Raw genomic sequence first — 57,671 nt, 5'->3', positions numbered from 1 at the left:
CTTCCAATGAAAAGAGATGAGTAGATGGGGTTGTAATAGAAATGGTCCCTTAAGGCTAAGGGACCAATAACTTTAAGCAGCTAATAGCTGTTTCTTGATTAATATTTCTCGATCGGCAGCATAAACAGGGCGATAGCCGTTTGTAATTAGGTTTTTAATATAGATTTTATTATAGATAAAGGCGAAAACGCCGCTTGTTAGCAATGCGCCTAATCCAAATAGAAAAAGATTGATTGTGATGGATATACCAAGCATAATAATCGCCCATTTATAGTCTTTGCGAAATAAAGCAGGGAATATTCCAAAAAAGAGAGTAGTCCAACTGAAGCCAAGCTTGACCTCTTTTATAATGCCATCCTTGTTTATTAGAGATATTTTCATACAATCACTCCTGGTTCATATAGTTCCATCATAAAAGAATTTTTAAAATGAATACATGGTAGTTTATAGAAGCATGTGTATGGTATGCAGGTAATTTGAGTAATAGAGAAATATCTATTATATAGGATTAAGGGACGAACAGAATGAGGGGAATGGTAGGCATAGGAGCTCTTACTTTGGCAAACTTATAATAAGAAAAACGGACAGCGACTAGAACTCGCTGTCCGTTTCGTATAGCTGTATCGATTTTTACCAATCCCAAAGCAAGACGAACATGGAACCGAAGATGGTAACTAGGGCTACAAATAATGCATAAAGGATATTGGTATAGAGTGTTCTTCTTTCCTTGGATTCATTAATATGCATGAACAGGAATATCTGCAAACTTGCTTGTAAGCCAGCTGTGATAAGCAAAATAGCCATTTTAAATCCAAATGATATCTCCAGGAAAAGAACTAATAATGCTGCCACTGTTAGAGCGATGGATGATAAAAATCCTATGATATGCTCTTTAGGGAATAACTTAGCCATTTTACATCAGTCCTTTCAGGTAGACGAAGCTGAAGATGAAAATCCAAACAACGTCCAGGAAGTGCCAGTACAGTGAAAAAATAAATGCTTTATTGGCAGTAAGGTGATTAATTCCGCGTCTGCTCACTTGAATCAGAATAGCGATTCCCCATAGAATTCCTCCGGTTACGTGGGCTCCGTGTGTTCCAAGCAATGTAAGTAATGCAGAAGTGAAGCCGCTTGTTTGGATGGAAGCTCCTTCGTGTACATAATGGAAGAACTCATAAATTTCAATGCCTAGGAAGGCTAATCCAAGGATAAGCGTAATCGAGAACATAACCATCATTGCTTTTTTCATGCCCATCCGCATAGCGTGAATCGCGATCCCAATCGTAAAACTACTTGCCAAAAGAATAAAGGTTTCAGCTAAAACCCCACCAAGAGCGAAGATATCGCTCCCGGAAGGCCCATCACCTGTACGATTTTCCAGTACAAAGTAGACAGTAAACAGTGTAGCGAATAATACGATCTCTGCTCCAAGGAAAATCCAGAAGCCCAGTATCTTAAGCTGATTTTGTTCAGTACTATATTCCAATGGTTGAGAGGCATCTAATTTCATTCTGTTTCACCTCGCAATTTTCTTTCTTCTTCTTCAATTTCTTTCACAGATATATGGAACCCATGATCATCATTGAAGGAACGTACAAACATCAAATAGATAATTGGAACCGCAGCGATAATGGCTGGAATCCACATACTAAATACCATAAAGAATCCCCAGAAGAAGAAGGCCACTGCCATTAGAAACGGTTTAAAGTCACTGCTAGGCATGTGTATTTCTTCGATTTTTCGTGTGAACAGATTATGTGTACCTTTTTTGTGATCCCACCAGGAATCTACAGAATCCACTTCAGGAGTAATGGCAAAGTTATAGGCTGGAACAGGTGTTTTCGTTGCCCATTCCAATGTACGGCCACCCCATGGATCTGAGTCTCCTTTTAGTCTTGGAGCATAACGGAAGCTCCAGTAGAAGCTATAAACGAGAACGATGAATCCAATTGCTAAACCTACAGCACCTAATGATGCGATAAGGTTCAATGGTCCATACCCAGTTTCTTCAGAGTACGTATACATTCTTCGGTTCATCCCTTTAAGTCCCAATGCGAATAGAGGCAGGAATGTGACATTGAATGAAATAGAAATAATCCAGAATGCGATTTTTCCTAATTTCTCGTCTAATTTGAATCCAAAGATTTTAGGGAACCAGAAATACATACCCGCCAGTACCCCAAACACTGTACCCGGTATTAAAACATAGTGGAAATGGGCTACCAAGAACATTGTATTATGATATTGATAATCCGCACTTGCCATCGCTAGCATAACCCCTGTGACTCCACCAAAGGTGAAGATTGGTATGAATGCCAGGGCATACAGCATTGGCGTGGTAATTTCAATTTTTCCTTTATACATCGTAAGGAGCCAGTTAAATATCTTAACTCCTGTAGGTACAGCGATTAACATCGTAGTAATCGAGAAGAAGCTGTTTGCCATGGCACCTTGACCCATCGTATAGAAATGGTGAACCCATACAGTAAAGGATAGGGCAGAGATGGCAAGCATACTGAACACCATTGATTTGTATCCATACAGATTTTTTCTCGCGAATGTTGAAATAACCTCACTGAATATACCAAAGGCAGGAAGAATAACGATATATACTTCAGGATGGCCCCATACCCAGAACAGGTTAGCCCAAAGCATATCCATTCCGCCATCTTGCATAGTGAAAAATTGTGTACCAAACAAACGGTCAAACATCATTAAGGCAAGAGCTACTGTTAAAACAGGGAAAGCAAAAACGATAATGATGCTAGTGATTAAAATAGACCATGTGAACATTGGCATTTTCCATAGAGTCATACCAGGTGCTCTCATTTTTAAAATGGTAACGATAAAATTAACACCCGTTAGCAGCGTCCCAATACCGGCAATCTGAATCGCAATACTGTAGTAGTTATTCCCCACAGTAGGGCTGAATTCTATACCTGCAAGCGGGAAGTAGGCTGACCATCCGGCATCCGGTGATCCACCAATAACGAACGAGATATTAAATAGCATTGCTCCGGCAAAGAATAACCAGAAGCTGATAGCATTTAAATAAGGGAAAGCAACGTCACGCGCCCCAATTTGAAGAGGCACAACAATATTCATTAATCCAATGATAAATGGCATTGCCATAAATAAAATCATAACCACGCCATGCGTTGTAAAGATTTCGTTATAATGCTGTGCATCAAGCAGTCCGTTTTCAGGCTTAGCTAACTGTCCACGCATTAATAAACCATCAACACCGCCGCGGAATAACATAACTAAAGCACAGAGAATATACATGACCCCAATACGTTTATGATCAACAGTGGTAAGCCATTCATCTTTAAGCCAGCGCCATTTCTTAAAATAAGTCAGGCCGATAACGATAGCCAGCGATACAGCGACAATACTTACCATTGCGCCATAGATTAACGGGCCACCATGTACTATAAATTTATCCCAATCCAAGGTTGTAACTCCTTTCTTATGAAAGCTTTAATTTTAATGATTTGAATGATCTTCGTGCTCGGAATTACCTTTTTCTGTATCTTCATCAAACGTGTTGTCTGCTTCATCGCTCTCGTTTGATGAAGATGGTTCAGAACCATGATGATGTCCTTCCGGTGGAGGGCTGAAATCCAAGTGAGTAGAAGAATATGATTGTCTGCCGACGTGTGCTGTATCAAGCAGTTTTTCAAATTTTTCTTCTGTTAACTTATCTTCATTTGCTTTTACATCACTAACCCATTCTTCGAAATCATCTGGAGTCATAGACAGTGCTTCAAAATCCATATGGGCGTAGCCTTCACCACTGAAGTTTGCATTTCTTCCCATCATGGAAGCTGGTGTTTCAGCTACAAAATTTAATTTTGTTACCATGTCACTCATGGCGTATTTTTGACCACCGAGCTGTGGAATCCAGAAGCTTGTAATTGGTCCATAAGAATATAGACGGAATTCTACTACTCTATTAGTTGGAATGTTTACATAGTTAACCGTTTCAATACCTTGCTCTGGATAACTGAAATGCCATTTCCAGTTTGAAGAAGCTGCGTAGATAACCAATGGTTTTTGATCTTCATAGCCTTTTGGCTTTCCTTCTACTTCAAATGTAGTTTTAACTGTGACTACAGCTAAAACGGCTACAATAATAATTGGTATGACTGTCCATGTTATTTCAAGCGCCTTGCTGCCTTCCATATGTGGAGGCTCGTAATCTTTTGGAGCTTTGGATGCTCGGTATTTATATAAAATAACGATAAAAAGTACATATACTACAAGCACAACAGCTGCCATTAAAGCCATTGAGAAAAGAATGGCATTGGATTGTGTTTTTGCGACAGGACCATTTGTGTCGAATACAACCCAGTCACATCCCGCTAACATAAGAATAGACGCCATCATGGAACTCAAAAGTGCCCATTTTTTATTCATATTTTTCCCCTTCCTAATGTAATAAGTAAATTCAAGCTATGTAAGGGAAATTCAGTAAATCTGCACACCTTGATAGTTATAATTTCCCTTTCTTGCTGCTATTTAGGTATAATTCTTCCTTTTTCCATAGCCCCTGATTTTCAATATAATAACTGAATTTCAAAATTACAAATATATGAAACTAAAAGAAGACATGGAAATCTTCAATTTTGACAAAGTTGTGAACAAATTAACAATTAATTATATTCTTAGAATTTATTGTAAAATTGTCACTTTAAAGTAGCATTTTTATGTGAATACTAGGATGTGAAATCTGAAAACGCCTATTATATAGAAAAAGGGTTTCGATCAGTATCAAAAAGGCTTAAACTTATGAGTAATCTAGATAAGTGAAACGGAGTTATACAATGAACGAAAAAGATTATGATGAGTTATTACATATAAAAACAGTCGGTAATCAAACTGGATTTTATAATTCTATGCATTATCACCGATATGAGCCGACTCCGTATTGGATTTTAGAAAAGTTATTGGATGAGTATGACCTTAATAGGGATGATCATATGGTCGATTTTGGATGCGGAAAGGGGAGACTAAATTTCTTTCTTCATTACAAGACAGGGGCGTTTGTAAGTGGGGTAGAAATGAATGAACAATTTATTAATGAAGCTGAGGAAAATCTCAAGAACTATAATTACAAGGGGAAAGACCGAATTCAATTTCACTGTTGTCTGGCAGAGGAGTTTCAAATTCAACCAACTTATAATAGGTTTTATTTCTTTAATCCTTTTACGATACAAATATTCCGCCAGGTTCTAACGAACATTCTGTTGTCCGTTGAAGAAACATATCGCGAGGTACACCTAATATTATATTATCCATCTGAGGATTATATATATTTTCTTGAAAATCAATCTGTGTTTGAACTACACAAAGAGATTGTTCTAAATGAAACGAATCCGTTTGAGAGAATACTGATCTACCGGCTAGCTTATTAAATTGAAAAAGGCGTTCCCATTGGAATGCCTTTTTTCGTATAAAATATCAGAAGGTTTATGGAGTAGTGGTAGATTCAGTAATATAAACAACCAATTTGTAGCTCTTTAGGGCAAACAGCCGGATACCTATCATTAATTTGGGCCTGGCCTTTTTTCTGTTTTTTCTTCATATGGTTCCACATGAACATGGACACGATAGACTCCATGATCCTTCATTAAATCCTTTTCTACAAGAGTAGCAATATCATGGGCTTCTTTAATATTTAACGTGTTGTCTACCAAAATAATGATATCAATGACTTCATTATTTCCGTAATTTCGTCCCATAATTTTTTTAATTCCTTTAACCCCTTCTATTTGGTCAATGGAATTTTGATAGATTTTAATCTTAGACTCATCAAAGCCATCTGATAAGTAATGGGATGCTTCTCTAAAAATATCCCAGGCTGTTTTGCAAATCAATAACCCTACGAGTATGGCAGTAATTGTATCGAGGAAAGGCATATTTAGCTGGGAGCCGAATATGCCAATTGCTGCTCCAATACTGACATACGCATCAGAAATATTGTCTTTGGCAGCAGCTTTTACGGAATGGCTGTTGATTCTTTTGGCTAGCTTTATATTATAGCGATAGACGAAGTACATGACGAGGGCGGAAAAAATCGCCGTGTATGCTGCCGTTATATCAGGTATATTTTTTTCCCTGCTTAAAATGGATTGGAATCCATCCGTTAGAACTTGGATACCTACTGTCATCATGATAAAAGAAGATAGGAGAGAGGCAATCGATTCACTTTTCCAGTGCCCATATGCATGATCGCTATCGGGAGGCCGCTGAGAAACTTTTAAACCAATTAATACAGCTACTGAGGCAATGATGTCAGTTATATTGTTCAGCCCATCTGCACGTAATGCTTCAGACTCACTTATATATCCAACAATCAGCTTTAATATGGAAAGAAATAAGTATGCAACAATACTTAGGATTGCTCCGCGTTCACCTAATTTAAGGTCCCTGTATTTTTGTTTCTCCAAAAAGGTCACCTCAAGTTCTTTATTGAATTCATCATTACTTATTAGTATAGAATAAAATTCATAAAAAAGAGCGTTCCAATTAATTAATCATTTGGAATACTCTTGTTTTTTATTTCCTAATTAATTCACGCTGGTGCAGTTCATTTCCAAATCTTTAATGAATGCCATCCCTGCGTTTGATAATGAATGGTTGCCAGTTGATGAGAACTGACTATACGCACATGGATCAGATAGTAAATGGACTGAGGAAAGGATTGAAAATCGTTATTTGGAAATGTTTTATCCATCTGAACAAAAATGGCGTGATAAAGCAATTGATGATTATGAGTAAGGTCTAACGGGAATATTGACTAACCGTCAAGTAATACAATAGATTTGAATTATGAGTCTACACCGAAGATACAGCATCCTATTGATAAATCAAATATCGGGGGTATTAAGGCGTATGAATCCATTTATGAAAGCCGCTGTTGAAGAAGCGTATGAAGGAATTAAACAAGGGCATGGCGGACCTTTCGGAGCTGTCATTGTCAAGGATGGTAAAATCATTGGAAAGGGCCATAATATGGTGGTTAAGGAGCTTGATCCAACCATGCATGGAGAAATAGTTGCGATTAAGGAAGCATGCCTTCATGAAAATCATTATGACCTATCCGGAGCAGAGCTTTATACAACGGCTGAGCCTTGTCCTATGTGCTTAGGGGCCATCCTTTGGGCAGGTATCACGACTGTTTATTATGGATGTGATCGATTGGATACAGATAAAATAGGGTTTAGAGATGATGTCTTTTATAAAATGATTGATGGGAAGCGTTCATATGATTTACAGCGAGTTGATCATGAAGAATGTAAGGGATTATTCAAGGCCTATCAAGCAATCGAGAATAGAGTTATATATTAATAGCGATTCGGAAACTGAATAAATTTTTTAATCAAGACCTGATGTAATACCGTCCAGTCCAATCTAATCATAAAGGAGAATAAACATGTCCAATAGTTCTCATGTTATCCCAACTAATGATTTCAGAAAAATCTTAATGGGACGCCGTTCCATAAAAAGTTACGATCCTATGGTTAAAATCAGTCATAAAGAGATGACAGCAATATTCAGTGAAGCAACCAGCGCACCATCTTCAACGAATCTACAGCCTTGATTTTTTCTTGTTATAGAAAGCGATGAGGCAAAAGCAAAATTGATGGATATTGCCTCACCGACCAATCATAAAAAAATTGATACATCAGCGGTGACGATTGCAATTTTTGGCGACTTGCACAATACATTAAAAGCTGATGAGATTTATAGCGCAAATGTAGAGCTTGGGTATATGCCTGCTGAATATAAAGAACGCCAGCTTGAAGGTGTTTTAGGATGGATTGCTTCACTAACTGAACAGGATCGCAGAGATATCGTCATGACCGACTGCGGCCATGTAGCTATGCAATTGATGCTTGTGGCTCGTGCTCACGGATATGATACCAATCCTATTGCGGGATTCGATAAAACCCGTATTAATGATGTGTTTGGATTGGATCAAGAACGACATGCTCCGGTCATGATTATGACCATGGGTAAGGCGGCTGGTAATGGATTCCCGACTATGCGTCTTGCAGTAGACAAAGTTGTCGAATGGAAATAAAGAGGTCACAAATGAATGTGATATGGTAGGGGCAGGTAACAACCTGCTCCTTTTCAATTGACTATGATAAAGGGATTTTCTGCGACAGTCTCCTGTATATATAAGTAACTGTCACGACTCTTTAAAGTAGTTAGTTAACCTTTAAGGATTTGATTGTAAAGTTTATGGTGTCGCTTACGAGATGTCTACTATATAGAAATTACCCTGCTATATTCAACGAACAAGTCAGAAGAACAGAGATGGAGAAAACAATTTGTTTTCTCCATTTGTTCTATAAAAGTACTGTATAGGAAACTCCATCTATTTAAATTCCCCATACCATAGACTGCAATATGGGTATACTCAACATTATTTAAAAATAACTGCAATGCTTGTAACATACCTGTAGTAACAGTAATGAATCCTCTATTATTAAATACCTGTCAATAATTATTTTATAGGATAAAAGTGGGGATTTTACAAAAAGAGGGACTTGATATCCGGAATATGGAAAAAAGAGAGATTTAAGCAGGACTGTTGATATATCAATATATTAAGTTAGGTCCGCGCTATGTGAGAAGGATGTCTATTATCCTATCTCGAGCTGTCTGGTAGTTTATGGTTCAAATGTTACAAAAAACTCATGTTACGATGTCTTTGTCGATTAAACAAATATCATGACAGGAGGAGATTTACCAATGAAACATAAACTTATCGTTACAATTGCAGCAGCCGCAGCGCTTTCCATTACAGCTATAACAGGAGCGGAGGCAGCCAGTGTATCTTCTAAACCGAATACAACAACTTCATATAAAGTGATGATCAGCGGAGGCATTATTAAATTCCCATGGGGATCTGTTCAACTTCCAACTATTGATAAACCAAGTCAGGATACGGATTCTGGTTCAAACAATGCCGTGGAACAAAATAAACCAAGTACGGATGCTCCAACTGTGGAAGAAGATAATTCTGATTCCAATGATACAGAATCAAACGATTATGAAGTAAGTGCATATGAGCAGGAAGTACTAGAACTTACTAACGCGGAACGTGAAAAACAAGGCTTAAAACCTTTAACACTAGATACAGAGCTAAGTAAAGTAGCGCGTATCAAATCAGAGGATATGCAGAAGAATAACTATTTCAGTCATACAAGCCCAACTTACGGATCTCCATTTGATATGATGAAACAATTTGGCATTTCTTATAGAGCGGCAGCTGAAAATATTGCTATGGGTCAACGCACGCCAGAAGAAGTAGTAAATGCGTGGATGAATAGTGACGGTCATAGAAAAAATATCTTAAGCTCCAGCTATACACATATCGGAATTGGTTATGTGGAGAACGGCAACTACTGGACACAAATGTTTATAGGCAAATAAGAGAGTACTATAAATATAGATTTTATATAGACTGTCCCAAAAGGAAGTGAAAACTTATCTTTTGGGACATTTTTTTATTAGCATTAATGAATGTTCCAAGCTAGAAAGCCTTTTCCTGTGTTTTTTTCCTGGCAGCATAGTATGTTATACTGTGATTTAATATTCTGGTATAGCAATTTATAGGTAAGGAAGGGAAGCTATGAAGCAGCTGATCATATCAAAAACATTGATATTTATCTTTGTTATCCTTTTTGTGACAGGCTTTGAGGCTGTGTTTGGGCAGCATAATGTTTTGATTGGGGTCACGACTGTGGTTGCTCTGCTCATGTATTTAGAGAGGGATTTTACTGTATCCCCATGGAAGAGTTTCATGCTGATTTTGGCAGTCAATTTGTCCCAAGGAATATTTGGTCAACTGGCCTTGATCAATCCCTGGGTAGGAATTTTAGTAAACTTTATCGCTATGTTTATTGTAGGATACTTTTTCACATCTAACATAAAAGGACCTATCCATATTGCGGTTGGTTTGCAATATTTATTCATTTTGACCGATCCAGTTCCGTTGGAGGAATTCCCATTGAGACTAATGTCTCTGGTTGCAGGGGCTTTGATTATCATGATGGTACAATGGGTATTTAATAGAAGGAAATTATCTAAAAGGGGCAATCATTATTTCTTGCAGGTATGTAGCCATTTGCAAGAAAAGTTAAATCGTATTCGAGATAACCAGCCTGATCAAGAGTTGGATTCCATCATTCTGTCTGATATCAACGAGTTCAGGAAGGTGATTTATTTTCGGAGTGTCAAGGGTTATTATCTGACTCACGAAGGCAGAGTTCGTTTGAAGATTTCGGTCTGTCTTGAAAAACTGCATTTGATGTTAAACCGCAAAGCTGCAAGTGACTACCCAGAGGATGTCTTGGATGCTCTGAATTTTGAATTGAGACAGATGAGGGATTACGCCAATAAAGGGTCAAGCTTATCTGATGATTCATTGAATAATCTAAACATAGCGCTTAACAAACATGAATCCGCATACATAGTCGAAATGATTAGTACGTTGAAATTATTGCGTGAATTATTGAGGTACCTTCATACCAGTGAATCATCTGAACTGAACAAGGTTGAGAGTGTGGTAGAGATTCCTAGAGGCTACCGGAATACCTATCAATTTTTAAAGGACATTAATCGACATTCAGCTCGTTTCACATATGCACTGCGATTGGGTATCACTATTGCAGCTGTTGCTTTAATCGTTGATTATTTTAACATCAATGAAGGACGCTGGATTTTATTTACTATATTTTCTGTGACGCAACCTTATTATGAGACAGCTAAATATCGCTTCAAGGAACGCGTGATCGGCACTTTAATGGGAGCGGCTATCTTTGTACTATTATTTAGTATTTTTCATGAAACGACTATACGCTCCTTCCTGGTCTTGCTGGTTGGGTATTTGAATGGCTATGCGGTGAAGTATAGAAATGTCGTATTGACTGTCACGATATCTGCTCTTGGAACAGCTGCTCTCACGGGCGACCCGACGCTCCTGTCACTGAGAAGAGTTATGCTTGTACTGATAGGGATAGGTATTGGTATGCTTGCAAATCGTTTATTACTTCCACATACGCTGGAAAAGGGTACAAGAGATTTGATGAAAAGCTACAAACAAGTATCCAAGGAATTGCAGCATGAAGTGTCCGCTTATTTAAACCAAAGAAATAATGCACATACAATCAATCATTTATTTGCCGTTTCCGCTTTAATAGAGGAAAGAATACTTTTAAATAATCAAATGCTGCAGCTTGAAGAAATGGAAAACTTTCTATCATCTCAGCGCCGTTTGAATCATGCCATTTATGATATGTTCTTGCGGATGCAAAGGGAGGATGTAGATGTCCATCTGATGAGAGAAATATTAGTAAAGCTCGATTCGATTCTGGCTTTAGAAGGGGATTGTGTAAATGAGCAGGCTGGTCAATTATATGACAGACTTCAGCTTTCTAATTCCCTGGAAGAATACGTGTTGTTAAAGGACGCACTGCGAATATTAAAAGGATTTAGAAAGCAGGCTTACTTCAAATAGAACTTCTATATTAAATATTGCGATATCCTAAAAATAAAAATGAAAGGGCATACAAGCTCAACTTTTCTTATTTAAATTGCTGAGGAACAAGAAGAAGCGCGAGATGTATGCTCTTAAATGGTAGAGAAAAAGTTCTACTTAAACTAATGAAAAATAATAGAAAGATAAGCTTCACATAATTCATTTTATGAGGTGGGAGAGATGGATAAACAATGGTGGAAAGAAAGTGTCGTGTACCAGGTTTATTGGAGAAGCTTTTATGATAGTGATGGGGATGGATATGGAGACTTAAGAGGGGTAATAAGGAAGCTGGATTATATAAAAGAGTTGGGTGCAGATGTAATCTGGCTCAATCCTTTTTACCTTTCTCCTGATAAAGATAATGGATATGATATTTCCGACTATTATTCCATTATGCCGAAAGCGGGCAGTATGGAGGATTTTGAGGAATTAATGAGGGAAGCACAAAAACGAGATCTAAAAATTATTATGGATTTAGTCATAAATCATACTTCAAATGAGCATGATTGGTTTAAAGAATCCAGATCCAGCAAAGATAATCCAAAAAGAGATTGGTATATTTGGAGAGATGGAGACCAAGTGAACCCTCCCAATAATTGGCGTTCTTACTTTTCCCCGTCAGCATGGGAATATGATCAACGGACTGGTCAGTATTATTTTCATTCATTCGCAGCTGAACAGCCCGATTTGAATTGGGAGAATGAAGAAGTCCGTAAAGAAATATATCGAATTCTAAATTTTTGGTTAAAGAAAGGGATTAATGGATTTAGGCTAGATGCAATTGCCCTGCTTGCGAAGCCGGAGGATTTTCCGGATGCAGACGATCCGGATGATATTCGTTATTTGGCCAACCATCCCAAAGTTCATGATTATTTGCAGGAGATGAATGAACAGGTATTCCGTCATTATGATGTGTTAACCGTAGGGGAGGTAGCCTTCGTGACGCCGGAGCAAGGGTTATTATATGTGGATAAAAACCGCCATGAACTGAATACCTTGTTTCATTTTGAAGTTTGTGATGAAATGCCAACCTGGGACTTAAAGAAATTTAAAGAGATTCAGGCGCGCTGGTATGAAGGATTGAAAGAGAAAGGATGGAACTCACAATTTATTAATAATCATGATCATACAAGAGTGGTAACCAGATATGGTAATGATAAAGAGTATCGTGTTCAATCAGCCAAACTATTTGCTGCGTTGCTGCATTCTTTGCCGGGTATGCCTTATATTTATCAAGGAGAGGAAATAGGAATGACAGGGATTCGCCTTTCTTCTATTGACGAATATAACGATATTGCGATGAAAAATCAGTATGCTGAGTTGGTGTCAAAGGGATGGGACCCGAATACGGTTCTTAGAGATTTGCAGCCATTAAGCAGAGACAATAGCCGTACACCGATGCAATGGACCAATGAAGAACATGCGGGATTTACAACAGGTACACCGTGGATTCGAGTTAATCCAAACTATAAATCAATCAATGTGAACAATGAATTGCATAATCCTGAATCAATCTTTTATTTTTATCAAAAGCTGATCAAGCTGCGGAGTCAGCACAAGGTCTTTGTATATGGGGATTATCAGGAATTATTTAAAGGACATTCTCATCTTTATGGATACAAAAGAAGCTACGCTGATGAGACGATTTACTTTGTTTCTAATGTTCAGCCGAACACTATACATATTGAGCTGAACAGTGAAATGGATTTGCAGGGGACATCTATTCTGATTTCTAACTATAATGAAACGACAAGCACAAAATTAGATGCCTATGAAGTACGTATTTATTTAAAAAAAGCTTAGCTGGGATAATTGATTCCAACGGCAACAATATAGAACAAACAAAAGATAATTAAAATAAGACTCCGAATGATTCAGAAGGTCGTTCTGAAAGTGAAAATGTAGTTCCGAACCATTCGGAGGGGAGCTCCGAGAATCAAAAAGAAGATAAAGACGATAGAACCCAAAACATACCTGGCACTTTTTAGACTATTCATATTAGTTAGATCATCAGGTATGTTTCATTAGTTATGCTGATTGGATTTTAAGGGGGAAATAAAAGGAATGGTTTCAAAACCTGTATCTTTTTGATAAATAGAATTAACTAGAGGTGTATGTACATAATACTTATTATTATTGTGGCTACTTGGTATCTATTTAAGTAATGCCGTTATTTAACGGGGGATAAAGATGAAGATAATCGTAAAAAGAATTATCATCACCATAATTTTGACCAGCGGATATTTTAATATGGGAGCAGGGGTGGGAACAGCCGAAGCCAATAAGGAAGAATTAACTGTGGCATTGTCTCCGAATGTGATTAAAGGATTCGACCCTTTTCTGTATACAAGGGCAAACGGTTCTCCTTTAATTCAAAGTACTTTATTATCCTTTGATAAGGATATGGGAATTACATATGATTTAGCTGATGAATATCAGGTCAGTGAAGATAAAATGACCTGGGAATTTAAAATTAGGGATGATGCTTATTTTTCGAATGGGGAACAAGTGAAAGCGAGTGATGTAGCTTTTACCTTTAATACAGCTAAGTACAATGGATGGTATGATCTATCTTTGTTAAAAGAAGCCAAGGTGATAGATCAATACACTATCCATTTTCGATTAGAGAAACCCTTGTCAACCTTTAGTTATACAGCTGCTCAGCTTGGAATAGTCCCTGAGAATCAGTATGATGAGTTATTCACTTTGAATCCAATTGGATCAGGTCCCTATATTCTGGAGGAGTGGAATGTAGGAGAGCAGGCGGTTTTTGTCAGGAATGAGCGATATTATGGGAAAAAACCTATTTTTAAAAGGGTCATCATTCTTTTTATGGATGAGGAAGAAGCCTATGCAGCGGCGCAAAAAGGTCTGGTAGATGTCGCTCAAACATCTCCGGCATTTGCAAATGTGGGCGTAATAGATGGAATGGATATCAAAGCTTTTAAAGGTAGTGATCAGTATGGAATCTCCTTTACTACTGCCCCACTAGAATCAGATGCCTCTGGCAAAGAAACTGGCAATGGGGTAACAAGTGAATGGTCCATCCGCCAAGCAATTAATTTAACAGTTAAACGTGATCACCTCATAAATGAAGTTCTTTATGGATATGGAGAAGCAGCCTATCATGATGCTAATCGGCTTCCGTGGGGCTACAAAGAAACAGAGTTTGAAGACAATAATATCGACAAAGCTAAAGAAATTTTGAAAATTGCGGGATGGATTGATAACGATGAGGATGGTGTGTTGGAAAAACAGGGAATAGAAGCGAAGTTTAAGCTTTTGTTTCTGGAGTCTGACCCTATAGCGCAGTCCATGGCGACATTACTTATGCAACAATTAGCTGAAATTGGAATCTCAGTAGAAGTGGTTGGTCAGAATGAGGAGAAAATCAATTCAAATAAGTTTAATAATCCATTCATTATGCGTGTGGGTAATCATAGTCCAATCGATTTGTATCATAGGATTCATGAAGGTAATACTAGGATGAATTTACATATATCTGCTGAAGTGAATCAGTTGGTTGAGGGAGCGCTTGCTAGCGGTGATTTTCAAATATGGCAATCAATTCTGAGGCAGACCGCGAAGGATTTACCGTGGATATGGTTGGTCCATCCAGATCATTTATACTATACAAAGAAAGGATTAAATTTAGGAGAGCTGGCATTTCAATCAAATGAACAGCCTCTATCTTTGTTAAATAATATAGAAGAATGGACTTGGGAATAATAAGGAAAACCTCTCCTGTTACTGGGAGAGGTCTTGTGTTTTTTGTAAGTTGATTTGTTCGTCTGCTCTCTTTGGTCGTTTAACAAAGAAGGCAAGGATAAGAGCCAATACAGCAATAAATGTCGCTATAAAGAATGCATCGTTAATCCCATCTACTGTTGCTTGAGTATAGATTTGTGCCTCCAATTGAGCTATTTCTTCTGGACTTGGTTGACCGGTAAGCTTACTCATTGCTTTTTCTGCCAATTCTTCCGCATGTATTTTCGTACGTGATGTCATAACGGAAACAAGTAAGGCGGAACCAATTGCACCGGATACTTGATTAAGTGTACTGTTCATAGCTGTACCATGTGGATTTAATCGGGCAGGCAATGAATTCATCCCGTTGGTCATAATCGGCATCATGACCATTGACATACCGAACATACGAACAGAGTACATCACAATTAATGTTCCATAAGTAGTTTCAGTTGTTAATTGACTGAAGAAATAAGTTGTAGCGACTGTGATGGTTAAACCGATTATGGCAAGAATCCGACCGCCAAATTTATCAAATAATTTACCTGTAATTGGTGACATAATTCCCATAATGATTGCACCTGGAAGCATTAATAAACCAGAATCTAATGGGGATATACCACGTATATTTTGCAGGTAAATTGGCATTAAAATCATGGCTGAAAACATTGCCATATTCAAAACAATCGATATAGCTGAAGATAAGGAGAACATTGGATATTTATAGACACGGAAATCGAGCATCGGCTTTTCCAGTTGAAATTGGCGAACAATCAACAAAATCAAGCCAATTACACCTGCAATCAGTGTACCGAATACTTCAACATCATCCCAGCCTTTACTACCCGCCGAGCTGAATCCATATAATAACCCTCCGAATCCGACACTTGAAAAAATAACGGATAATACATCCAATGAAGCGTTACTTTTTTCTTTCTTATCTTTTAATTTAAAAATCGATAGTAGTAAAACAATAACGGCAAACGGGATGATCATATAGAACAGATATCTCCATTCATAATGTTCAATAATCCACCCTGATAATGTAGGACCAATTGCAGGGGCAAAAATCATAACAAGCCCTAAAATCCCCATCGCACCACCACGTTTTTCAATTGGGAAGCTCGTTAAAAGAACATTCATTAAGAGGGGCATCATAATGGCAGAGCCTGCTGCTTGAATCATTCTTCCAACCAATAATAATGCGAAGCTCGGTGCAAATCCGGAAAAGATTGTTCCGATTGTAAATAGAATCATCGCGGTTATAAATAAGTGTCTAACCGAGAACTTCTGAATTAAAAACGCTGTTGATGGAATGATAATTCCGTTTATCAGCATATAACCTGTTGCGAGCCACTGAATCGTTGTTGGCTCAACTTTAAAATCCGCCATCATGGACGGAAGGGCAACATTCAATAATGTTGAATTCAATATAGATACAAATGCACCGGCTAAAAGAATGGCTATAATCCCATAATTGGGACGCATTTGTTGTCTTTCTGTTGCTGTCATGTACTTCTCTCCTTTTGATTTATACTATATGTTTAATTATTAGACTCATAATTCATGTTGATTATATTACTCTCTTTCTTTTCGTTTAGCAATTAAAATAATTTAGAATATATAAATTTGTATTTACCCTAAAAATAAGCTAATATACACTCAAATAACTGAAGTCATAGGAATGGATTGAGTTGTTATGAACGTAAGAAAAAAGCAAGTTATCAGCCATGCAAAGAAACTTTTCATTGGAAAGGGATATAGAAATACGTCTATTCAAGAAATTATTGAAGATAGCGGGATCTCCAGAGGAACATTTTATAATTATTTTCCTTCTAAAAGTGAACTTTTCAAAGCTGTATACGATTCCTTCCTTGAAGAGTATCACCAACAGCGAGATGAATTAATTATTGGGAGGGATCTCAGTAATATAGACATCTTTATAGAGCAACTTTATGTACAAAGGAAATCACATTCGCATAATCAATTATTTGCCCTTATTGAAGATGTAATGGTATCTAATGATATTGAACTAAAAGATTATTTGAAACAAACGAGATGGTTATATTTAAATTGGATTCACAACCGCCTTGTCGATATTTTTGGGGTGGAGAAGAAACCGTATTTGTTAGATTGTGCAATTATTCTATCCGCCATGGTCCAACACCACATGCATTTTTATAGTATTGCAAAAGGAGATCTTGATGCGAAAAAAGCAATTCGTTATTATTTAGATCGCATAAAGGTGATTGTTGATGATGTAAGTAAGAATGATGTTGTTTTAATAGAACCGGAAGTGTTAACTATGTTTATTCCGGGGGGTCCAAAAGGAAACAGGGATTTTTGCTACGATTTAATCCAATCCGTTAACCAACTAAAGACTTACCTTGAACAAGAGGTTGTTGATGCTGAGTTTCGTGCGGAAAAGCTACAAATAATCGAATTCCTGCAAGATGAACTATTGCATAATAAAGAGCCGCGACATTACTTAGTTAAAAATATGATTGCTTCATTAAATCATGATTCTATCTTGAGGGGTACTTCCTGCTATGGAAGGTTTAGAGAAATCATCATGGAATGGTTGAATAAGTAATAGAAGAGCCATGTTAGCAAGTAGTTTGCCATAGCATGGCTCTTTTTGGGCGAGTCATTTTGTTATGGGCTATTTTGATACAAATTTAAGACCAATGGCAGAGATTAAAATGAGTAATATGAAAATAATTCGTTTTAAGCTTTTCGCTTCTCCAAATAAAAGCATGCCAATTAATGCTCCTCCACTGGCACCAATACCAGTCCATACAGCATAGGCAGTACCCATGGGAAGTGTCTTCATTGCGAATGATAGACAGAAAAAGCTCCCCGAAAAACCGACAATCAAAAGAAGCAGAGATAAGAGATCCCTATTTTTATTCAATCTATTAATCATGCCGACCCCAAATATTTCTAAAAATCCAGCGATAACCAGTGCAAACCAGGCCATTATTAGTTAGCCTCCTTTTTGGAGGTGTCTTCATCAGTCACTATTTTTAAACCAATCACACCTATTAATAAGAGAAGAATTAATGCTATTTTCTCTATTTTTAACGGTTCATCAAAGAAGAGAATCTCCGCAATAACCGTTCCAGCTGTTCCCAATCCGACAAAGACAGCGTATACCGTCCCAACCGGCAGGTAGCGGCTTGCATCAATCATCATATAAAAGCTGATACAGATTGCAGCAAGTGTAATCAGCCACATCCATATACTGTCTGCATTTTTAAGACCGCTTACCCAGATGATTTCAAAGAAGGCCCCTATAATAACCTTTAACCAATGTCTGTTCATCAAAACAACTCCCTAGTGATATAACAATATAGCAGATTGTTTGTACTGTTGTTCATTTTAGCAATTATAAAATTGGTTTGCGAGTAGAAGAATCGAGAAAGAGTTTGATAAACTAATTATATAAGAAAGGTACGGGGGTGAAATAAGATGGATGATCCAACTATTTCGACCAAGGAATTAGTAAAAAAAATTCGCTATATAGACGACACCTATCCGAAAGAGGAACTTGATCTTCTATTGATTCGTGAGGATGCTATTCCTGAACTATTGAGTATATTAGATTTGGTTCGCAAGGAACCAGAATTGTTTCTTAGTGAACCTGATCGAATTGACCATATTTATGCAGCTGTTTTGTTGGGACAGTTAAACATCAGAGAAGCATTTTATCCATTTTTACAAACATTAAAATTACCGGATGATAATGCATTGGAATTATATGATGATTACCTGGTTACAACGGCTGGCCGTATACTTGCTGATACATATCCCGGTGAAATAGTTATGGATGGAAATATCCCTTCCATGCCGGATTTGGATGCATTATTTGATTTAATTGATGATCAATCTTTGGATGAGTGTATTCGTGCTACTGGAATTCAAGCAATTACATCCCTTGTCCTGCAAAAACGTATATCAAGGGAAATGGTTGAATATTACTATCATGATCTACTGCAGGGGGATTTGGTAGATGAATCAGGTTATATGTATACCATTCTAATTGATTCATGTATGGTATTAAATTTCCGAGATTTATATGATGATATCGCAGAGGTTTTTGCCCAAAAGAAAGTGAATGCCCTTGATATGTCGCTCGATGATGTGGAGGAGCAATTTAGGAACTATGATCCGTTATATGCAGATGATTGCCGGCCCATTACAAATGTTCATGAAGAGTTCACTTGGTGGGCTGGTCATTATCAACCCGGAAATTCACAGGCTTCCAGAAGCATAAAAGTGGGCAGAAATGATTCATGCCCATGCGGAAGCGGGAAAAAGTATAAGAAATGCTGTGGGAAATCTTGATTTATACACTTTATGGGTTTTAGCCCCCGTATGTACAAGTTGGGTTTGTGTACATATGGGGGTATTTTGTATGCGTTAAAAGGGAACTTACTCTACGATTTTGATGGAAGATTAAAGGAGCTATTTACTATAATGCTGTTTCAGGTCTTTGAGAGTTAATATTGTACAATTATTGTAATTTTTCAGAGTTTCAATACGTTCGTCACACTTTATTCCTACATTTAAGCTTATAGGAAAATGGAAGGTTACTATTAGAAATATAATAAATAAACAATTATTTATATATTTGGGATTTTTTATAATATAATTCAACTAAGCTAAAGAAATGTTAGAGAAAGTGGTGGATGAGATGGATTTGAAGAAGTCAGATCGACTAAGTAGCGGTGACAGGATAGCTACTGCCAGTTTTTCTTGGGGTGGGGCAGGAGATCCAGATATTCGCTGGCGTTATCAGATAGGGAAAAAACGGTTGGAGGAGTTTGGTTTAGAAGTTATTGAGCTGCCTCATACATTAAAGGGATCAGAGTATGTATATAATCATCCAGAAGAACGGGCACGCGATTTGATGGATGCCTTTCAAAATCCATCGATTAAGGGGATATTCTCTTGTATTGGCGGAGATGACAGCATTCGAATGCTGCCATACATTGATTATGAGGTAATCAAAAATAATCCAAAGATTTTCCTTGGCTATTCTGACTCTACCGTCACGCATTTTATTTGTTATAAGGCAGGGGTAATGAGTTATTATGGTCCTTCGATTCTGGCTGAATTTGCAGAGAATGTAGAGGCTTTTGATTATACGAATCATTGGGTGAAACGGGTTTTATTTTCTGGTGAACCTATTGGCGAAGTTGGACCGCCATCTGAATGGACAAGTGAATTTATCCCTTGGGAAAAGCAAAACTGGACACGTAAAAGAAAAACATCACCGCATAGCGGTTATGAGTTATTACAGGGAGAGGGAATACATAAGGGGAAATTATTAGGAGGATGCATGGATGTGCTGGAAATGCTTAAAGGGACTGTAGTGTGGCCTGCAATTGATGAATGGAAGGATAAACTGATATTTTTTGAGACATCAGAAGTGAAAGTGAGTCCGGATCTGTTTCTTGGATGGCTGCGAAATTACGCGGCGCAGGGAATTCTGCAAAATGCTAAGGGTTTATTATTTTCCAAGCCATATGATGATTGTTATTACGATGAGTATAAGGAAGCAATCCTTAGTGTGGTACGGGATGAGCTAAAGTTAACGGATTTGCCGATTCTATATAATATGAGTTTTGGACATACGGCTCCAATGAGTATTATTCCTCTCGGGGCTATGGCTGAATTGGATTGTGAAAGAAAAACATTTAGCATACTTGAAGCGGGTGTGAATTAAGGTTCGAGGTTTACACACTCCCGAAGCAGGGACTATGAAGGTAACTAAAGCTGAAATAGGAGTTTTAGAGGTCAATCTTCTAAGAAGGGGGAGGTTGAGTAGCCTTCCTTTTAATATTCCATAGCTCTTCATTGAAAGCAGATAAATATGCCATTAGAGGGTAGGTTAAGAACTTCATAGGGGGAAATGTATGGAATATAGGGGACCTAGTGTTTATGATCAGGAAGATTTTTTTTTGGATTATATGAAAAGAAGAAGTAGGAAAGATAGTCCCAATAATGCTATTGAAACTCCAATCATGTATGAGCTAATACAAGATTTTCAAAATAAAGATATACTAGATTTGGGCTGCGGTGACGCTTCCTTCGGCAAAGATTTAGTAGAACGCGGTGCAGCGTCCTACAGTGGAATAGAAGGCTCTGAACAAATGGTGGAAGCAGCTAAGAGGAACCTATCACAAGTGAATGGAAGCGTGCATCTTCATACGATGGAATCATATACATACGGAGAAGAAAAGTTTGACATTGTAACTTCCAGATTTGCAATCCATTATGTAGCTGATATTGATGCTTTGTTTCAAAACATCGATTTGTCTTTAAAAGAGGAAGGTAAGTTTGTTTTCAGTGTTCAGCATCCTCTTACGACCGCATCTTTTACTAGTAAAAAAAAAGGTGATAGACGTGAAAATTGGATTGTGGATGACTATTTCCTGGAGGGGGAAAGAAAAGAACCTTGGATTGAACAAATCGTGGTGAAATATCATCGAACAGTCGAACAGTATTTTAGAGCGCTTATCAGTTCTGGATTTTCAGTGGTTGATTTGCGAGAAGGTACACCTGTGCGTGATAACTTTACCGATGAGAAAGAATATAAAAGAAGGCTTAGAATTCCAGTTGTGCTGGCATTTTCGTGTATAAAAAATAAAAACGTATGAAACAGAACACCTGGCTGATGTGGGTGAAATTGTACTGAGTGGTTCAGTCTATAAGTGTATAGAGGTTGATCAAAAGTAAAAACTCTTTTTCTCTAAAGAAAAAGAGTTTTTACTTCGCTAATCCAATTCTTTAATTAACTACTCGTTTTGCTCCTACATAACGTTTCTTCCAATAATCGAGATTCATATCTTGTGTTTTAACTCCTTTTGATGTAGCGCCAATGAATTTATTATTGCCGATATAAATGGCAACAAATGATACCTTTTTCCCGTCCGTTTTATAAAATACTAGATCCCCGGCTTTTAATTTGTTTTTGGCAACGGAAGTACCTGTTTTATATTGATCGGCACTGGTACGTGGTAATTTTTTTGCAACGCTTTTTGAGAATACATACTGTGTGAAACCGGAGGCATCGGACCCTTTTGGTGTTGTTCCGCCCCATTTATATGGACTGTTCGTTATTTTTTTGAATAAGCAACCGCCTTTTGACTTTTAGACTGTGCTGCATCAGCATGCATTGGGCTGAAGAAAGTTGAAAAGAGTAGAAGAACGGCTGTTACGACGGCAAACAGAATAGAGGATTTTCTTGCATGTAAAGCTAACGTTAACATCCCTGCTTTCAAAGATTTTTTTGACACAAGGATATCTTATTATTGAGCAGAGCATTTTATGATTCAAATATTACTTTCTTACCTTCCTGCTTAACCTCCCCTTTTTTGTGAAAATAAAAGTATAATAGAACTGTAAACTATGAAATATATGAGGGAACAGCATGATTTTATTGAAAAATACAAGAGTTAAAGGAATTTTACTGGTATTAACTGCCGGTATATTATGGGGAGTATGCGGAACAGTAGCGCAGTATTTATTTCATTATGCCGGATTTACCCCGGAATGGGTTGTGGGTATTCGCTTGCTTGTATCTGGGGTGGTTCTCTTGATTCTAGCCTCTTTAAAAGTAAAGAGTAGGATAGGTGCTATTTGGAAGGACAGGAAAGACGCAATAAGTCTTTTATTGTTCAGCATTTTAGGTTTATTGGCTGTGCAATACACATTTTTTATGGCTATCAATTATTCCAATGCGGCTACAGCCACCGTTTTACAGTACTTAACACCCGTTATCATTACCTGTTATTTTGCCTTAATTTCAAAAAGGTTGCCTACAAATAAAGAAATCCTTGTTGTAGGTTTGGCCATATTAGGGACATTTTTGATTGCAACTAAAGGAAATATGCATAGTTTATCCATTTCGGTTAGTGCTTTGATGTGGGGAATTGGTTCGGCATTCGCTCTGGCATTTTATACTTTGCTTCCGCGTAAGCTGCTTCCTAAATGGGGTTCAACTCTCGTTTTAGGCTGGGCAATGCTAATAGGAGGAATTTGCTTTTCATTTTATAATCCTTCATGGGAGTTTCAGGGAGATTGGAGCTTTTATGCAATACTTGCTGTTATTTTTGTGATTATATTTGGTACGATTGTTCCGTTTATATGCTATTTGGAAAGTATGAAATATATTCGAGCTACAGAGGTAAGTGTGCTGGCATCTGTGGAACCAGTTGCTGCAGCGGTTGTATCCATACTTTGGCTGCATGTTACGTTTGGAATAGCCGAGTGGCTTGGTACAATCTGTATTATCAGTACCGTCTTCATTTTAGCCCTTTTTGATAAACCGGCAGGGAAGAAATCCAGTGATAATCATTGAGTAAAACAAACAGGATCCCAATTTGTTTAAGAATTGGGATCCTGTTGCTGTTTATCGGTACGAATCATGGCTGGGATGAAATAAATGATCTTCCGCGTTTCTTACAATAGAAAAATGTTCTATATTGTAATGGCCATGAAGTGTTTTATTATGATGGTTTATGATTTGTTCCGGGCTTAAAATGTCATTGCCGATTGTGGAATGTCCATCACCAACTAAAGTGACATCGAAGCCATTAATAGTAGCGGTTCTGACTGCACTATCAATACAATGCTGTGTTTCGCAGCCCATTATAACAATATGATTAATTTCATTAGATTTTAAATAATTTAATAGTCCAGTTCCGTGAAAGGAATTCGTTGTTGCTTTGTCAAAGAATTTTGTTTCCACAGGTAGATGAATTTCATCATGAACTTGAAATCCTTTCCCTTTACCTCCGGCTATATCAAGATCTCTTACACAAACTATCGTGGCATTTGCCTCTTTTGCCTTTTTAATTACTAAATTAATATTTTGAATAAGCTGTTCTTTTTTAAAAACAGCCCTCATGTCTTGATTCCCATCTATTAGTTCCTGTTGTGCATCAATAATTAATAATAGTTGATTCAACTGATTTTCCCCTTTCTAATTTGGGGAAGCGCTCTTTTATTTAGCTGTATTCCCCTTGGTTTTTTTTGAGTTGTGATATAGTCCCATATTCATATAATTAACCTCCTTGATAATATAATGCCTAAAAATTAATAAATGTAATTTTCAGACAATTAAACCTTAACATAGCTTCTTTTAAAAAGATACGCAAAAATAAAAAAGCCACCGATCTAGTCGGCGGCTGTATTGCTGTAATGAACGTTGATTAAATACTTTTATTTCGGTTAAACAGATAGCTTTCGCCCTTTTCGTATAGAGCGATGGATTGTCTAATCCATTTTTGTTTAGGAATAATTTTGTGAACGAGCAAAGCCGCACCTATTCCAAGAAGTGCACCTACTAAAATATCAACGGGGTAATGGACTCCTACATAGATTCGGGAAATAGAAAGAAGGAGTGCAAGTGTTGTCCATAAATACCAGAATCGTTTACGAAAGAGGGCAATGGTTATACAAACTGAGAAGAATACAATCGTATGATCACTCGGAAAAGAATTTCCAACCTCTTTTTCAATTAACTTGTTTACATCGGACCAAACGGCAAATGGCTGATGATGTGAATAAATCATACCAATTAACTTGCCCGTTACTTCGGCGATAAAAAAAGCAATAACAGCACTGACAACCATTAATTTATTTCTAGTATTACGAGTTAGCCAGTAAAACAACAGAACCAGTATTAAGCAGTATACTGTATATTCAGCAAAAAAAATAAAAAGTGGATTGATGTCCGGATACTCTTTACCAATGTCATTGACTGCACGAAATAATGTGATATTTGCTTCAGAATTAGTCATTTTTTCATTTCCTCCCAAGTTATTCTATTATGGATAATTTACTTAAATATTTCAAGAGATTCTATATAGTATTTGTATTCTAGACGATATCGTTTAGCTGTATGAAAGGATTATGATAAAATTTAACAAAACTAAGAATAAGAGGAGGCTAAAAATGAAACTGCCATTATCGGGGACGGAACGGAGTAATCTTCGTAAAAACAAGGTTCGAATAGACCAAATACCAACGAAAACAACAGAAGAATTAAAAATCATACTGAATTGTTCTACAAATCGGGCTAAGGAGTTAAAAGGTCTGTTAGACTTTCAGGAAATCCCTTCAATCGGGTTGGGTGCATCTAAAATGATGGTACAAGTACTGGGATTCTATTCTGTAAACGACGTTAGAAATGAAAATCCTGCAGAATTATTCGACCGCTATGAAGAATTGGTTGGATGCCGTGTCGATCCATGTGTGGAAGATCAAATCCGCTGTATTGTTTATCATGCCAATGAATTGAATTGTGTGTTAGTATGGTCTGATTTTACGGACGAGCGGAAGGCATATCGAAATACTCAGGGATATCCTCCTACTCGCCCTGAAAAGTAGTGATCCCCTTGTATGACCTCTTTAGAAGAATCATTGAAAAAGCCCATATAAATAGGAGGCCAATATGAAAAAAATATTTCGCTTGTTACCCCCCTTTTTGATTATGATGGCTCTGCTTGGTTGTTCAAAGGAAGAGAAAAATGACACGGTTGTTAAACAGACTGAGACAGATGAAAAGCAGCCATATGAGATAGAAGTCGTTGCTGAAGGTCTCAATGTACCATGGGAAATGGTTATAGCCGATGATGGACGAATATTTTTTACGGAACGGCCTGGCCAAATAAGAGAAATCCGTAATGGGAAAGTAAGGGAAGAACCTCTCCTGTCTTTGCCAGCGCCTTTTATCAGTGAAGGGGAGGGAGGATTACTTGGACTGGCACTGGATCCTGATTTCCAAACGAATCATTTTATGTATACGTATCACTCCTATGAAGATAATGGTGAAATCAAAAATCGTATTCTTCGTCTTGTAGTAGGTGACAATCAAGCAAGGATTGATAAAGTGATCCTTGATGGAATTGTTGGAGATACAAATCATAATGGTGGGAGAATTAAGATTGGACCAGACGGGATGCTTTATATTACAGCAGGAGATCGGTATGAACCTGACTTAGCCCAGGATAAGACAAGTATGGGCGGTAAAATTTTTAGAATCCATCTTGATGGTTCCATTCCGGATGATAATCCAATTGAGGGGTCGCCTGTCTATAGCTACGGGCATCGCAATCCGCAGGGACTTGCCTGGCATCCTGTTACAGGAGATTTATTCAGTTCGGAACATGGTCAATCAGCACATGACGAAATTAATTTGATTGAAGCAGGGAAAAACTATGGATGGCCAATAATTCAGGGGGATGAAGCAAAAGAGGGAATGGAAACGCCGATTGCTCATAGCGCAACTGAAACATGGGCCCCGTCGGGAATGACATTTGTCTCGAAGGGTGAATGGAAAAACCAATTGCTGATTGCCAATCTGCGTGGCGTGCAGGTTCTTAAGGTAGAGCTTGATGAATCCGGAAAACAGGTGAAAAGCATAGAATCGCTCTTTAAAGATCAGTATGGGCGCATCAGGAATATCATCGAAGCGCCGGATGGAACCTTATATATGATGACGAATAATAGGGATGGCAGGGGGAATCCATCAGACAAGGATGACCGCATCATCAGGTTGATTCCTAAAACGGGTATTTGACTAATCTATACGAATATGGAAAAAGTGAAGATCCTAAGTCAGGAGACCTACCATTCTTTTTTAACACTACAACACCTACGTGGAGATAGGGAGGTGTGAAAAGTAGTAAACCTAAGTTTTAGGGAACGTTTTTTAAGCATTTCTATCTTTTTAGTAGAAGAGGATAGAAATGCTTTTTAGTTTGGGCTTTTTTAGATAGGGGGACTAGCATGTTAAACAGTATTTGGGATATCCGAGAATCGGAGAACCAAGATTTAAGATTAGCACTTCATATTTAAGAAATCATTCTAAAAATGAAGTGTTTTTTGCATTAAAATAGATAAAAAGGAGAGATGGAGAGGGAGTTGAGATGCATCCCACGCTGTCCGGTCTCTTGGTCAATTAAAGACTGATAGAGTACGAGGACATGTTGATTCATAGAATCCAGCTGTTTCAGCACTTTGTTCGATGAAGAAAATTCACTTTTAACATAGAACAGTGAACCTAAGTTTAAATATATCCAGATAAATCCAATTGATAATAAACTCCAGAAGAAACGATGGCCAATTTGCCATTTGAAGACTTTTTTATACAGAGTAACTCACTCTTTCTAATGGGATTAAAAATTATTTCTACAATATTTTACAGTTTAATTATAGGTTATTTTGTAAACTTTTGGATTTATTTATATATCCTAAATGGAGTGCTGTATAGAAGTTACGATATAGTATTCTCTAAATTTTTGGGGAATAAATATACGTTAATATTCGATATATACCATTTTCTTTTATACTAGGTGAATTTGGAATTGATTGTTAATAGAATTCATTATCTGAGGTCAGTATAATAATAAGGTTGCGATTATTATCATATTATTATGGAGAGAAGAATCAGCATGCTTAAACAATATATTCACGATTTGCATAATGAATTTGCCGGCTATAATTCTGAAAAGCTACGCAAAGATATTATGGCTGGTATTACAGTAACCGCTGTTGCACTTCCTTTATCTCTAGCGTTCGGGGTGAGCAGTGGGGCGGATGCGGCTGCTGGATTAATTACAGCGATTCTTGCAGGATTAATTATCAGTATGCTATCAGGCGCGTCCTATCAAATATCAGGACCAACGGGAGCGATGTCTGCTATATTGATTGCTGTTGTTGCCCAGTATGGACTTGATGGAGTATTTATTGCCTGTTTGCTGGCGGGTATCCTACTGGTGATTGCCGGTCTACTGAAATTTGGCCGTGTCGTTTCTATCATACCGATGCCAGTTATAACGGGGTTTACATCAGGAATTGCTATCATTATAGCGATGGGACAAGTAGATAACTTTTTTGGAGTTGAATCGAGCGGAGAGAATCCAATTGCCCAAATCATGTCTTATATAGAGAATGGTTTTAATCCTGATTTTGCTACATTATTAATTGGTATTATAACAGTTGTCACGATGATTGTATGGCCGAAAAAATGGAACGCCATAATCCCGTCATCCTTAGCAGCCTTACTGATTGTTTTAATTATTAATACCGTTTTAAAATTACCGGTTGCGGTCGTGGGAGATATACCGAAAACATTTTTTCCGGAAAATCGACTGGTATTTAGTGATTTATCCCTCGCTAAAATAGAAGCCTTGATATGGCCGGCAATCAGTATTGCGGCATTAGGAATGATTGAAAGTTTATTATGCGGAGCATCTGCCGGTCGCATGGTTGGAGAAAAAATGAATGGGGATCGGGAACTAGTTGCACAGGGAATTGGGAACATGATTATCCCATTCTTTGGCGGTGTTCCGGCTACTGCTGCGATTGCCCGTACGAGTGTAGCGATTAAAGCTGGTATGGTAACAAGATTGACGGGGATTTTCCATGCGATTGGTTTGCTTTTGTCAATGTTTCTCCTCAGCCCAATTATGTCGAGTATACCGATGTCTGCATTAGCAGGTATTTTGATTGTGACGGCATGGCGGATGAATGAATGGGAAAGTATTCATTATATCTTTTCTCACAAATTCAAAGGCGCTATCTTTAAATTTTTGCTAACATTGCTAGCTACTGTTGTGTTTGATTTAACGGTTGCCATTGTTGCAGGAATTGTCCTTTCAGCCATATTGTTTGTTATTAACAGTGCCGACGTAGAAATGAATGTCAGTAAAGTTGATATCGAAAAATTGGAAGGAAAAGGGATAAAATCAAATCAGACATACGAAGATATTCGGGTAGTTTATCTCACCGGTCCTATATTCTTTGCAACGGTGAGCTCTTTGACTGAGCGCCTTGAAGACATTAATCAAGGAGTTATGATCCTTTCTATGCGTGGAGTATCCTCCATTGACGGTTCAGGAGTACAAGCTATGGTGGAATTCTGTGAATTAAAGAAACAAGAAGGTGTAAAAATCATCTTTAGCGGAGTACAGCGGAGAGTTCTTAGCAGATTTGAAAGAGGTGGTATTCTGGATGTTGTTGGAGAAGACAATATATTCTGGAGTACTGACCAGGCGCTTGCAAAAATTAATCAAATACAAGGTTAATATAAAGATGGAAGGAGAGTGCCGAGTAGGCTACTCTCCTTTTTTTGATGCAAGCTAAGATAGCTTTTTACCTAATATTAGATACCGTTCTTTTGTCTTTTCATTAGGGAAGAAGGAATCATCAATGACAATCCATCCTTTTCTAACATATAGATTCCGTGCAGCCAGATTGGATTGTTGGGTTGTTAATATAGTTGTATCAAAAGGTATGTCTTTCATTAGGGAATCATGTAATAGTGATCCGATTCCTTTTTGGCGCACGGATGGATGAACACATAATTCAACGAACTCAAAACAATTTGCCAGCCATTCATTGGATAAGTCAGGTTTCAAATGGCTTGTCAATAGTTCGCGATAATATTGGCCTGATAGAGAAGCATAACCATAGGCAAATCCAACAGGCATTTCCTCTTCATCCAGGCATACAAATCCTCTGAAACCAGCGTAGTCCATGTGCCGCATGAATCGTTCTGTACAGTCGGTATTAATATTCCATATTTGTTGATACAGAGAAACGATTGGCTTAAGCAAATCATCTGTTCGATTCCACTTTACCATTTGTATCATAATTTCTTATTCAAAGATTGAACTGATTTGTTGGATTTCTTCACGGGATAACATAACTTCCAGTGTTTTAAGATTATCAACGACTTGTTCCGGCTGTTTTGCGCCAGGGATAACAACATCAATTGAATCCTGCGCCAAGTACCATGCCAGGACAAGATGAGCGATTTCAACGTCTTTAGCTTTCGAAATCTTTCGCAGTTGTTCTACTTTTTCTAGGTTTTGCTTAAAAAGTTCTGCCTGAAATAATGGATTACGGGAACGTCCATCATTAAAAGTAGAATGCTTTGTGAATTTTCCGGTTAAAAGACCAGAAGCCAGCGGGAAGTATGGGACAAAGGAAATTTTGTGTTGGGCGGTATAGGGGAGAAGCTCTTTTTCAGCATCTCTTTTAAATAGATTGTACTCAGATTGGATTACATCCACGTATCCATCTTTATTGGCTTCTTTTAATTGCTCCAATGAAAAATTGGATACCCCGATCGCACGGATTTTTCCGGCATCTTTTAGTTTCTTTAAGGCGCCGACTGCCTCGTCCTTTGGTGTATCCTGATCTGGGAAATGAATGTAGAAGAGATCTATATAATCTGTACGTAAACGCATTAGACTTTCTTCCACAGTTTTAATAAGGAATGCAGGGGAGTTATCAACTACAACATCATTTTCAATGAATTTATGAGCCCCCTTTGTAGCTATAACAAGGTTTTCACGATTGCCTTTTTCTTTAACAATTTCTCCAATTAATTCTTCTGACCGTTCCGGGCCATAAATATAGGCAGTATCAATAAAATTCACGCCATAATCGATGGCAGTCCGTACGATTTCCCGTCCTGTTTCCTCATCGAGATTTGGGTAGATATTGTGGCCTCCAACTGCATTAGTTCCAAGACCTATCGGATTTACAAGTAAGTCTGTTTTACCTAGCTGAATTTTGTTATTCATAAAAAAACCCCCTTAACATGTAATGATTCAATCATAGCAAAGGTGAGGAAGTATATGGAAATGATAGGGTTTAGAAATAGATAAATAGCTAAAGGCCCTAAGAGATAATCTTAGGGCCTTTATGCAAGAGGGGGGGGATTTATGTTCTATGGCTTTTATGATGTGTTCTACCATTAGTATAATTCAAATGATAACGATTATCAATATCATTTAGATGAAAAAGATATTAAATTTATTACGAATAAGTAACTAAATTTTCGAGGGGGAATTTGAATCAATATAAAAGCAATAAATTTGGACGAATTCATAATCCGAACCGAAATCATTAACTGCTGAACCCAGCAAACCAATGATTAGCTTCTTCCATGTTTACTTGTTACAAATCATAACCTGCTTACGAATGAGCGTTATGTTTGCTACCCTTTTTGTAACTCACTAGAATAAAGGTCATACAAAGGAGGAATAGTTCATGAATGAAAAATACGCTTCTCTTTTTGAAAGCTTTACACTGCCAAATGGCGTTACGCTGAAAAACCGATTCATACTCGCTCCAATGACACATTACTCTTCTAATCCTGATGGTACGATTTCCGATCAGGAGCTTCCATATATCGCGCAGCGTTCTAAGGATATCGGCTTAGTCATCACTGCTGCAACAAATGTATCCGATAACGGAAAGGCGTTCCCAGGACAGCCATCCATTGTACGCGATACATATATAGCAGGTCTGAAGAAGTTAGCAGATACAATAAAAGGCGAAGGAGCTAAAGCAATCATCCAACTTCACCACGGTGGACGGGAATCAGGAGCAGATCTTGTACCCAATGGGGATGTAGTTGCTCCAAGCGCTGTAGAAAAAGAAGGTGCAGCTACACCACGTGCACTGGAAACTGCAGAAGTACAGCAAATCGTTGCTGATTTCGGCGAAGCAACTCGACGTGCTATCGAAGCTGGTTTTGATGGCGTCGAAATTCATGGTGCAAATGGGTATATTATCCAACAATTCTACTCTCCATTTTCCAATCGCCGTGAAGATGAATGGGGCGAGCGCTTGCGTTTCCCCTTGGCTGTCATCGACTCAGTCAGAAGTGCTGTTGATAAACACGGCTCCAAAGACTTTATAGTTGGTTATCGTTTCTCTCCTGAGGAACCGGAAACTCCTGGATTAACGATGAAAGAAACACTTGAGCTGATTGATGCTCTAGTGGAAAAGCCATTAGATTACCTGCATGTTTCTTTAATGGACTTCCATTCCACAGCTCGCCGCGGTGCGGATGCGAGCGCCAAACGCATTGATTTGATCCAGGAACGCATCAATAATAGAATGCCTCTTATCGGCGTTGGATCCTTGTACTCTGCCGAAGACGTGGCTGCAGCCAAAGATACGGGAGTACCATTGATTGCCATGGGACGTGAATTGTTAATCGACCCGGAATTCGTTACAAAGCTCAAAGAAGGACGGGAAGACGAAATCATCCGCCTAATTGATCCTGCCCGTGAAGATCATCACGGCCTTCCGGATCCGCTTTGGAACATCATCCTGCAGACAAAAGGCTGGGTTCCGACAAAAGAATAGCAGGAGATAGCCAATAAAGGGAAAATTCAGCATTGGTACTTATGCCATAAAGAGATTTTGAGTATAAACAGATAGAAGGATTGCTTTTAAAAACCTCTCATATGAGAGGTTTTTTGTAGGCTTTTTTTCTGCTAATTCATGATTTATTTTATTGATTGAGTGAGCTGCAACTAACCTGTCACTTCTCAAATTCAAAGTAAGTCTATCCTCATCAATGTGGTCCGTCTTGAGAATGTTCAGGTCACTTTTACTGCGTCCCATTCACTCATAAAACTGAGAAAAGGCCGATTGTGCTATGGTATATTGTAGTTAAATGAAGAAAAGGATGTTCGGTATATATGCATATAACAATAATTGGATCAGGTATAGCAGGTTCGGTTACCGCATATAAGCTTGCCAAGGCGGGCTTACAGGTAACTGTGATCGATCGTTTTGATAAAGGACAAGCGACAGATGCTGCAGCGGGGATCGTTTGTCCATGGCTGTCCCAGCGTCGAAATAAAGATTGGTACCAGCTGGCCAAAGGTGGTGCTCGCTATTATCCGGAAATAATTGAAGAACTTCGTCAGGATGGAGAAACTGAAACGGGTTATGCCCGTGTAGGTGCATTGAGTCTGCATGAGGATCCGAAAAAACTGGTTGCGATGCTTCAACGTGCTGAAATGCGCAAAACGGATGCACCGGAGATTGGCAAGATAACCCTTCTTAACGAAAACGAAGCAAAACGGTTATTTCCTTTGCTTACTGAAGGATATGGAGCGGTACATATCAGCGGTGCTGCTCGCGTTGATGGCCGGGCTTTACGAAATGCCTTACAACGGGTAGCTGGGAAATACAATGCACGATTCGTATCTGCAGAAGCAAAGCTTTCTATGAAAGCAGAGAGAATCGTTGTGACAGCTGGCAATGAAGAATGGATGCCTGATCAGGTCGTAGTTACTGCTGGAGCTTGGGCCAGTCAATTATTAGAACCTTTAGGATATCAGATGCAAGTCAGCTTTCAGAAAGCGCAGATTTGTCATTTAAAGCAGCACAATGCCGACACACATGATTGGCCAGTAATTATTCCGCCTAACGATCAATACCTGCTTGCTTTTCCGGATGGAAGGATAATAGCTGGTGCTACGCACGAAAACGATGAAGAGATGAATACCGGGGTAACGGCAGGCGGTGTACTGGAAGTACTAACTAAAGCAACTAAGCTTGCTCCCGGTCTTGCGAATGCAGCTTTGACCGAAACAAGGGTCGGCTTCAGGCCTTTTACTCCTGGATTCCTTCCCGTATTCGGCCGCATGCCGCATCACTCTAATCTTTATGTCATAAATGGCCTAGGGGCATCAGGTCTGACGATGGGTCCATTTATCGCGTCACAGCTCTCAAAGTTAATAGTCGGGCAAGAAACGGATATCGATATATCCGCCTATAATCCAGATGGTGCTCTTGCTTAACAAAGGGTCCATGTTTATCATGGACCCTTTGTCATACTCAAAATAGAAAATTATTCGACTCCCAGGTGAACCATCACTTTCTGAAGCTGGCATTTTTATATAGACGAATTGTACGTTCATTAAAAGGATGCTATACTCCCTGGCTTTTACGTGCAAATGTATTTATCATTCCAAATGACTGCTAATAGTAATGTAGTCTAATATGCTCGATTGTTATAAAATGGTAATATGTGATTGGTTGATAAATTTAGAGAGGCAGGAAAAAGTAGTGGAAACTATTTATAGCCATGAAGATTTGCTGAAGATGATGGACCAATTATTAAAAGAAAAAACCAGATTTGACTGGGATCAATTTTATTTGAATCGTGATCAGAATGTACCTTTTTTTTCTAATCAGCCTGATGAAAACTTGGTAGAGTATTTCGATAAGGGCTTGTTTGTTCCAGGGAGTAAAGTATTAGAGTTGGGATGTGGTCCCGGGAGAAATGCAGTCTTTTTTGCTGAACAAGGTTGTCATGTTGATGCCGTAGATTCATCTGAAGAAAGTTTGAAATGGGGAAGAGAGCGGGCCAAAGAGAGTGGATTAACAATTAACTTTATACATAAAAATATATTTGATTTAGCTATTGATGAAGGAAGCTATGATATTGTGTTTGATTCAGGATGCTTTCATCATATAGCACCTCATCGGAGGGGTACCTATAATAATTTAGTTAAAAGAGCGCTAAAAACAGATGGTTTATTTGGCATTACGTGTTTTCTTGAAAATGGGAAGTATGGCGGATCAGATATAACTGATTGGGATGTGTATAGATTTTGGAGCCTAAAGGGAGGTTTGGGGTTTACAGAGCAAAAATTAAGAGGCATCTTTAAGGATCTGAAGGAAATTGAAATAAGAAACATGAGACAAACAGATTCAATGGATGGTGTATTTGCTGAGGAAGGTTTTTTAACAGCTATATTTAAAAAGTAAATTTAAATATTATAAAATATAATAGATTTAAAAGAGTGTGGCATCGTTTAAAGAACTTTGCCACACTCTTACTGCGTTCTCTATTGATGCGCTTTTAACCACATCATTGCCGTATAAGCATGCATGGCGGCACCGGTTGGTAGGATATCTTCATTAAAAACTACCTGTGGATGGTGCATGGGAAGTCCATAATGAGGGTCCTCTTCTTTTGTGCCGGCTCCCAGCAAAAAATAAACGGTAGGTACTTCATAACAGTACGAAGCGAAATCTTCAGAACCCATGCCTCCGCCTTCAAAAGAGATGACAGATTGTTTACCGACTACATCACTCACATAAGAGGACAATTGATTGGCCAAGTCTTTATCATTCGTTAAGGGCGGAACAGATGCAACAATCTCTATTTTAGCTTCACCTCTAAACATTTCAGCTGTTGATGTTACTATTTTCTCCATCCTTTTGTAAATAAAATCTCCTAAATCCGCATTTAAGTAACGAATCGTACCTTCTAATATGGCTTGGTCAGGGATTACATTATGGGTACTTCCTGCCTGAAACTTTCCAATCGTGATAACCACCGATTCGGTTGCTGAGATTTCTCTTGCTATGATTTCATGGATGGAGGTATAGATATGCGCTGCAATATTAATTGGATCAACGCCGGTTTCAGGCATGGCTCCGTGACACCCGACACCTTTAACAGTAATTCTGAAGATTGTACAACCTGCGATTGCGGTTCCAAGCCCATATAATACCGTATTAGTTGGTGTACCGGAATGTACATGTAAGGCCATTGCTGCATCCACTTTTGGATTCTCCAAAACGCCCGACTTCAACATTAATTTGGCGCCTTTGAAGCCTTCTTCATTTGGCTGGAATACGAGCTTAACGGATCCTTCCAGTTCGTTCTCATATTGTTTTAATAATTTGGCAGCTCCTAGTAGCATAGTTGTGTGCATATCATGACCACAGGCGTGCATATTTCCATTTGTTGATTTAAACGGGTAATCTGTCTGCTCTTTAATCGGAAGAGCATCCATATCGGCCCGCAAAAGAAATGTTTTTTTTGCATCAGGTTTCCCTGCCAGTGCTACAATCCCACTTTCACAGATTTCTTTTGGTTCATAGCCAAATTCCTTTAACTTCTCCATTACGTATTTCGTGGTTTGAGGAAGGTGGTCGCCTACTTCAGGATTTTGATGAATTTCTCTTCTATATTTGATTAACTCATCTTTCATAGCCCGTGCATTTTCTAAGAATTGATTCATATATACCTCCTGCATAGCCTTCATAGTTTGCTTCTTTGTATTTTGTGCATTGCAGGCAGTTTATATTAACGTTCTTCAATATAAATTGGAATAAAGTTCATAAATTTAGTAAATGGGGTTAAGAAAATAAATAGAGACCTAAGGAGTCTCTAGATTTGATTAACTTTAAATAGTAAAAGTAAAAAGTGCGGAAAATAACCTAGATTAATTATCAGCATAGCAAATAGAGTTTACTCTAAGCCTTGAATAAACAAGCGAGGGAGACAAATCTAATGGCTAGTCTCTAAATCTGTTAAATAAGCAATGCATCGTTCTGCAAATTCTAGTACATGATTAGGAATTGGGTATAAGCCTGTTTCTTCTGCGGTTTTTTTTCTGATTTCCCAAAACTGATTCATTAATTCCTCATTCCCTTGAAATGTATCATTTGATAGTTTAATTAAATCAGAAGCAATTTGGGCTCCTATTTCAGATTCGGGTTTAACTTTGTTTTGAATACAATACTCAATTTGTTTTAGTAAGAACATATACTGTTGCGTTGTTTTATCATTGCTGCTTAGATTTGGTATGGATTTCTGTAAAAGTAGCTTTTCATCCTGATGGAAGTAATCAATCCATTTTTTTGAGTTATTTTGTGAATTTTGAACCAGTTTTAAAACATCTTCCCATGATAAGGATTCTTGCAGCTCGCTCATATTAATTAATGATGTAGTATTAGAAATGCTTGTTTGAATATTCGTGAGTTGATCTTGTAGATAATTGTAGTGTGAGATGAGAATTTGTTGGAAGGATAGACTGTCTAATATATCGCGAATAGTTTCTAACGGAAGTGAAAGGGATTTGAGAATAATGATTTTTTCAAGTTTGAATAAATCATCTTCTGAATAAGATCTCCTCCCGTTATCTGCTTTATAACTAGGGGTAAGCAAATTAATCTGATCATAATAACGCAGGGTGCGAACGGATATATTTCGCTGCTTAGCTACCTCTCCTGTCGTCCATTGTTTCATTTCATTTCCTCCTGAAAAAAACTTGCAGGTGACGTAACGTCATCTAATATAGTTGGATTATACCATATATAGGGAGAGGGCTATCGGATGAAAATGAACTGGAAAGAACAAGATGATTGGGGGCTAAAGGAATTCATATTATTAATCCTTTTGGAATTTGTGTTTGTAATTGGTTTTGTGAAATTGATATTTAAACCAATTATTACCAATTGGCTCGAGAATGATTTATATTCAGGGACATTAATTGGACTAATAATAGCCATTATTTTAATTTCAGGTGTTTATTATATTGCTCTTAATCCGAAAAAATTATCTTGGAACGAGGTAGGGATAAAATCATTTAATGTGAAAGTTTGGAAGCTTATTATTCTGTATTCAACTATTTTATTAGTTGGTTCGGTGATTATAATCTTGTTTACTAGTCTTATAGGTAATTCGTGGGAGAATAACAAAACAGAGGCTTTACAGCAAAATGTAACTTTATTCACCTTTTTAATTGCTTTTATCTCCGCAGCTATTATATCTCCAATATATGAAGAAATCTTTTATCGAGGATTTTTATATCGCTGGCTGCGTACACGGATAGGATTTGTTGGAGCCATTTTACTTAGTTCAATCATTTTTACGATCGTACATATTCCGACCTATAATGTGATGCCAGTAAATTTCTTCAGTGGTATCATTTTTGCGCTGGCATATGAACGAACTAATTCAATTTGGCCAGCGGTTATCATTCACGGTTTGACTAATGGGATTATGGTTCTGTTGACAAGCTTCAGTTAAGGAGGTTGCTCCCGAGAGTTGAAAGATACCGTGTAATTATCCAGGTTTCCAAAGCTGATACTATTAAGTAATGGCCATTTGAGGCGATATTGAACAATTAATTTAGATTCATAGGGATATATCAACAGGTGAGATGAATGGTATTCATTCAAAAAGGATTAATACCTTTTTATGTTGAATTATAAATGGTAGTAAAAGCTCGAATTTGTAGAGGGAATCTTCGGAACAGGGGAAATTGGAGGTGTGGAAAGTGGTTAATATTTTAAAAGCGAATGCAAGTCATGTTGAGGGGATTGCGAAAGTATGCAGTGATGGGTACTGGGCAACTTATAACGAATTACGATCTGAAGAATATATTAAGAGAGTTATAAAAGAGTTTTATAATCATGAAAGAATTCTGAAGGAAGTAAGTGAAACTGGGGTAGAATGGGGTGGCTATTTTGTTGCTGTTGAGGAGAACAAAGTCATTGGGGCAATTGGAGGCGGTATGATCGATAAGACTTCTGGGGAGGTCTTTGTCTTATATCTTAACCCCAATAGACGTAATGAAGGAATTGGGACAAGGTTATTAGATGTTCTTACAAAACAACAAAAAGAGGAATTTCATGCAACTGAGCAATGGGTATCTGTAGCAAAGGGAAATCAAAAAGGAATTCCTTTCTATGAAGCAAGAGGATTCATTTTCAATAATGAACAAAGAGGATACGGAAATACCAAGGAAGAAAACTATATCTCATTAAGATATTTTCGTAAGATATAACTGTAATTTTTGATGAAAAGGGAAGAATGTATATGAAAAATAAGATTGTGTTTTATATCTTAATCATCAGTTTAAGTATAAACTATTTTAGAACTGCTCAAAAAAGAAAAGCACAAGTGCATCGGCACTTGTGCTTTAATCGTTTACTGCGGAGCGTTAATATATAATAATCCTTCCGCTCTTTCAATCGTTTTATTGCCATAGTCATCTTCTGCGGTTACTTGAACGGCTGCCCCGTTTGCTTTGATATTTTTAGTGGCAGTATAGTAGCCGACATAGTGTCCTTCCGATGTCTCACGCATTGGAAGCTCAAGTGCATTTGAGACGCCAAGGTTTGTGACTGGAGCAAGGATTGAGAAGGTAGCGTCTAGCCCAGGTTCACTATCAAATTCGATTTTGACAGAATCGCCGCTTTCCAATACTTTGTCCTCAGCAGGAAGTATGTTGGAAAGTTCAGGTGCCGTATAATTGGCATCAATTGTGATGATCTTTTTAATGCTGTTGCCTGCTTTATCCTTAGCTTGAACAGTAATCTCATTTATACCTTCATCAAGAAGGATACGCTTGCTGAATTTCCCGTCGCTTACAGTTGCAGTTTGACCATTTACTTTAACCCAATCCAGATTGGCATCAGCAATTGTTCCTGTAACTGTAACGGTTTCTTTATTTGTTTTAGAACCATCTGTCGGTGAAGTAATAGTCAGTTCAGGTTTATCCTGATCAAGTGTAATCGTAACTGGTTCAGATGGGTCTGTTGAACCGACATCAGTTTTTGCTTTAGCAGTCAGTGTATTTGCACCATTTTTCAACTCGACTGCAACTGAGAAGTCGCCACTTGCATTCGTTTCCGTAGTAGCAGTTTGTTCTCCATCATTGAATAAATCAATGGTTGTTTCAGGAGAAGATTTACCCTCAACTGTCACAGATTTTTTATTCGTAAATGCTCCATCTTTAGGAGAAGTGATGGATGGTACTTGTAATTCATAGTTGACGGTCGCACGGATCATGTAGTTTCCTTCAGCCTCTGGTGATTGAGACCATGCACCGCTTACACCTTGCCAGCTGCGTTTAGCATTTGGACCGTCCTCATCAGTTGCCAAGCCAGGTGAATTAGGATTTGCTTTTGTTTGTGTATAGACAATGAAGAAGTCTCCTTCTACCATGATGCCGTGTTCGGCAAGGTCAACATGTGTCCAAGTGCCGTCACGTAAAGCTGTCTCGTTGAAAGGACCTGCCAATTTAGTACCAGGACCGCCGTTTGCACCACTGGCATCATAAACGGATACTTGGAATTCAGTACCGCCTGGGACTGGCCATTCCATATCCCAGAAGCGAAGGAGTGCACCAGTTACTAGAGCTTGATCTTCCCCTTCTTTTAATGACATTTTAACAGCCCAGCTATTGCCTGCCGCATTGAAGGATCTGGCATTTTCAGCTGTTCCATCATCATACTTAATCTCACCTGCATAGCCAATGAATGGACGTAACTCAACATTTTTAACGACTGGTTCGCCTGCTTCAATGGTTACAGTTGTTTCGGAACTGTAGTAGGATGGTGCAACAAATTTTAGTGTGTAGGTACCCTCGTATGCAGTAAGGGAATACTCGCCATCTTCATTTGTAGTCACAGGCGTAATGGCAGCATCTTCCACAAGGTAAACTGTGGCGCCTGCAACAGGATTTCCTGTTACTTTATTTGTAATTGTACCGCTGACAGTACCTTTAGGAATTTCCTGTAGTGTAAAGTTTGCGGTAGCAACTCCACCATCTTCAACACGTACTGCTTGTGTTTGAGATTGGAATCCATATGTTTCTGCTTGAACAGTGTAATCACCTGTTGCGTGCGTTAATTCATAGGATCCATCCTGTGGGTTGGTGTAAACAGAACGGCCAGTTTCAAGAACGGTTACCTCTGCTTGAATTGGTAAAAGCAGTGGTCCCGGGCTTTCATTGCTAGGTTTTTCATTTTTTGAACTATCTTTTTCAGATATTGGTTTGATTTTTGCTGCGTCTACTTTTTCTTTTGCTGCTTTTTTGTCGTCTTTAGGGTCTTTAGCTTTTGTATCTTTGATTTTAGTATCAGTAGCTTTTGTATCTTTCTTCACACCATGTTTAGCTTTTGACGAAGGTTGGATAGGAGTTGCCGATAATTTGACATCATCCAAATACCATCCAGCTTTCTGGACAGACCCATCAGTTGTAACATTGAAGGAAATGTAGATGCGTTGTCCTGCATATTCGCTTAAGTCAACTTCGCCATCAATCCAACCATCGGATGTTTGGTTGAAACGAGCTGCCTGTGTCCAGTTGGTACCATCAGTAGAAATAAATACATGCCCAAAGTCATAGTTTCTTTCTAAATCAAACCATTGTTTGAACTGTAAGTAGCTGGCTCCTTCAGGAAGATCAATTGGTGGCATTTCCAGGCTCATATTAGAGCTGTTTGCATAGTTTCCTGTCAGATTTGTTGCATATACCTTTTCACCAGAGAATGCAGCGCCAGGGCCTGTTGTTGGTACTCCCCATTCCCATGAATTATTTGTACCGTAAGATGTCCATCCGATTGGGTTTTGTTCAAAATCTGTTTCATAGCCAACTGTAATACCCGGAAGTAATTCTATTGGATAAACAGCTGTTTCTTTTGAATTGCCTCCAAAGTCATATGCGATAAATTGGTATTCTGTTGAATCACCGGTTAAATCAGCACCAGGTATGGTTGCTTCGTATTCACCGGATTTATAATTTCCGCTTACACGTTCCGCAGCGACTTCAGTCCAGCTGCCATCTGCTTTTTTATATTTCAAAACGACAGATGTTACGGATACATCGTCCGTAGCGGTTGCGCTAAGAGGAAGGTCCATTTCTTTATAAGAAGTAGTCACAGGCTCTGTTTCAATTTCAGGTGCATGAGTATCATCACCTTCCTTGGAGACAGTTCCTTTAATTTTTCCTAAACCACTAACAACTGAAGAGACAGCATCAAAAGCATTTACCAAACCGTGACCATATCCATAGTTAGGTGACTCTGGATAAGCGCTGTCAGTTAATGGTGTTGCTGTTAAGTCCATAATCTCTTCCATTTGATCGACAGTTAAGCTCGAATCAGCTTGTCTAAGCAGGGCAACTACTGCGGCCACATGAGGCCCGGCCATTGATGTTCCATTATAGGAAGCATAATCGTTTCCAGGTATAGCTGAGCGAATATTTACACCTGGTGCAGCTATATTTGGTTTCATGACTCCTTCATATGGAGAAGGTCCCCTTGAAGAAAAGCTTGCCAAAGCATTATTGATATCTGTTGCGGCAGTTGCGTAAGATTCAGGATAATTGGATGGAGCTGCTATAGTTCCTGCTCCTCCTCCGTCATTTCCTGCTGAAAATTCAGGGAAGATATCCGCATTTTTCCATGCTTGAACCATTGGACGGAACCATTCGTCCAATCCTGGTCCGCCACCCCATGAGTTGTTTACGACATCTGGTGCGTATTCAGGATGTGGAGTTCCATTAGCATCTTTAGGAGCTAATACCCATTCACCTGCTTCTAACAAATCAGCACTCGAGCCTCCACCTGATGCAGAGAGAGCTTTAACCGCTATGAATTTAGCGCCGGGTGCTACGCCGATTTGGTTAGTACCGTTTGAATCTGATCCGACCATTGTTCCAATTGTATGTGTACCGTGACCATTATCATCAAATGCTGCAGGGCGGTTTGTAGAAGTAGCATCAAACCAGCTGAACTCATGGGTCGGGTTGTCTGGATTAGCAGGGTTGTACCCACGGTATTTTGTCTTTAGGGTAGGGTGATCCCATTGCACACCAGTATCTATGCTGGCAACGACTGTTCCAGCTCCATCAATTCCCATTGCCCATGTTTGAGGTGCGCTGATTTTTTCGATATTCCATTCAATCGAGGAGACTTCTGCCTTTGTCTCTGTTTTAGAAGGTTTCTCCTTAATATTGGACTCGATTAGTGGTTTCTCAGCTTTGGATTGTTTAACAGGTTCTACAAGGTGTACTTTTTCATTCGGTAAAAGTTTTTCTACTTCAGGAAATGCGGCAATTTGTTCCATGACTTCTTTTGTAGCCGTAACAGCCATACCATTAACGATGTAGAAGGATTGAATATCTTTAACCTTACCGGCTTTTTCTTGTTTCTCTAAATAGTTTTTTAGCTCATGCTGAGTTTCTTCAGCAGTTGCGCGCAGATTTGTAACGATGGAAGATCGTTTTGTCAAGGTCGTCTTGGCTGATGAAAGCTTTTGTTTTTTTGCAGTAGCAGTAGCTTCTTTTGCTACCTTGGCAGTGTCGACCTGCTCTTTAAGTTTAATTAAGAAGGTGACTTTTTCTTCTTCCTTAAACTCATTTTGAAGATCTTTGGAGATTTTGTTACTGCTATTCTGTATAATCGTAGATTTTGCTGAACTATGGATGGATTCTGAGGAAGCAGTAGAAGATGGTGAAGACGTAAATCCTGTAGTTAAGAGCAATGATGGAATGAGCATAGATGTTAGAATGAGTGACGACAGTTTTTTTCTCTTTGTTTTCAACAAGTATTCCTCCCTATACTAGATTATTAAATTGCCAATATGCCAAGTATTTTTTCACCTCCCTGTTAAGTAATATCGAATTATGTAATCCTGCTGATATTTCTACCATAACGAATTGAAGTAAACAAATGCTGTCACTAAATGTCGCAAGTATACTATGGAAATTGAAAATGAATCATTGGATGTAGTTTGGCTACAGCTGTAGGTGTCATTCTAATTAGGAAATGATTAGAAAAGAATATACTTATACCTGATTTCATATGGAGATAGTTGTATGAAAAAGGAGGGAGGAAGAATTTTAATATACTATTATAATAAAAATAAGCCATCTGACTTATTAAGCTATTTAATTACTAGTCTTTCTTTGTCTTATTCAAAAAAAGACTGGGGATTAAGGTGGGATATTTTGTTACTTATATGAAATAAGGTGAATCCAACTCTCACCTTTATCCCAGAAAAATATTCAGAATCGGTAGTTTTAATTTATTTAGATAAAGAAATAGGCTATGTTTATTGTTGGAAGATGTCGAACTATAGCAGGATATTTAGAGGATACTGACATAACTGATGTAGAATATGGTTTATGTGCTTTTGTCTTATGCTTGTCGGAGGCCAACAGGATGTTGGTCACAAAGACGTTGCCACACGATGTGGCGTATTTAGTCTTTGTTCCTTGATGCAGTCGTTTCAGCTTTTTATTCAATCTAGCTTCAGGGCCTAGGAGCTCGGGACATAAGCAAAGCCACTGCGGGGGGAAGTACATCCCCTACGTGCCTTTGTCTTATGCTCCTCGCTCCTGACCAAGGCCCTTCAGCTTTTTTGTTTTGAATTGCTTGAAAAATTAATGAAATTTGATGATAATTAAATAAAACATGTATACTGGCTACATGCTGATGTTGGTAGAGAATATTTATACGCTTTATATAAGGGAGAAATCATGATGTTAACAGTGACACCCAAATTACCTGGAGAAAATAATAAACATTATTCGTACAGAATTATTAAGAATGGCATTATGTCTCTAGAATTAAAACCAGGACAAGCAATCAGTGAAATTGAGCTGGCTAATGAATTAAGGATTTCTCGTACTCCAATCAGGGAGGTAATCGGAAAATTAAAAGAGGAACATTTGGTTGAAGTATGGCCGCAGGTCGGTTCATACATATCAAAAATTGATTATAAATTGGTTAAAGAGGCGGCCTTTATGCGCTCTGTACTAGAAAAAGAGGTTCTTAAGTTAGCCTGCGAATCTATTTCTGATGAAACATTATTAGAGTTAAAGAAAGTTATCAGTTTACAAGAAAATTTTATAGGAAAAAAAGGAATGGAAAGAACTTTTCATGAATTGGATCAGGAATTTCACTCCCTATTTTATAAAGATCAGGAAAAAGATCATATCTGGGATGCAATAAATCGGTTAAGTACACATTATAATCGAATCCGATTGCTATCTGAAATCGAATATGATTATACAGATATTATTAAACAACATAAAAACATTATTGATATTATTGAAAATAAAAAAGTTGATCAAATAGATGAGGCTGTTAGTCACCATATATTAGGACCAGAGAAATATTGGAATAGTTTGCTGGAACCGGATAGCCAATATGCTGAATACTTTGTAGAATAATCTCATATGTCCTTATCATCAATGGTATATTGGATTATTCGATCAGCCCTTATTCATGGAATAAGGGTTTTTACTGTTTAAAAGGGTAATATAAACTTAAATTGGATGTATGTACGTTTTCCCCCCTTTAAATATAATAGATTGATAAAATTTACCGTTACTTTAGTTTCTCTAATACCCTTGCAAATATAGAGGACAGTTACTATAATCACCGATATAGGAAAAACGGTGAATGTTAGAAGAAAAGTGGGAAAGTTGAGAAATAGGGCGAAATGTCTGAATAATCTTGACAAATGTGTTAAAATGGGTAATGTTATATTAAAAGATGTTAGAATTATTAGAAAATTTAAAATGTTCAACCAGATAGAAACGGAGGGTTTTAATTGGGTAATATGAAGAGTAAATCTACAACACTAGCGATTGGCTTTATGCTCTTTGCCTTATTTTTTGGGGCTGGAAATCTAATATTCCCAGTATTAATGGGACAAATGTCAGGGTCAAATGTTTGGGAAGCTACATTTGGCTTCATCATAACTGGGGTGGGATTGCCTCTGTTAGGAGTATTGGCAATTGGGTATTCTGGCCAAAGCGATTTATATACGATGGCTAAACGTGTACACCCAATGTTTGCTATTATATTTACTACAGTTCTTTACTTGGCAATCGGGCCTTTATTTGCGATGCCGAGGACAGGAACGGTTTCATATGAAATTGGTGTTAAACCTTTAATCGGTGATATGAATAGCACAGTAGCAATGGCGCTTTTCACTGTAATCTTTTTTGCTATTACTTGTTTCTTTGCATTAAAACCAGGAAAAATTATAGATATAGTTGGTAAAATGTTAACACCAATATTATTATTTTTTATCGCTTTATTGATTCTAGCAGCTTTGTTTAATCCAATGGGAAGCCTGACAGCTCCGGCTGAACAATATACAGAAAACGCATTCTTTAAGGGTTTCCAGGAAGGTTACCTAACAATGGATACATTGGCATCCTTCGTATTTGGAATTATCATTATTAATGCAGTTCGTTCAACAGGGATTCATGGCAAAAAAGAAATGATGACAAGTGTTATGAAATCTGCTTTCATTGCAGCCGGTTTACTTGCGGTAATCTATGCAGGGCTAGCATATTTAGGTGCTACCGGTGTGGAAGAGATTGGTGCATTTGATAATGGGGGTGCGATATTAGCAGCAGCATCTCATTATTATTTTGGTTCTTATGGAAGATTAATTTTAGGACTTGCTGTTATTGCAGCGTGTTTAACGACTAGTATCGGTCTTGTGACGGCTTGTGCGGCCTACTTTAATACATTGGCTCCGAGATGGTCCTATAAAACATATGCTATTGTTTTATCGGTATTCAGTGCATTAGTTGCCAATGTGGGACTTGCCGACTTAGTGGCTATTTCAGTACCTGTCCTGACAGCTATTTATCCTTTGGCTATATGCTTGATTTTCCTTACATTCATGCACAATGTATTTAAAGGTTTTTCAGAAGTATATATTTGCAGTTTGGCATTAACCTTTATTGTTAGTTTGTTTGATGGTTTTAATGCAGCGGGTCTGCAAATAGAAGCAATCAATAATTTATTTGCTTATTTACCGCTTTACTCCGTGGGATTAGGATGGATTGCACCAGCCATATTGGGCGCTATTATTGGTTATCCGATTGGTATGATGAGACAGTCTGCTCCCATAATGAATGAAGTTCCAGATATGCAGAAAGACTAGTTAGTACATGTAAAGCCAGCGTGAGACACCGCTGGCTTTTATAATTTACTTTTTTACCAATAAAGAAAATAATCCCGGCTCTATGATGGAGCTGGGATTATCTTTTATTCTACACGCTTAGCAAGGTCGATATGATCGGCAGCAGAATTATGAGTAGAAGGCAGTGGATTCTGTATAAGAGATCCTTCTGATGGCTTTACATAATCATCATAGAAGACAGCTAATGAAGTAGTTATAAAAGGTGCAAGGTATATAGCAATACCAAAGATTGTGATATACCCGATAATCAGGCTTGCCATGCCGCTTAAATATACTCCATCATTTACAGTATCAGCACCAATAGCAATAGATACGATTCCGATAAAAATTAATACGATAGGGATAATAAACCATGGTAAAAAAGATAGGTATAGTACAAATAAATCTTTCTTTTTACCATTCATGATTCGTCGGCTTTCTGTAATCGCTTGAAGAGCGGTTAAATCGGAACGGTCACGCAAGATAAATAAAGTCATAGAATAGGCTAACGCTTTAATGATGCCGGGTATAATTAATAAAACTGACCAGAGTAAGGTAAATAAAAAGATTAAAAAGTTTGTTAAGGCATTCCTGAAATAGTTCAATTTAAAACCATCAAATAGTGTTTCAATAGAAGGATTTTGCTGCCTCTTTATAGCTAAGTGGAACCATTGATATCCTACAGCCAATGGGCTTGATATAAAGAAAAATGCAAGAATAAAAAGAAATGATTCAGCAACTCTGCTAACAAGGAGAGTTATGAAAAAAACTCCTATCGCAATTCCCCAGTAGCCAGTTAATTTTTGTTTGGCTGTGTTTTTAATCAGTTTGATATTCATTTTACAACTCTTTCCTTCTTCCTGTGTGTTTATTACTATTTATAAGAATAATATAATCTGACTGAATTTGTAAAACTATATAAGTATTTGTAATTTTTAGATAATTAGTTGGAATTTAAAAGAGCATCAAGTATAATTGGGAGTAATTAACAATACCTACCGGTCAGTATGTGAAAGGAGTGAAGGAATGGATTTTTCCTATTCGAGTAAGGTGATTGACTTGGAGAGACAGTTAAGTGATTTTATGAATAAGTATGTATATCCTAATGAAGGATTATATGAGGTTCAGTTAAATGAGCAAGAATCACGGTGGAGTCTGGTGCCTCCGATTATGGAAGACTTAAAATCAAAAGCTAAAAATGCGGGGCTTTGGAATTTATTTCTGCCTGAGAGTGAATATGGTGCTGGTCTGACCAATTTGGAATATGCACCTTTATGTGAAATAATGGGACGCTCATTAATCGGCCCTGAAGTGTTTAATTGCAGTGCTCCTGACACAGGTAATATGGAAGTATTAGAAAGGTATGGGTCTGCTGAACAGAAAGAGGAATGGCTTAAGCCTTTATTAGCTGGTGAAATACGTTCCTGTTTTTCAATGACCGAGCCAGATGTCGCTTCATCAGATGCTACGAATATTGAAGCAAGTATTGAAAAAGATGGAGATGGCTATATCATCAATGGCCGCAAGTGGTGGTCTTCAGGCGCAGGAGATCCAAGATGTAAAATTGCAATTGTGATGGGGAAGACGAACAAAATGGCAGATCGGCATGAACAGCAATCTATGATTCTTGTACCTCTTGATTCAAAAGGAGTAAAAATCGAAAGAATGCTTCCTGTTTTTGGTTATGATCATGCCCCTCATGGACATGGAGAAATTACATATGAAAACGTTAAAGTACCCGCTGAGAACATAATTTGGGGAGAGGGAAAGGGATTTGCGATAGCACAGGGAAGGCTGGGTCCAGGAAGGATTCATCATTGTATGAGGCTGATTGGGGCAGCAGAGCGTTCACTAGAAATATTATGTAAGCGCATTCAAACAAGAACTGCCTTTGGGCAGCCGCTATCTAATCAAGGTGTAATAAAAGAGTGGATTGCAAATTCAAGAATTGAAATTGAGCAGGCAAGATTATTAACTTTAAAAGCAGCTTACATGATGGATACGGTTGGGAACAAAAAAGCGAAGGCCGAGATTGCGATGATCAAAGTCGTTGCTCCAAATATGGCTTTGAAGGTTATCGACAGGGCTATACAGGGACTTGGAGCAGCAGGAGTTTCAGAGGATTATCCTTTGGCAGCTCATTGGGCAAATGCAAGAACATTGCGATTAGCTGATGGACCCGATGAAGTTCACCGTGCACAGATTGCCAAGCTAGAGCTTAAAAAATATCTAGGGGAGGAACAAGCTGATCATGAACGTTTTACAAATGTTTGATTTAACCGGTAAGACAGCGATTATCACAGGAGGCGGACGTGGGCTTGGAGCCCATATTGCACAGGGTTTGGCAGAAGCGGGAGCAAATATTGTTCTATGTTCACGCAAGATTGAGGCTTGCACCGAGGTAGCAGATCATCTGAATAAAGAATATGGAGTTGAAACCTTGGCCTTAAAATGTGATATCACGAATGCGGAAGATATTCATAGTGTCGTCTCAGAAACACTAGATAAATTTGAAGATATTGATATTCTTGTCAACAATAGCGGTGCCTCATGGGGAGCTTCTGCATTGGATATGCCGCTTGAAGCCTGGAATAAGGTTATCAATACTAATTTGACAGGTACCTTCCTGATGTCCCAGGCAGTGGGAAAGGTGATGATGGAACAGAAGCGAGGAAAAATAATCAATATTGCTTCAGTTGCGGGGCTCGGTGGAACTCAAGCTGACATGATGGATACTGTTGGGTACAATGCCAGCAAAGGAGCTGTCCTTACTTTAACAAAGGATTTGGCAGTGAAATGGGGGAAACATAATATTCATGTTAATGCAATCGCACCTGGTTTTTTCCCAACCAAAATGTCTCAGGTCTTACTCGAACGCGGAAAAGATGCAATTGAATATATGACACCGCTTGGAAGGCTTGGAAATGATGAAGACCTCAAGGGAGTTGCTTTATTCCTAGCCTCTGCTGCATCCAATTATATAACAGGTGAGGTATTGGTAGTTGATGGCGGAAAACACGCCATGGTTTAAATAAAAGATGAAGGAGATTTGACTATGGAAAATATGAAAAAGAAAGCTTGGCTTACGCAATATCCGGAAGGTATTGCATCTGAAATCGAAATTCCGAACAAATCACTGCCAGACATTCTTCATGAAACGACAATCCATTACCCCACAAACAATGCCCTATCTTTTTTTGGAAGAAAAATGACCTATCAGGAACTTTTAGGGACATCCAATCGCTTCGCCGCAGCACTTCAGAATAATGATGTTAAAAAGGGTGACAGGGTGGCAATAATGCTGCCAAACTGTCCTCAGTATGTGATTGCCTATTATGGAGCCCTATCGATGGGAGGAATTGTCACTCAAATCAACCCCATGTTAGTAGCTAGAGAACTGGAATATATATTGCAGGATTCCGATGCTGAAACGATTGTTGTCATGGATGCATTCTATCAAACTGTTAAAGCGGTTCAATCTACTACGAATCTCAAAAATATTATTGTAGTAAGCCTGCAGCCATCCGGGGCGGAATTTGGAGATGATTGGACATTTGAGCGATTTATCTCTGAAACAGTCATGCCAGTAGAGCCAGTAGTTATTGATCCGAGCCATGATGTTGCTGTGCTCCAATATACAGGTGGCACTACGGGGAGATCGAAAGGAGCCATGCTCACTCATCGTAATTTAGTGGCCAATATCTATCAAACAAAGGAATTTTATAAGCAGATAGTAAAGAAAGGTCAGGAACGGTATCTGACTGTCATCCCATTATTCCACGTATTTGGTATGACAGCCTGTATGAATAATTGCATATTAATGGCGAGTGAAAACATATTGCTACCCCGTTTTGATTTAGAAGAGGTCCTTCAAACTATAAAACAGGAGAAGCCAACTATATTCCCTGGTGTACCAACCATGTACGTGGCGATCAACGCTCATCCTAAAGCAAAGGAATATGGGATTGATAGCATAAAAATTTCCAATAGCGGAAGTGCTCCTATGCCTATGGAATTAATGAAGGAATATGAATCAAAAACGGATTCTAAGATTTTGGAGGGTTATGGTCTTTCGGAAGCATCGCCCGTTACGCATTGTAATCCGGATTTTGGTGTTCGTAAACCTGGAACAGTCGGAATTGCCTTCCCATCTACAGATTGTAAAATCGTGGATGTAGCTACAGGGGTGGAGGAGGTCCCGGTTGGCGAACTGGGAGAATTAATTGTCAAAGGTCCGCAGATTATGAAAGGTTACTGGAATATGCCTGAAGAAACGGCCGTTGCTCTCCGCAATGGATGGCTGTATACAGGGGATATTGCCAGGATCGATGAAGATGGATATCTAACGATTGTTGACCGTAAAAAGGATCTAATCATTGCAAGCGGTTATAATATCTACCCTCGTGATGTAGAAGAAGTCCTGTATGAACATCCATCCGTACAGGAAGCTGTTGTAATTGGAGTTCCGGATGAGTATCGCGGAGAAACAGTCAAAGCAATTTTAGTATTAAAAGCGAATGAGTCAGCTACGGATAAAGAGATTATAGAATACTGTAAAAATAATATGGCGGCCTATCGAGTGCCGACAATAGTAGAATTCCGTGATGAATTACCAAAAACAAATGTTGGAAAAATACTTCGCCGGGCTCTGAGGGAAGAAGTCAAAACAAAGTAAGGGTGACATGAATACACACGAACTGGGGTCTTGATGATGAAACAAAAAATTAAGAACACCAGCATTTCTTTATTTGAACAAAAGGGTTTTGCAGAAACATCCATACAGGATATTGTTGATTCTTTGGGAGTTACAAAGGGAACCTTTTATTACTATTTTGCAAGTAAAGAAGAATTATTGATGAATATTCATCTCGATTATATTAATGGATTAATTGAAAGACAGGAAGCGATCCTAAATACCTTGAGGAAAACCTGTAGACAAAAAATACACGATATAGCGTATTTACTAGTGAGTGATATTCGAACCCAAGGTTTAAGTGCAAAGGTGTTCTTCCGGGAAATGAAACTATTATCCGATGATAAGCTGGAAGAGATTTTGCCAAAGCGTGATCAATTTCGATTTAATATTGAAGATTTAATTAAGCAGGGAATGAAGACAGGAGAGCTACGTTCAGATTTAAATCCTACCATTGTTACATTTGGTATTCTTGGAATTTTGAACTAGAGCTATCAGTGGTTTAACCCTGAAGGAGTTATTTCTGAACATGAATTAGCAGACATGTTTGTAGAGATGATCATGAAAGGAATTGAAAAAGGGGAGTAGGAAATCACGACTCCCTTTTTTTTGAATAAAATTGCTTAATTGGAGCTGGTCGGTGTATAGATTACGAATATCCTCCGAGGCATACAGCAGGGTATAAATATAGCATGGATACTGTAAATGGGTAAAAGGAGGCCGCTATGGAATCAATGGTAACCGTCCGTTTTTCGGAAACAGATGCACTTGGTCATGTGAATAATACAAGTTATTTCATCTATTTGGAGGAAGCTCGTCTTCATTTTTTGAAGGAAATGGAACTGGATTTAAAAATAAGAAATTGGTCATTCATTTTGGCCTCGACTAAATGTGATTTCCTCTCTCAAGCCTATTTTGATCAAATATTAAAAATTAACACGACTGTATCCAGAGTGGGGACAAAGAGCTTTCAGCTTGAACATGATATTTACTGTGCCCAAACCGGTAACCCAATTGCCAAAGGGACTGCCATCCTTGTTCAGTTTAATTTTGACAAACAGGAAAGTGAACCGATTCCTGAAATGCTAAAAGAGAAACTGTTGAGGCTGGTCGAAGCTGTTTAATGAGTCCGATTTTTGAAAGAGGTGAGATAGACATGAACCAAGGAGTTAGTAAAGATACGATTCCCGTACGAAGTGGAGAAGAATTGCACCAGCATGTACTTGAATCATTTCTGCGGAGTAAGATTAGCGATTTGCCAGAAGGAAACCTGGAAATTGAACAATTCTCGGCAGGTCATTCAAATTTAACCTATCAATTGAAAATAGGCACATGGGAAGCTGTTTTAAGGAAACCGCCGCTAGGGCCTGTAGCTCCAAAAGCCCATGATATGCAAAGGGAATACAGCATCCTCTCAGAAGTATATCCTCTTTTCAGTCCGGCTCCAAAACCAATCCTTTACTCAGATGATGAGCATGTTGTTGGGAGTCCGTTTTTTATTATGGAACGAAAGCAAGGTTTTATATTTGATACTTCTGTTCCTGAAGGCATTAAACCTTCCCGTGAACTCTTTCAAAATTTATCAAAGGAAATGGTAGCACGGCTTGTTCAGCTTCATAGCATTTCCTATCAGGAGACTAGATTGAAGGAAATCAGTAAGCCTGATGGCTTTATGGAAAGACAGACAAATGGATGGATAGCACGTTATGAACGAGCAAAAACAGATGATATTCCACATATACAAGAATTAGAGAAATGGTTAGTAGACCACATTCCAGCTTCATGTGATGCTTCAATTATTCATTATGACTATAAATTGAACAATGCGATGTTTAATGAGGATGGGACGGAAATGGTCGGTCTATTTGATTGGGAAATGACGACGGTCGGGGATCCGCTCGCAGATCTTGGAGTAGCTATGAGCTATTGGGCAGAGGGGGACGATTCTGAAGTATTGAAGAAAGGACTGGGGAAGCCATCTGTTACGATTCGAGATGGATTTTATACAAGGGAACAATTTATTTCAGAATATGCAAGACAAAGCGGCCGTGATGTCTCCAATATGAATTTCTATTTAACATTTGCCTATTTCAAATTAGCGGGGATTTGTCAGCAAATCTACTATCGTTATCATAATGGCCAAACAAAGGATCCGAGATTTGCCAGCTTTGATAAGTATGTAAAAACATTGATTGAGCATGCTTATTTACTTACAAGGAATCAATAAGATGCTGAAAGTTCATGTCTTGCTGACCAAGGAAGATATATCACCAGAAAAACTGGCCTCAGGCAACAAGATAGCTGTTGTACTAGATATTCTCCTGGCCACAACCACGATTGTAACAGCTTTGCAGAATGGAGCAACAGAGGTTATTCCCGTTCTAAATCAGGACGAAGCTATTAAAGTAAGCAGACAATTTGAGAACGGACAAGCCTTGATGGCTGGGGAATTACATGCAGAACCAATCGATGGATTTTTTTATCCAGGACCGGTTAAAATTAGCACGCGTATCCATGGTAAAACCTTGATTCTTTCAACTACTAACGGCACAGTGGCTCTACATAAAGCGGCATATGCAAATCTAGTGTATATATCCTCCTTGCTTAATAATGCTGCCGTGGCACAGGCGATACTGAATGATAGCAAGGATGAAACTATTGTCGTGATTTGTTCAGGAAATTCAGGAGAATTCAGCCTAGAGGATTTCTATGGTGCCGGCCATTTAATTGCAAATATAACCTGCAGAACCAATCAAGGGATTGAGCTGAATGACGCTGGAAAAGCTGCATTGGCTTTTTATGACAGCCATTCATCTAATTCATACTCAGTTCTGGCGGCATCCAGAGTTGGATTGCTATTAACCAAATACGGATTAAAGGAAGATCTTCTGTTATCAAGTACAAGTGGATGTTATGAGATTGTTCCTGTGTTTAAAAATAATCGCGTTATATTAACGGTAAAAAAGGAGGTATAGGATGCGATTTCATGAGCAAGTTGCCGTGATCACTGGCGGTGGCAGCGGGATAGGAAAGGCTACAGCTCTGCGTTTGGCTAAAGAAGGAGCAAATGTCATTCTAGTTGGAAGAACCTTAGAAAAGCTTGAAAGTGTTGTTGATGAAATTAATAATCAAAGCCATCATATCCAGGCAACCTGTTTTGCGGCCGACGTTACGAAAGAAGAGGAAGTAACCGCGTTGTTAGATTTTATTGAGGATCATTTTATGGACTTGCATGTGGTCATCAATAATGCAGGTGGTTCAGTGCAATCAAAAATAATGGATACGGCCGTAGAGGCTTGGGATATCGTTCAGGAAGTGAATTTGAAGAGTGTGTTTTTAGTTTCAAAAATACTTGGAAAGTTTATGATGGAGCACGCTAACCGTGGAGGTAATAGGGCATTTGTCAATATAGCGAGTCTATCTGGCCATAAGGCTGCTGCTCATATACCTCATTATAGTTCTGCAAAAGCAGCTGTGTTGAATTTTACGAAGGCACTTGCTTTTGAAATGGCCCCATATGGTATCCGTGCAAACTCCGTATCACCTGGATTTGTTGAAACACCGTTGACAGAATGGTCTTTAACGAATGAAAGGTTTGTTAAATCAATTGAACGCAACACAGCATTGAAAAGAGTAGGAACCAGTGAGGAAATAGCCAATGTTATTGCCTTTTTAGCATCGAGTGAAGCTTCATACATGACTGGTACAGATGTACTGGTCGATGGGGGATGGATGATTACGTAAAAGAGAAAGGGAGATGGATGATGGAACACTTATTAATAAAAGAGATAGGTTCAGTTTTAGTATTAACATTAAATAGACCTGAAAGCTTGAATGCTTTTAGTCCGGAAATGATAACAGGACTAATTAGTGAATTAAAAAAAGCTGATAAAAATCCTAATGTGAAAGTGATTATTTTAAACGGAGCAGGCCGGGCGTTTAGTGCCGGCGGAGATGTAAAAACGATGGGAACCAAATCAGCAGCTACTACCTACGAGTATTTAGGAGTCATAAATGAATGTATTTTAACGATGAAGGAGATTGAAACTCCTATTATTGCTGCGGTACATGGTTTTGCGGCAGGGGCTGGTTTTAATTTGGCGCTTGCCTGTGATTTGATTGTGGCCGCTGAGGGGAGTAAGTTCGCTTTAAGTTTTTCAAAGGTTGGCCTTATTTCGGATGCAGGAGGTTCCTATTTCCTTCCACGCTTAGTTGGTCCGCACTTAGCAAAACAATTTTTCTTTTCAGCTGAACCGATACCAGCAGAACGTTTATATGAACTTGGGGTTATTAATAAACTTGTACCTTTAGAAGCTTTGCGTGATGAAGCGATTCAATATGCGACTATGCTATCCTATGGTCCAGGAAAAGCATATGGGCAAATGAAAAAACTGATTGATTATTCTTTTACGGCCACTATCGAAGATGTCCTGGAGAGAGAACGCATCACTCAAACGATGATGATAGCCACGGAGGATCATCAAGAAGGTGTATCTGCATTTAAAGAAAAAAGAAAGCCGCAGTTTACCGGCAAATAAGAGAAAGGGAGTATGTATTATGAAAGCCATTCAATTTACTGAGTACGGAGGACCAGAAGTATTAAAAATGGTCGAATTAGATAGGCCGAAACCTGGTTCACATGAAGTATTAATTGAAATACATGTAGTTGGTGTGAATTATGCAGATACTGCCAGACGCGAAGGCCAATATGTTGTACCAACCAAGCTCCCTTTTGTGCCAGGAGCAGAAGTTGCCGGGATTGTAGTCGAAACTGGCTCAGAAGTGACGAACGTAAATATTGGAGCAAGAGTGGTCACGCTGATTGAATCTGGAGGATATGCTGAGTATGCTGTTGCAGACGCTCGGTCCGTGATCCTCCTGAAAGGAGAACTGGATTTAAAAGAAGCGGTCTCCCTCCCGCTACAAGGGTTGAGTGCCTACCATATTTTAAAAACAATGGGGCAGTTGCAAGAGGGTGAAACCGTTCTCGTTCATGCGGCAGCTGGAGGAGTTGGGACTTTAGCAGTCCAATTGGCTAAATTAATGGGCGCCGGTAAGGTAATTGCAACTGCCAGCACAGAAGAAAAGCTGGAGCTTGCACGTTCTCTGGGAGCTGATGTTTGTATCAACTATACAAAAGAAGGCTGGTATAAAGACGTGCTGGAAGCGACAAACGGCCGTGGAGTCAATGTTGCGCTCGAAATGGCAGGTGGAAACGTCTTTAAAGATACACTGAAATGTTTAGCTACGTTCGGAAGATTAGTGATATATGGTGTCGCAAGCGGAGAACAGGCCGTAATGCACCCCTCATCCTTAATGGCGAGAAACCAGTCGGTCATTGGATTCTTTCTTCCACAAATTATGAAAAAACCAGAATTGCTGTTGCCGAGCATGCGTGATCTTTTTTCTTTCTTAGAAGAGGGAAAATTAAAATTAATAATAGGTGAAGTCCATCCGATTGAGGAAGCAGCGAAGGTACATGAGTTGCTACAATCGAGGAAGACAATAGGAAAGGTATTACTCCAGGTTCGTCGTTAAGGTGATGACATTCTCGCAAAGCATGCAGTTCTAGCATGGTTGTTATTGTAATAAGAGTAAGTATAAATGTGACATTATTTGATATTGCTATATTGCTATATTGATATGTTTTATATCTATTATAGTGAAGTAAAGAAGCATCATTAAATTTGTATTATGTGCCATTGTTTTTACTAGTTCTTATTTTGTAAACTATTATAGTGAAATAAAAAAATAAGGACTGAAGATAATGGAATGGAAAAACATATATCGTGGTATGTTAATGGGAATCAGTGATTTAATTCCCGGTGTAAGTGGAGGAACCATAGCGTTTATATTAGGTATTTATGATCGCTTATTATTATCAATCAGTGGCTTTTTTAGCCGTGATTGGAGAAGGTATCTGGGCTTTTTATTGCCACTCGCAATCGGTATGGGGTTTACTATACTGACGTTTAGCCGATTGATTGATTATTTGCTGGAGCATCATCATGAACCGACACAATTCTTTTTTGTAGGGTTAATCATCGGTGTACTGCCATTTATTATAAGACAGGCAGAGGTGAAAAAACACTTTACAGGAAAGCATTTTGTGGTTGTCGTTTTGGTCGCGATCATGATGGCAGCACTAGGTTTCCTGAAGCCGAATGAATCTGTTGTTATATCTGATGTAACGCTTTTATCTGGGCTTGGATTATTCTTTTCCGGCTGGCTTGCAAGTATGGCTATGCTGCTTCCAGGTATTAGTGGCTCGTTTATATTATTGTTGCTCGGTGTTTATTCAACTGTTATTTCTGCTT

General features: G+C 38.4%; 50 protein-coding genes and 2 pseudogenes (1 of these 52 only partly in view). 33 read left to right on the top strand and 19 right to left on the bottom strand.

All coding sequences use genetic code 11. From position 1 onward, the window contains the following. Nucleotides 1-72: 72 nt before the first annotated feature. From FHY45_RS17890 to qoxA, 5 genes are all read right to left on the bottom strand, one after another. Nucleotides 73-381, bottom strand: a complete 309-nt coding sequence (locus tag FHY45_RS17890; RefSeq protein WP_066108154.1) for a hypothetical protein — start codon at nt 379-381, stop codon at nt 73-75. 249 nt (nt 382-630) lie between these two features. Next, entirely contained in the window at nt 631-912 is a 282-nt protein-coding gene (gene qoxD / locus FHY45_RS17885; protein WP_066108151.1) for a cytochrome aa3 quinol oxidase subunit IV, read from the bottom strand. A 1-nt stretch (nt 913) separates the two neighbouring features. Then, nucleotides 914-1,510, bottom strand: a complete 597-nt coding sequence (qoxC, locus tag FHY45_RS17880) for a cytochrome aa3 quinol oxidase subunit III (RefSeq protein WP_139892705.1) — start codon at nt 1,508-1,510, stop codon at nt 914-916. Continuing rightward, complete coding sequence (qoxB, locus tag FHY45_RS17875; protein WP_066108144.1) at nt 1,507-3,453, bottom strand: cytochrome aa3 quinol oxidase subunit I; 1,947 nt, start codon at nt 3,451-3,453, stop codon at nt 1,507-1,509. The genes qoxC and qoxB overlap by 4 nt, the downstream gene beginning before the upstream one ends. Nucleotides 3,454-3,486: 33 nt before the next feature. Next, nucleotides 3,487-4,419, bottom strand: a complete 933-nt coding sequence (qoxA, locus tag FHY45_RS17870) for a cytochrome aa3 quinol oxidase subunit II (protein ID WP_139892704.1) — start codon at nt 4,417-4,419, stop codon at nt 3,487-3,489. 407 nt (nt 4,420-4,826) lie between these two features. Here qoxA and FHY45_RS17865 point away from each other — a divergent pair, with 407 nt between their 5' ends. Beyond that, nucleotides 4,827-5,417 (top strand): methyltransferase domain-containing protein, encoded by a 591-nt coding sequence (locus tag FHY45_RS17865; protein WP_139892703.1) that lies wholly within the window; start codon nt 4,827-4,829, stop codon nt 5,415-5,417. Nucleotides 5,418-5,549: 132 nt separating this feature from the next. On the opposite strand, the gene FHY45_RS17860 is transcribed toward FHY45_RS17865, so the two are convergent. Continuing rightward, complete coding sequence (locus FHY45_RS17860) at nt 5,550-6,452, bottom strand: cation diffusion facilitator family transporter (RefSeq protein ID WP_139892702.1); 903 nt, start codon at nt 6,450-6,452, stop codon at nt 5,550-5,552. A gap of 445 nt (nt 6,453-6,897) precedes the next feature. Between FHY45_RS17860 and FHY45_RS17855 the strand changes: the two genes are divergently transcribed. The 6 genes and pseudogenes from FHY45_RS17855 to FHY45_RS17830 all read left to right on the top strand — a co-directional run bounded on the left by FHY45_RS17855 (nt 6,898) and on the right by FHY45_RS17830 (nt 15,286). Then, nucleotides 6,898-7,353 (top strand): nucleoside deaminase, encoded by a 456-nt coding sequence (locus FHY45_RS17855; protein WP_066108129.1) that lies wholly within the window; start codon nt 6,898-6,900, stop codon nt 7,351-7,353. Nucleotides 7,354-7,438: 85 nt separating this feature from the next. Beyond that, nucleotides 7,439-8,089, top strand: a pseudogene (locus FHY45_RS17850) (nitroreductase family protein). 677 nt (nt 8,090-8,766) lie between these two features. Continuing rightward, the gene (locus FHY45_RS17845) at nt 8,767-9,450 is read left to right on the top strand and encodes a CAP domain-containing protein (RefSeq protein WP_066108126.1); all 684 of its coding nucleotides are present in this window, start codon (nt 8,767-8,769) and stop codon (nt 9,448-9,450) included. 199 nt (nt 9,451-9,649) lie between these two features. Beyond that, entirely contained in the window at nt 9,650-11,536 is a 1,887-nt protein-coding gene (locus FHY45_RS17840; protein ID WP_139892701.1) for an FUSC family protein, read from the top strand. Between the two features lie 201 nt (nt 11,537-11,737). After that, nucleotides 11,738-13,360 carry an alpha-glucosidase gene (locus FHY45_RS17835; protein ID WP_139892700.1) on the top strand — a complete coding sequence of 541 codons (1,623 nt, stop codon included), beginning with the start codon at nt 11,738-11,740 and terminating at the stop codon, nt 13,358-13,360. Between the two features lie 387 nt (nt 13,361-13,747). Then, on the top strand, nt 13,748-15,286 hold the full coding sequence (locus tag FHY45_RS17830) for an ABC transporter substrate-binding protein (protein WP_139892699.1): 1,539 nt from the start codon (nt 13,748-13,750) through the stop codon (nt 15,284-15,286). An 18-nt stretch (nt 15,287-15,304) separates the two neighbouring features. Here FHY45_RS17830 and FHY45_RS17825 read toward each other — a convergent pair whose 3' ends face one another. Next, nucleotides 15,305-16,816: a DHA2 family efflux MFS transporter permease subunit gene (locus FHY45_RS17825; RefSeq protein WP_066108113.1), complete on the bottom strand. Its 1,512-nt coding sequence runs from the start codon at nt 16,814-16,816 to the stop codon at nt 15,305-15,307. 187 nt (nt 16,817-17,003) lie between these two features. Here FHY45_RS17825 and FHY45_RS17820 point away from each other — a divergent pair, with 187 nt between their 5' ends. Continuing rightward, nucleotides 17,004-17,897: a TetR/AcrR family transcriptional regulator gene (locus FHY45_RS17820; RefSeq protein WP_066108110.1), complete on the top strand. Its 894-nt coding sequence runs from the start codon at nt 17,004-17,006 to the stop codon at nt 17,895-17,897. A gap of 69 nt (nt 17,898-17,966) precedes the next feature. Here the strand turns inward: FHY45_RS17820 and FHY45_RS17815 are convergent, their stop codons facing one another. Beyond that, on the bottom strand, nt 17,967-18,284 hold the full coding sequence (locus tag FHY45_RS17815) for a DMT family transporter (RefSeq protein WP_066108107.1): 318 nt from the start codon (nt 18,282-18,284) through the stop codon (nt 17,967-17,969). Between the two features lie 2 nt (nt 18,285-18,286). Continuing rightward, on the bottom strand, nt 18,287-18,628 hold the full coding sequence (locus tag FHY45_RS17810) for a DMT family transporter (RefSeq protein ID WP_066108103.1): 342 nt from the start codon (nt 18,626-18,628) through the stop codon (nt 18,287-18,289). A 147-nt stretch (nt 18,629-18,775) separates the two neighbouring features. On the opposite strand from FHY45_RS17810, the gene FHY45_RS17805 reads away from it, so the two are divergent. The 3 genes from FHY45_RS17805 to FHY45_RS17795 all read left to right on the top strand — a co-directional run bounded on the left by FHY45_RS17805 (nt 18,776) and on the right by FHY45_RS17795 (nt 21,969). Then, nucleotides 18,776-19,651, top strand: coding sequence for a DUF1186 domain-containing protein (locus FHY45_RS17805; protein WP_066108100.1), 876 nt, complete (start codon nt 18,776-18,778; stop codon nt 19,649-19,651). Nucleotides 19,652-20,000: 349 nt separating this feature from the next. After that, the gene (locus FHY45_RS17800; RefSeq protein WP_139892698.1) at nt 20,001-21,035 is read left to right on the top strand and encodes a S66 family peptidase; all 1,035 of its coding nucleotides are present in this window, start codon (nt 20,001-20,003) and stop codon (nt 21,033-21,035) included. A 190-nt stretch (nt 21,036-21,225) separates the two neighbouring features. Next, nucleotides 21,226-21,969: a class I SAM-dependent methyltransferase gene (locus FHY45_RS17795; RefSeq protein ID WP_139892697.1), complete on the top strand. Its 744-nt coding sequence runs from the start codon at nt 21,226-21,228 to the stop codon at nt 21,967-21,969. Nucleotides 21,970-22,099: 130 nt separating this feature from the next. Here FHY45_RS17795 and FHY45_RS17790 read toward each other — a convergent pair whose 3' ends face one another. Both FHY45_RS17790 and FHY45_RS17785 read right to left on the bottom strand, forming a co-directional pair. Next, nucleotides 22,100-22,432: a C40 family peptidase gene (locus FHY45_RS17790; RefSeq protein WP_139892765.1), complete on the bottom strand. Its 333-nt coding sequence runs from the start codon at nt 22,430-22,432 to the stop codon at nt 22,100-22,102. Continuing rightward, a complete protein-coding gene (locus FHY45_RS17785; RefSeq protein ID WP_139892696.1) occupies nt 22,429-22,608 on the bottom strand; it encodes a hypothetical protein in 180 nt (59 codons plus the stop codon). Before FHY45_RS17785 ends, FHY45_RS17790 begins: the two co-directional genes overlap by 4 nt. Nucleotides 22,609-22,742: 134 nt before the next feature. On the opposite strand from FHY45_RS17785, the gene FHY45_RS17780 reads away from it, so the two are divergent. Further along, nucleotides 22,743-23,672 carry an EamA family transporter gene (locus tag FHY45_RS17780; RefSeq protein ID WP_139892695.1) on the top strand — a complete coding sequence of 310 codons (930 nt, stop codon included), beginning with the start codon at nt 22,743-22,745 and terminating at the stop codon, nt 23,670-23,672. Between the two features lie 51 nt (nt 23,673-23,723). Here the strand turns inward: FHY45_RS17780 and FHY45_RS17775 are convergent, their stop codons facing one another. After that, nucleotides 23,724-24,281, bottom strand: coding sequence for an isochorismatase family protein (locus FHY45_RS17775; RefSeq protein WP_139892694.1), 558 nt, complete (start codon nt 24,279-24,281; stop codon nt 23,724-23,726). A gap of 244 nt (nt 24,282-24,525) precedes the next feature. Next, nucleotides 24,526-25,116 carry an undecaprenyl-diphosphatase gene (locus tag FHY45_RS17770; protein WP_066108088.1) on the bottom strand — a complete coding sequence of 197 codons (591 nt, stop codon included), beginning with the start codon at nt 25,114-25,116 and terminating at the stop codon, nt 24,526-24,528. 154 nt (nt 25,117-25,270) lie between these two features. Between FHY45_RS17770 and FHY45_RS17765 the strand changes: the two genes are divergently transcribed. From FHY45_RS17765 to FHY45_RS17755, 3 genes are all read left to right on the top strand, one after another. Next, on the top strand, nt 25,271-25,705 hold the full coding sequence (locus FHY45_RS17765) for a helix-hairpin-helix domain-containing protein (protein WP_180350016.1): 435 nt from the start codon (nt 25,271-25,273) through the stop codon (nt 25,703-25,705). Between the two features lie 64 nt (nt 25,706-25,769). Next, entirely contained in the window at nt 25,770-26,897 is a 1,128-nt protein-coding gene (locus FHY45_RS17760) for a PQQ-dependent sugar dehydrogenase (RefSeq protein WP_139892692.1), read from the top strand. Nucleotides 26,898-27,771: 874 nt separating this feature from the next. Next, the gene (locus FHY45_RS17755) at nt 27,772-29,406 is read left to right on the top strand and encodes a SulP family inorganic anion transporter (protein ID WP_066108084.1); all 1,635 of its coding nucleotides are present in this window, start codon (nt 27,772-27,774) and stop codon (nt 29,404-29,406) included. Between the two features lie 54 nt (nt 29,407-29,460). Here FHY45_RS17755 and FHY45_RS17750 read toward each other — a convergent pair whose 3' ends face one another. Together FHY45_RS17750 and FHY45_RS17745 are read right to left on the bottom strand one after the other, a co-directional pair. Then, a complete protein-coding gene (locus FHY45_RS17750; protein ID WP_139892691.1) occupies nt 29,461-29,973 on the bottom strand; it encodes a GNAT family N-acetyltransferase in 513 nt (170 codons plus the stop codon). A gap of 6 nt (nt 29,974-29,979) precedes the next feature. Beyond that, nucleotides 29,980-30,912 carry an aldo/keto reductase gene (locus FHY45_RS17745; protein WP_139892690.1) on the bottom strand — a complete coding sequence of 311 codons (933 nt, stop codon included), beginning with the start codon at nt 30,910-30,912 and terminating at the stop codon, nt 29,980-29,982. 469 nt (nt 30,913-31,381) lie between these two features. Here FHY45_RS17745 and FHY45_RS17740 point away from each other — a divergent pair, with 469 nt between their 5' ends. The 3 genes from FHY45_RS17740 to FHY45_RS17730 all read left to right on the top strand — a co-directional run bounded on the left by FHY45_RS17740 (nt 31,382) and on the right by FHY45_RS17730 (nt 34,909). Next, nucleotides 31,382-32,488 carry an NADH-dependent flavin oxidoreductase gene (locus FHY45_RS17740; RefSeq protein ID WP_066108078.1) on the top strand — a complete coding sequence of 369 codons (1,107 nt, stop codon included), beginning with the start codon at nt 31,382-31,384 and terminating at the stop codon, nt 32,486-32,488. A 338-nt stretch (nt 32,489-32,826) separates the two neighbouring features. Then, nucleotides 32,827-33,936 carry an NAD(P)/FAD-dependent oxidoreductase gene (locus FHY45_RS17735; RefSeq protein ID WP_139892689.1) on the top strand — a complete coding sequence of 370 codons (1,110 nt, stop codon included), beginning with the start codon at nt 32,827-32,829 and terminating at the stop codon, nt 33,934-33,936. Nucleotides 33,937-34,156: 220 nt separating this feature from the next. Next, nucleotides 34,157-34,909, top strand: a complete 753-nt coding sequence (locus FHY45_RS17730) for an SAM-dependent methyltransferase (RefSeq protein ID WP_139892688.1) — start codon at nt 34,157-34,159, stop codon at nt 34,907-34,909. Nucleotides 34,910-34,989: 80 nt separating this feature from the next. On the opposite strand, the gene FHY45_RS17725 is transcribed toward FHY45_RS17730, so the two are convergent. Both FHY45_RS17725 and FHY45_RS17720 read right to left on the bottom strand, forming a co-directional pair. Then, complete coding sequence (locus FHY45_RS17725; RefSeq protein WP_139892687.1) at nt 34,990-36,174, bottom strand: M20 metallopeptidase family protein; 1,185 nt, start codon at nt 36,172-36,174, stop codon at nt 34,990-34,992. A gap of 269 nt (nt 36,175-36,443) precedes the next feature. After that, complete coding sequence (locus tag FHY45_RS17720; RefSeq protein ID WP_139892686.1) at nt 36,444-37,184, bottom strand: MerR family transcriptional regulator; 741 nt, start codon at nt 37,182-37,184, stop codon at nt 36,444-36,446. An 87-nt stretch (nt 37,185-37,271) separates the two neighbouring features. On the opposite strand from FHY45_RS17720, the gene FHY45_RS17715 reads away from it, so the two are divergent. Then, the gene (locus tag FHY45_RS17715; RefSeq protein WP_066108063.1) at nt 37,272-37,967 is read left to right on the top strand and encodes a CPBP family intramembrane glutamic endopeptidase; all 696 of its coding nucleotides are present in this window, start codon (nt 37,272-37,274) and stop codon (nt 37,965-37,967) included. Between the two features lie 250 nt (nt 37,968-38,217). Beyond that, the gene (locus FHY45_RS17710) at nt 38,218-38,727 is read left to right on the top strand and encodes a GNAT family N-acetyltransferase (RefSeq protein ID WP_139892685.1); all 510 of its coding nucleotides are present in this window, start codon (nt 38,218-38,220) and stop codon (nt 38,725-38,727) included. A 143-nt stretch (nt 38,728-38,870) separates the two neighbouring features. Here FHY45_RS17710 and FHY45_RS17705 read toward each other — a convergent pair whose 3' ends face one another. Continuing rightward, entirely contained in the window at nt 38,871-43,277 is a 4,407-nt protein-coding gene (locus FHY45_RS17705; RefSeq protein WP_180350015.1) for a S8 family peptidase, read from the bottom strand. A 937-nt stretch (nt 43,278-44,214) separates the two neighbouring features. Here FHY45_RS17705 and FHY45_RS17700 point away from each other — a divergent pair. Both FHY45_RS17700 and brnQ read left to right on the top strand, forming a co-directional pair. Continuing rightward, nucleotides 44,215-44,907, top strand: a complete 693-nt coding sequence (locus FHY45_RS17700) for a GntR family transcriptional regulator (protein ID WP_066108055.1) — start codon at nt 44,215-44,217, stop codon at nt 44,905-44,907. A gap of 383 nt (nt 44,908-45,290) precedes the next feature. Beyond that, a complete protein-coding gene (gene brnQ / locus FHY45_RS17695) occupies nt 45,291-46,643 on the top strand; it encodes a branched-chain amino acid transport system II carrier protein (RefSeq protein ID WP_373925501.1) in 1,353 nt (450 codons plus the stop codon). 104 nt (nt 46,644-46,747) lie between these two features. Here the strand turns inward: brnQ and FHY45_RS17690 are convergent, their stop codons facing one another. Next, complete coding sequence (locus tag FHY45_RS17690; RefSeq protein WP_139892683.1) at nt 46,748-47,500, bottom strand: DUF975 family protein; 753 nt, start codon at nt 47,498-47,500, stop codon at nt 46,748-46,750. Between the two features lie 187 nt (nt 47,501-47,687). On the opposite strand from FHY45_RS17690, the gene FHY45_RS17685 reads away from it, so the two are divergent. The 11 genes and pseudogenes from FHY45_RS17685 to FHY45_RS17635 all read left to right on the top strand — a co-directional run. Continuing rightward, complete coding sequence (locus FHY45_RS17685) at nt 47,688-48,935, top strand: acyl-CoA dehydrogenase family protein (protein WP_139892682.1); 1,248 nt, start codon at nt 47,688-47,690, stop codon at nt 48,933-48,935. Then, nucleotides 48,913-49,692, top strand: a complete 780-nt coding sequence (locus tag FHY45_RS17680) for an SDR family oxidoreductase (protein ID WP_139892681.1) — start codon at nt 48,913-48,915, stop codon at nt 49,690-49,692. The genes FHY45_RS17685 and FHY45_RS17680 overlap by 23 nt, the downstream gene beginning before the upstream one ends. A gap of 33 nt (nt 49,693-49,725) precedes the next feature. Further along, entirely contained in the window at nt 49,726-51,336 is a 1,611-nt protein-coding gene (locus FHY45_RS17675) for a long-chain-fatty-acid--CoA ligase (RefSeq protein WP_139892764.1), read from the top strand. Nucleotides 51,337-51,372: 36 nt separating this feature from the next. Beyond that, nucleotides 51,373-51,942 (top strand): annotated as a pseudogene (locus FHY45_RS17670) (TetR/AcrR family transcriptional regulator). Nucleotides 51,943-52,079: 137 nt separating this feature from the next. Further along, the gene (locus FHY45_RS17665) at nt 52,080-52,478 is read left to right on the top strand and encodes an acyl-CoA thioesterase (protein WP_139892680.1); all 399 of its coding nucleotides are present in this window, start codon (nt 52,080-52,082) and stop codon (nt 52,476-52,478) included. Nucleotides 52,479-52,510: 32 nt separating this feature from the next. Further along, entirely contained in the window at nt 52,511-53,581 is a 1,071-nt protein-coding gene (locus FHY45_RS17660) for a phosphotransferase family protein (protein WP_180350014.1), read from the top strand. A 1-nt stretch (nt 53,582) separates the two neighbouring features. Further along, a complete protein-coding gene (locus tag FHY45_RS17655; protein ID WP_139892678.1) occupies nt 53,583-54,329 on the top strand; it encodes a 2-phosphosulfolactate phosphatase in 747 nt (248 codons plus the stop codon). 1 nt (nt 54,330) lies between these two features. Further along, complete coding sequence (locus tag FHY45_RS17650; protein WP_066108035.1) at nt 54,331-55,098, top strand: SDR family NAD(P)-dependent oxidoreductase; 768 nt, start codon at nt 54,331-54,333, stop codon at nt 55,096-55,098. Beyond that, nucleotides 55,083-55,892 carry an enoyl-CoA hydratase/isomerase family protein gene (locus FHY45_RS17645; RefSeq protein WP_373925500.1) on the top strand — a complete coding sequence of 270 codons (810 nt, stop codon included), beginning with the start codon at nt 55,083-55,085 and terminating at the stop codon, nt 55,890-55,892. Before FHY45_RS17650 ends, FHY45_RS17645 begins: the two co-directional genes overlap by 16 nt. A gap of 19 nt (nt 55,893-55,911) precedes the next feature. Beyond that, nucleotides 55,912-56,892, top strand: coding sequence for a quinone oxidoreductase family protein (locus FHY45_RS17640; protein WP_139892677.1), 981 nt, complete (start codon nt 55,912-55,914; stop codon nt 56,890-56,892). Nucleotides 56,893-57,121: 229 nt separating this feature from the next. Further along, on the top strand, nt 57,122-57,671 hold the 5' portion of the coding sequence (locus FHY45_RS17635; RefSeq protein WP_066108029.1) for a DUF368 domain-containing protein. 251 nt of this gene lie beyond the right edge of the window; 550 of the gene's 801 nt are visible here — the first part of the coding sequence; the start codon lies at nt 57,122-57,124; the stop codon falls past the right edge of the window.

The sequence above is a fragment of the Bacillus sp. D386 genome, assembly GCF_006346415.1.
This window is presented reverse-complemented; position numbering and strand designations above follow the sequence as displayed.

Bases quoted from the DNA above. Each gene is read 5' to 3' on its own strand.
- FHY45_RS17890 (WP_066108154.1), bottom strand. From the start codon at position 381: ATGAAAATATCTCTAATAAACAAGGATGGCATTATAAAAGAGGTCAAG.
- qoxD (WP_066108151.1), bottom strand. From the start codon at position 912: ATGGCTAAGTTATTCCCTAAAGAGCATATCATAGGATTTTTATCATCC.
- qoxC (WP_139892705.1), bottom strand. From the start codon at position 1,510: ATGAAATTAGATGCCTCTCAACCATTGGAATATAGTACTGAACAAAAT.
- qoxA (WP_139892704.1), bottom strand. From the start codon at position 4,419: ATGAATAAAAAATGGGCACTTTTGAGTTCCATGATGGCGTCTATTCTT.
- FHY45_RS17865 (WP_139892703.1), top strand. From the start codon at position 4,827: ATGAACGAAAAAGATTATGATGAGTTATTACATATAAAAACAGTCGGT.
- FHY45_RS17855 (WP_066108129.1), top strand. From the start codon at position 6,898: ATGAATCCATTTATGAAAGCCGCTGTTGAAGAAGCGTATGAAGGAATT.
- FHY45_RS17845 (WP_066108126.1), top strand. From the start codon at position 8,767: ATGAAACATAAACTTATCGTTACAATTGCAGCAGCCGCAGCGCTTTCC.
- FHY45_RS17840 (WP_139892701.1), top strand. From the start codon at position 9,650: ATGAAGCAGCTGATCATATCAAAAACATTGATATTTATCTTTGTTATC.
- FHY45_RS17835 (WP_139892700.1), top strand. From the start codon at position 11,738: ATGGATAAACAATGGTGGAAAGAAAGTGTCGTGTACCAGGTTTATTGG.
- FHY45_RS17830 (WP_139892699.1), top strand. From the start codon at position 13,748: ATGAAGATAATCGTAAAAAGAATTATCATCACCATAATTTTGACCAGC.
- FHY45_RS17825 (WP_066108113.1), bottom strand. From the start codon at position 16,816: ATGACAGCAACAGAAAGACAACAAATGCGTCCCAATTATGGGATTATA.
- FHY45_RS17820 (WP_066108110.1), top strand. From the start codon at position 17,004: ATGAACGTAAGAAAAAAGCAAGTTATCAGCCATGCAAAGAAACTTTTC.
- FHY45_RS17815 (WP_066108107.1), bottom strand. From the start codon at position 18,284: ATGGCCTGGTTTGCACTGGTTATCGCTGGATTTTTAGAAATATTTGGG.
- FHY45_RS17810 (WP_066108103.1), bottom strand. From the start codon at position 18,628: ATGAACAGACATTGGTTAAAGGTTATTATAGGGGCCTTCTTTGAAATC.
- FHY45_RS17805 (WP_066108100.1), top strand. From the start codon at position 18,776: ATGGATGATCCAACTATTTCGACCAAGGAATTAGTAAAAAAAATTCGC.
- FHY45_RS17800 (WP_139892698.1), top strand. From the start codon at position 20,001: ATGGATTTGAAGAAGTCAGATCGACTAAGTAGCGGTGACAGGATAGCT.
- FHY45_RS17795 (WP_139892697.1), top strand. From the start codon at position 21,226: ATGGAATATAGGGGACCTAGTGTTTATGATCAGGAAGATTTTTTTTTG.
- FHY45_RS17780 (WP_139892695.1), top strand. From the start codon at position 22,743: ATGATTTTATTGAAAAATACAAGAGTTAAAGGAATTTTACTGGTATTA.
- FHY45_RS17770 (WP_066108088.1), bottom strand. From the start codon at position 25,116: ATGACTAATTCTGAAGCAAATATCACATTATTTCGTGCAGTCAATGAC.
- FHY45_RS17765 (WP_180350016.1), top strand. From the start codon at position 25,271: ATGAAACTGCCATTATCGGGGACGGAACGGAGTAATCTTCGTAAAAAC.
- FHY45_RS17760 (WP_139892692.1), top strand. From the start codon at position 25,770: ATGAAAAAAATATTTCGCTTGTTACCCCCCTTTTTGATTATGATGGCT.
- FHY45_RS17755 (WP_066108084.1), top strand. From the start codon at position 27,772: ATGCTTAAACAATATATTCACGATTTGCATAATGAATTTGCCGGCTAT.
- FHY45_RS17750 (WP_139892691.1), bottom strand. From the start codon at position 29,973: ATGATACAAATGGTAAAGTGGAATCGAACAGATGATTTGCTTAAGCCA.
- FHY45_RS17745 (WP_139892690.1), bottom strand. From the start codon at position 30,912: ATGAATAACAAAATTCAGCTAGGTAAAACAGACTTACTTGTAAATCCG.
- FHY45_RS17740 (WP_066108078.1), top strand. From the start codon at position 31,382: ATGAATGAAAAATACGCTTCTCTTTTTGAAAGCTTTACACTGCCAAAT.
- FHY45_RS17735 (WP_139892689.1), top strand. From the start codon at position 32,827: ATGCATATAACAATAATTGGATCAGGTATAGCAGGTTCGGTTACCGCA.
- FHY45_RS17730 (WP_139892688.1), top strand. From the start codon at position 34,157: ATGGTAATATGTGATTGGTTGATAAATTTAGAGAGGCAGGAAAAAGTA.
- FHY45_RS17725 (WP_139892687.1), bottom strand. From the start codon at position 36,174: ATGAATCAATTCTTAGAAAATGCACGGGCTATGAAAGATGAGTTAATC.
- FHY45_RS17720 (WP_139892686.1), bottom strand. From the start codon at position 37,184: ATGAAACAATGGACGACAGGAGAGGTAGCTAAGCAGCGAAATATATCC.
- FHY45_RS17715 (WP_066108063.1), top strand. From the start codon at position 37,272: ATGAAAATGAACTGGAAAGAACAAGATGATTGGGGGCTAAAGGAATTC.
- FHY45_RS17700 (WP_066108055.1), top strand. From the start codon at position 44,215: ATGTTAACAGTGACACCCAAATTACCTGGAGAAAATAATAAACATTAT.
- FHY45_RS17690 (WP_139892683.1), bottom strand. From the start codon at position 47,500: ATGAATATCAAACTGATTAAAAACACAGCCAAACAAAAATTAACTGGC.
- FHY45_RS17685 (WP_139892682.1), top strand. From the start codon at position 47,688: ATGGATTTTTCCTATTCGAGTAAGGTGATTGACTTGGAGAGACAGTTA.
- FHY45_RS17680 (WP_139892681.1), top strand. From the start codon at position 48,913: ATGAACGTTTTACAAATGTTTGATTTAACCGGTAAGACAGCGATTATC.
- FHY45_RS17675 (WP_139892764.1), top strand. From the start codon at position 49,726: ATGAAAAAGAAAGCTTGGCTTACGCAATATCCGGAAGGTATTGCATCT.
- FHY45_RS17665 (WP_139892680.1), top strand. From the start codon at position 52,080: ATGGAATCAATGGTAACCGTCCGTTTTTCGGAAACAGATGCACTTGGT.
- FHY45_RS17660 (WP_180350014.1), top strand. From the start codon at position 52,511: ATGAACCAAGGAGTTAGTAAAGATACGATTCCCGTACGAAGTGGAGAA.
- FHY45_RS17655 (WP_139892678.1), top strand. From the start codon at position 53,583: ATGCTGAAAGTTCATGTCTTGCTGACCAAGGAAGATATATCACCAGAA.
- FHY45_RS17650 (WP_066108035.1), top strand. From the start codon at position 54,331: ATGCGATTTCATGAGCAAGTTGCCGTGATCACTGGCGGTGGCAGCGGG.
- FHY45_RS17645 (WP_373925500.1), top strand. From the start codon at position 55,083: ATGGATGATTACGTAAAAGAGAAAGGGAGATGGATGATGGAACACTTA.
- FHY45_RS17640 (WP_139892677.1), top strand. From the start codon at position 55,912: ATGAAAGCCATTCAATTTACTGAGTACGGAGGACCAGAAGTATTAAAA.